The following is a 56,558-nucleotide window of genomic DNA, read 5'->3' as shown; positions in this document are numbered from 1 at the left end:
CGGGTGTGAGCCGGGCGGTGCGGCCGATACGAGGAGGGGCGCGATGGAGCTGGAGCTGCGGCATCTGCGGGTGCTGTGCGCGATCGCCGACGCGGGCAGTGTGGGGCGCGCGGCGGCACAGCTCGGCTACTCGCAGCCCGCCGTGAGCACCCAGCTGCGCCGCATCGAGCGCCACTTCGGCGAGCCGCTCTTCGACCGCGGCACGAGCGGCGCGCGCCCGACCTCCTACGGCGCCGAGGTGGTCGCCCAGGCCCGTGACGTGCTGGCCCGCGCCGACGCGATCGGTCACCGGCCGAGCCCCGCGCGGCCCCGCCGTACCCTGCGCGTGGCCGCGACCAACTCGCCCGTGCTGTCGGGCACGGTCTCCCGGGTCCGCACCCGGCTGCCCGGGCTGTCCCTCGCGGTGAACAGCGTCTACGCCTCCTCACGGATCGTGGAGCTGCTGGAGGAGGGTGCGGTGGACGCCGCGATAGCCGCCGACTACCCGGGCATGGAGTTGCGCCACTCGGACGCCGTGCGGCACCGCGGCATCGTCACCGAGCCGACGTTCGTCGCGCTGCCGGCCCGGCACCGGCTGCGCCAGTGCGCCCAGGTGCAGCTCGCGGACCTGGCCGAGGACGCGTGGTTCGTGACTCCGGACGACGGGGCGGGCTGGCCCGGGGTGTTCTACGACGCCTGCGCGGCGGCCGGCTTCACGCCGGTCACCGTGCACGAGTTCCTCGGCGACCAGGGCCAGCTCCAGAGCATGATCGCCGACGGACTCGGGGTGTCCCTGGTGCAGCCGACGCTGCGGCCGGGCCCGCACGTCGTGGTCAAGCCGCTCGTCGGCTCCCCCCTGTGGTGCCGCTACGTGCTCGCCTGGCGTCCCGACAGCGTCACCGACGAGGTCCTGGAGGCGCTGGCCCAGTCCGCCACGGCCGCGTACCGCGATCTCGTCGCCCAGGCACCGCACCTGCGGGCCTGGGCCTCCCGCACCTGGAGCGTCACCGGGGCGTAGCGGCACGTCAAAAGCGCCTCGCGGTGTTATGAGCGGCCGGTGCCATGTGCTATGTCACACGGCATTGTCGCTCCGCCGGCCCGCTGACACAGTGCCTCACACGCCTCAACCCCCCACCGAGGCGCACCACTTCGTGGAGGAACCTCGATGCGCAATCGCTTCGCGCTGCCCAGACGCGGGCACGGGCGTACCGTCGCACGCCTGACCGGCGTGGCCGCCGTCTGTGTCACCGTGGCCGGCCTGCTGTCCGCTCCGGCGCTGGCCGCGCCCCAGCCGCACCCCGGTACGGCCGCCGCGCCCCGCGCCCACACCTCCGTACCCTCGCCCACCGGTGCCACCACCACCGCCACCGAACGCCCGGCGAGCCGGACCCGACGACTGAGCCCGGCCCAACTCCCCCCGCATCAACCGCTGTTGAGTCATGCTCCGCGAACGACCGCCAAAGCAGCCTCCTGCACCCCGGGCGACTTCGGCAGCCGTACCGGAACCGCCCTCGTCGCCTTCGTGAAGGCCTCGACGACGGACTGCGTGAACACCCTCTTCGCGGTCACCGGCCAGGACGCGCACGCCGTCTTCCCCGAGTCCCAGATGCTCACCGTGGCGGCCGCGTTCACCCGCACGGCCGCGCAGTACCGGGGTGACAACACCGGCAGCCTGGAGCAGCTGGTGCTGTTCCTGCGTGCCGGCTACTACGTGCAGTTCAACGATCCCTCGGACACGGGCCCGTACACCTCCCGGCTCACCACCGCCGTCACCGCCGGCCTGGACACCTTCTTCGATCGCTCGCACGCGTACGACGTCACGGCGGCCAACGGCGACATCCTCGGCGAGACCGTCGTCCTCACCGACAGCGCCGACCAGCAGGGCCGTTATCTCCCGGTCTACCAGAGGCTGCTGGAGGACTACGACAGCTCGTACGCCACGGTGGACAGCATGGTCAGGGCGGTCAACGACGTCTACACCCCGCTGTGGCGCGGCAACTGGAACCCCGACTACCTCCAGGCCGTCACCGCCGACCCGTCGATCACCGACACCCTGCACGACTTCGCCCTGGACCACACCGACCTGCTCGGCACCGACCAGGCCTACCTGGACTCCAACGCCGGGATGAACCTGGCCCGTTACGTGGAGCACCCCGAACTCCAGGCCACCGTACGGCCATTGGCCAAGGACCTGCTGGACGAGTCGGGGATCACCGGCCCGACGGCCGGACTCTGGGTCGCGGTGGCCACGCAGGCCAACGCCTACGACGGCGGCGACTGCGCGTACTACGACGTCTGTGACCTGCCCGCCAAGCTCACCGCCGCCGCCCTGCCGGTCACCCACCGCTGCGACGCGGCCCACACGATCCGCGCCGAGTCGCTGACGGCGGACGACCTCGCCGCCGTGTGCGCGAGCGTGCAGAACCAGGACGCCTACTTCCGCAACCTCGTCAAGGCCGACGGCGCCATACCCGGCCAGTACGTCTCCACCATCCAGCTCGTGGTCTTCGCGAGCCGCGCCGACTACCAGACCTACGCCGGTGCCATCTACGGCGTCAGCACCGACAACGGCGGCATCACGCTGGACGGCGACCCGTCCGACCCGGCCAACCAGCCCACGTCGATCATGTACCAGAAGGACTCCGACGACGGCTTCACGGCCCGGATCTGGAACCTCAACCACGAGTACACGCACTTCCTCGACGCCCGCGACGACATGAAGGGCGACTTCACGCAGCAGACGTCCGTGCCCGACGTGTGGTGGATCGAGGGTCTCGCCGAGTACGTCTCCTACGGCTACCGGGGCGTCGCCGACGACCAGGCGATCCAGGAGGCGGCCAAGCGCACGTACACGCTGAGCACCCTCTTCGAGAACACCTACGCCAACAGCGACACGACCCGCACCTACCCCTGGGGCTATCTCGCCGTGCGCTACATGGCGGAGCGCCACCCCGACGACGTGCAGCAGATGCTCGCGCGCTTCCGCGCCGGTGACTACGCGGGCGGCTACGCCGTCTACCACGACGGCATCGGGACGCGGTACGACGCCGACTTCGGCCAGTGGCTCACGGCGTGCGCGGCGGGAGCCTGCGCCACCTCGGCGAAGGGCGGCACCGGAGCCTGAGCGCACGTGCCCTCGGCACAGCGGTGGCCGCCGACCGGGATCCCGGTCGGCGGCCACCGCTGTGCACGCGCTGTCCCGTCGGCGGTCAGACCGCCGTGGCCGGGAACGTCGGGTACTCGACGCCCGAGACGTGCTGGACGACGCGGACGACCTGGCAGGAGTAGCCGAACTCGTTGTCGTACCAGAGGTAGAGGATCGCGTTGTCGCCGTCGACCTTGAGGGCCCCGCCGTCCACGATCGAGGCGTGGCGCGAGCCGATGAAGTCGCTGGAGACCGCGTCGGGCGCCGTGGTGAAGTCGATCTGGCGGCGCAGCGGCGAGGTCAGCGAGACCTCGCGCAGGTAGTCGTGGACCTCCTCGGGGGTGGTCTCGCGGGCCAGCTGGAGGTTGAGGATCGCGATCGAGACGTCCGGCACCGGGACGCGGATCGAGCTGCCGCTGATCTTCGCCTTCAGGTCCGGCAGCGCCTTGGCGACGGCGGAGGCGGCACCGGTCTCGGTGATCACCATGTTGAGCGGCGCGGAACGGCCACGGCGCTCCGCCTTGTGGTAGTTGTCCAGCAGGTTCTGGTCGTTCGTGAACGAGTGGACGGTCTCCACGTGCCCGCGCAGCACGCCGTACTCGTCGTCCATCGCCTTCAGCGGCGGGACGATCGCGTTGGTGGTGCAGGAGGCGCAGGACAGGATCTGCTCGTCCGGCTTGATCGTGTCGTGGTTGACGCCGTGCACGATGTTCGGGACGTCGCCCTTGCCCGGCGCGGTCAGGACGACCTTGTCGATGCCGGGGCGCAGGTGTTTGGACAGGCCCTCGCGGTCGCGCCACTTGCCGGTGTTGTCGATGAGGATGGCGTCCCGGATGCCGTACTCGGTGTAGTCGACGGCCGTCGGGTCGTCGGCGTAGATCACCTTGATCGCGTTGCCGTTGGCCACGATGGTGCTGGAGGCCTCGTCCACGGTGATGGTGCCCTGGAACTGGCCGTGGATGGAGTCGCGGCGCAGCAGGGAGGCGCGCTTGACGATGTCCTCGGCGCCGCCGCCGCGCACGACGATGGCGCGCAGCATCAGACCGTTGCCGGAACCGGCCTTCTCGATCAGCAGGCGTGCGACGAGCCGGCCGATGCGGCCGAAGCCGTACAGGACGACGTCCCGTGCCTCGCGGCGCTCGATCTTGTTGCCGCCGGTGGCGCCGGCGACGGCCTCGGCGGTGAACTCGGCGACGCTCAGACCCCGGTCGTCGGCCTTGTACGTGGCGGCCAGCAGACCGAGGTCGATCTGGGCGGGGCCGAGGTCCAGCGCGGTCAGGGCCTGCAGGAACGGCATGGTCTCGGTGACCGACAGTTCCGCGCCGGCGATCTGCCGGGCGAAGCGGTGCGTCTTGAGGATGCTGACCACCGACTTGTTCACCAGGGAGCGGCTGTGCAGCAGGACGGTCACGTCCCGCTCGCGGTGCAGCTTCCCGATGAGCGGGATCATCGACTCCGCGATCTCCTCGCGGATCTTCCAGTTGGTGAACGAGTCGTCGTTGACAGTCACAACATCCATCTTTCGAGCTAGGCAGCGCTCATATGTTTACCACACGTTGTTTCGTCCCCTCCGGGCGCCTTCGGTCAGTGATCGATCAGTAGCCGGTGAGCGATGGGTTGGGGGATTTTTGCCCGGATTCTGAGAGAAGGGGCAATTTCCTGAATCAGGGTGGAAGTGTGTAAGAAACCCGGGTCGCGGATTGCACGTCTTACCAGGCGTGTTCAAGGTCATGAGCGTGAGTACCTCTTCTGTACCCCGGCCCGAGTCGGCCGCTCCGTCCCCTCCCGCCCGTCTGTCGGCGTTGCCGGCCCTGCCGCGGATCGCGCGGCGCGGAACTCCCGAGGGCGTGCTGCCGGCCCTCGCGCTGTTCGTGGCCGTCCGGTTCGCCGGGGTCCTCACAGTGATCCTCACCAACGCCCTGCGGGGCCATCCACTCGTCAAAACCCTCGCCCACTCCTGGGACTCCCGCTGGTATCTGCACATCGCCGCCCAGGGCTACGGCCACAAGATCTGGATCACCCCGCAGGGTGCCGTCCAGGCCGACTGGGCGTTCTTCCCCCTGTATCCCGGCATGATCAGGGCACTCACCACCGTCCTGCCGCTGACCCCCGGCCAGGCCGCGCTGCTCATCTCCTGGATCTGCGCGGGCGTGGCGGCGTACGGCGTCTACGCCATCGGCCACCTGCTCTACGGGCGCGGCGTCGCCACCGCGCTGGTCGCCCTGTGGGCCGTGATGCCGCACGCCGTCGAGCTGACCATCGCCTACACCGAGTCGCTGTTCGCCGCGCTGGCCATCTGGTCCCTGTACCACGTGCTCAAGCGCAACTGGCTGTGGGCCGGAACGCTGGCCGCGCTCGCGGGCCTGGCCCGGCCCAGCGGCTTCGCGATCGCACTGGCCGTCTCGCTGGCCGCCGCCCATGAGGCATGGCGCCGGCGCGGCCGGGTCCCGGTGAGCCTGTGGGCCGGTGCCGTACTGGCCCCGCTCGGCTGGCTCGGCTACGTGCTGTGGGTGGGCAGCCAGACCGGAAACCTGCTCGGCGGCTACTTCAAGGTCCAGAGTGCCTGGGACTCCAAGTTCGACTTCGGGATCGGCTCGGCCAAGTTCGTCAAGGCGATGCTGCTGTACGGCGGGGGAGTCGTCTACCCGATGGCCCTGGTGATCGTCGCGGCGGGCGTCCTGCTGTTCGCGCTGCTGTGCCTGGAGCGCGCCCCGCTGGCGCTGGTGGTCTTCGCGGGGGTCCTGATCCTGCTCGTCGTCGGCGGATCCGGCTCCTTCTCCTCCAAGCCGCGGTTCCTGCTGCCGGCCTTCCCGCTGCTCATCCCCATGGCCCGGGCCCTGACACGGACCTGGCGGGTCCGCCCCGCCCACGCGGTACTCGTCTACGGCTCCCTCACCGTCGTGTCCCTGCTGTTCGGCGCCTTCCTGACGGCGGTGGCCCACTCCCCGCTGTGATCCACCGCCGGACGCCCGCCGCGCCCGCGCCCGCGCCCGCGCCGACGCCGGACCCGCACTCCGCGGTCAGCGCGGCGAGCGTGGGCGTGAGCGGCGGGGGGCTGGGATTTGTGTGTGGGGGGGGCGGTGGCTCGCGCTGTGCGGTGAGTCAGCGGCCACCGCGTGTTGGTCGTGCCGGCCGTCGCGCGGGTCGCTGGTCTCGGTCGTCGGGTGCGGTCGTCACGGTCGGCGTGGCGAGTGCGAGCGTCATCTGCGGGGTGGTCGGCTTTTCGGCGGCGGTGTGTTCGTCCGCGCTCTGTGTCACCGGCCACCTCGTGTTGGTCGTGTCTGGCGTCACGCGGGTTGCTGGTTCCGTCTGTCGCGTGCGCGATGGCCCACGCGGGTTGTCGGTCCCGCCCGGCGCGTACGGACACGGTCGGTACGACGAGTGTGGGTGCCGTCAGCAGCGCGCTGACCCGGACCGGGGTGCAGTAGCCGAGCCCGCTGTCGATCGCCGTCCCGCACAGGACCGGACCGGGGGCGGCGCCGACGTTCAGTGCCGACGTCGGGAGGGCTGCCCCGAGGGACGGGACGTCCGCGGCGTCGTACAGTGCCCGGGTGATCGGCGTCGAACCGACGCCGAATGCCGGCAGCCCCAGCAACGGGGCGAGCGGCACGGTCGTCGTCGTGCCCGGCGGCCAGGGCCGGCAGCACCCAGCCGACGAGCGGCGCGGCCCCGCCCGCCCGCAGCACCGGCAATGGCCGCCGGTCCCGAAGAGCGCGAGTACGCCCGGCATCCGCCCGGCACCGAGGCCGGTCACCTCCGTGGTCAGCGGCGCGAGGTAGGTGAAGGTACAGAAGGTGGCGCCGTTGACCAGCGCGCCGGGACCCAGGTCGGCAGCAGGCGGGGCCGGCGCAGCGCCCCCAGCTCCGCGCGGGCCCCGTTGCCCGGCGGCTCCGGCCCGCTCCAGCCGCCGCCCGGCACCGACCGGGCGATCGCGGCGAGTGCCGGCGCGGACAGCAGGGCGACCGCCGGGAATGCGGAACACCGGCCCGGCAGCCGGCCGAGCGCGGCACCGGAGGGCACGCCCACCACGCAGGCGAGCGCGGTCCCGCCGAGCAGGATCGCGGTGGCCCGTCCCTTGGTGTCGGGTGTGACCGTCCCGGTCACGGCGGTCAGCCCGACGGCCAGGAAACCGACGTCGGCCAGGGCCGCGACCACACGAGCGAGCAGAGACACGCCCAGGAACACCAGCAGGGTCTGCCGTGTCGGGCGGTGTCGGCCGAGCAGCGCCGTCAGCGGCGCCCCCACGGTCATGCCGACGGCTGAGGCGGACGTGAGTGTGCCCGCCGCGGGGACGGAGACGCCGAGGTCGCGGGCGCTGTCCGGCACCTGGCCGGACAGCAGGGAGTCGGACACGTGCCGGTGCACGACGGGTGAGTGCAGTCGAGAGTCGAGATCGGGCATCCAGCCGGGCGCGCAGGTCATCGCATGCGGAACGGCGATCCGGTAAGGGCGTACGCCTCATGGCCCCGGCGCCCGGATGCCTCGGGACTGGACACGGGCGGCACGCCGGCGCCCGGGCGCGGAACGCGTGCCACCCGTTTTCGGTGTGTGGTGCCGGCGTCGGTGCCGCTCAGCGCGGATCGAACACGATGCTGGCGAAGCGTGCGCCACTGGGCGCCGACTTACCGGGGGCGAGCCGGGTCGCCGTCCCCTTGCAGTTCTTCTGCGTGTAGACGACCAGGGGCTTCTTCGTGGCGTTGCGGGCGCCGCGGGCCTCCTGGGCCATGCTCAGACACTTGCGCGCCGGCGGGTTGTCGAGGGCGTACAGCTTGCTCTTGGGGCCGATCCACAGGAACGTGCTGTCCGCGGCGAGCGCGGAGCCGGTGGTGGTCAGGGCGAGAGCGAGTCCGCCGAGGACGGCGACGAGCGGACGGCACAGGCGCATGATGGAGTCCCTCCGTGGGGGCGAGATCAGGGTGGAACAGGGGCGGGGCGGGGAACGTGAGAAGGGGGCAGCCGGAGAGCCGGGGAGCGTGACAGGCGGGGCGGCCCCGGGCCGCAGCCGTAATCTCCCACTCCGGTCCGGCGCGCCCGAGGCCCCGACACGGGCACATCCATCGACCGGGGGACGGTGCGGATCCATGCGTTGACCCGCACCACAGGCTCTGTCCGAGAGCATGATCATGAGATATCGGTAAAATCTAGGCGTTTGCCGAAAATTCAGGCGGTCGGCCTTCGAGGGCCACCGCATCGCCGGAAGTGATCGATGCCCCGCAAGCGCTCCATGGACGAAGGCGACGAGCTGTTGGCCCGACTCGGCTCGCTCACCGCCCAGGCACGCGAGCGCGCGGAGCTGCAACGCAGCCAGGTCGAGCTGGCCATCGCCCTCCAGCGCGGCATGCTCCCGCGGGACCTGCCCGCCGCCCCAGGCCTGCATCTCGCCGTGCGCTACACACCGGCCAACCTCGGTCTCAACGTCGGCGGCGACTGGTACGACGCCTTCGCCCTGCCCGACGGCCGGATCGGGCTGTCCATCGGGGACGTGCAAGGGCACAACATCGAGGCCGCCGCGTTCATGGGCCAGGTGCGGGCCGGACTGCGCGCCCTGGCCTCCGTCACCAGCGACCCGGGTGAGCTCCTCGCCCGCACCAACGAACTGCTGCTGTCCCTGGGCAGCGACCTCTTCGCCACCTGCACCTTCATGCGCCTCGACCTCACCACCGGCGTGCTGGAGAGCGCACGCGCCGGCCACATTCCCTTCGTGTGGGCCACGGCGGACGGCAAGTCCGGCGTCGTCGACGACGAGGGAGGTCCGCCGCTCGGCATCGAGACGGGCATGGAGTACCCGGTGACCCGGCACCGGCTGACCACGGGCGGCGTCTTCGTCCTGGTCACCGACGGCGTGGTGGAGGGTCCGTCGCTGACCATCGAGGACGGGCTCGACCAGGTCGTCCGCCTCGCCGGCATCGCCGCCGTCGCGAGCCTGGAGGCACACGCGCTGGCCGCCGCCGTGATCAAGGGCGCCGAGAGCGTCGGCCACGAGGACGACGCCGCCGTCCTCGTCGTCGGCCTGGACGGCCCCTGCGTCCACATGTGACTGCCGCCCCCGCCCCGACCGGCCCTTGCCCCCCATGCTGCGGGTCGTCTCGACTGGCTCTCGCTGGTCTTCCGCTGCGGATCGTCTCGACCGGCCCTCGCCCGCCCTCCGCCGCGGTGGCCCCGATCGGCCCTCGCCGGTCCTCCGCCTCGGTCGTCTCGACCGGTCTCGCCCGCCCTCCGCCGCGGTCGGCCCGGGCGGACCCTGCCCCGTCCGTACGGTGTCGACCTCGGCCCCGGCGGTCCCGCTTCCGGCCGCGGCGAGCCGCCGGCTGGAGCGACGTCCCGGGCGCGGCGCCGTGTCCTCCCAACACGCCGCCCAGGCCTCCCGGTTGCTCCCGCGCACCGCCCCCGATGCCTCGAACGCCGCCCGTGGCGTGCCGTCGGCGAGGTGAGCGGCCCCCGGTTCGGGCGCCAGCGAGTACGGCTCGTGCCTGCCTGGCTTGGCTTGGCTTGGCCGTACGGTCCGGTCGTCCGCCGGGGCGGCTCTCGCCGGGCCATGCCCGCTCGCCGTCGCCCGGGACGGAGTTCGCCTCCGCCCGCCGCCCCGCCCAGGCCTCGCCTGCCTCCCACCACCGCCACCGCCCTGTGCCCGGCTGCACTCGTGCGCGGTTCGTCGTGCCGGTCCAGCTGCACGCGGCCCTGCCATCCGGTCGGCCGCCGGGGCACCGGCCCGTGCCGCCGTCGGGGGGTCGGTGCGCTTAGGCCATCGGGCTGGACGGCGGGGGCTCTCGCCTCGCAGAGGCAGGGGCGGCGGTGTGAGATTGCTGGTGTGGTGGGTAACGAGGTTCAGCGCCGGCGGGTCGGCCATGCCGTCCAGGTACTGGCCGTCGCGGCCTGCTACTTCGGTGCCGGCCGGCTCGGACTCGTGCGTGAGCTGGTCGTCGAGGGCGCCGTCGTCACCCCCATCTATCCGGCCAGCGGCGTCGCCGTCGCCGCCCTGCTGATCCTCGGGATGCGCTGCTGGCCCGGCATCACGATCGGTGCCCTCTTCGTCGTCATGTCGGTCACCACGCCCCGCCTCGACGTACTGGGCACCCTCGCCGGCCAGACCGGTGCGCCGGTGTGCGCGGCGCTGCTGCTGCGCCGCGCCCGTTTCCACACCGATCTCAGCCGGCTGCGGGACGGACTCGCCCTGGTGTTCCTCGGGGCGCTCGGCGCCATGCTGATCAGCTCGACCGTGGGCGTCGGGCTCCTCGTCGTCACGGACCGGCTGGACGCGTCGAGCTTCCCGCCGGTCTGGCTGGCCTGGTGGGTGGGCGACGCGATGGGTGTCCTCATCGTCACCCCGCTGCTGCTGTTGCTGCACGGTGCCCGCTGGCCGCCGCCGCTGGCCCGCTGGAAGGAGGCGGTCGCGCTGACCGTCGTCGCCTGCGTTCTGGTGCCGGTCTCCGTCTACAGCTCGCTCAGCCTGCTCTTCCTCGTCTACCCGCTGCTGATCTGGGCCGCCCTGCGCTTCCAGCTCGTGGGCAGCGCGCTGTGCGCGTTGCTGACCTCCGTGCTGGCCACCGTCGCCGCGACGGACGACGTCGGCGCCTTCACCGGGCTGAGCCGTATCGAGGTCATGGCGAAACTCCAGGCGTTCAACGGCTCGATGGCCCTGACCGCGCTGCTGCTGTCCGCCGTGATCACCGAGCAGCACAACACCCGCCGGTCGGTGGAGAAGGCCTGCCAGGAGCTGGTCGAGGTTCTCGAACACCTCACCGCGGGCGAGGCCCCGCCGCGTCTGCCGCCCTCGAAGGGCGACGGGCGGGGGGAGAAGCCGCAGCGGCCGGGATCCCCTTGAGGACCCGAGCCCGCCTCCGGCCGGCTCTGTCGCTCGGCACCGGTCCGGCCGTTCACGGCGCCGGGGGTGCGGGCGGGCGGCGATGTCGTTCGCCCGGGACTCCAGATAGCGCTGCTCGGCGAGGCTCGCCGTGGCCTTCGCGGCGCGGCGGTAGTGCTCGTACGCCCGGGCCGTGTCGCCGGTCCGCTCCAGCAGATGCGCCCGTACGGACAGCAGCCGGTGATGCCCGGCCATCCGCCCGTCGCCGTCCAGGCCGGACAGCAGGTCCAGCCCGGCCCGAGGTCCCTCGGTCTCGGCGAGCGCGATCGCGCGGTTCAGGGTGACCATCGGGTTGGGCGCGATTCGCTCCAGGATCAGATACAGGGCGTGCACCTGCGCCCAGTCGGTTTCCTCGGCGGTGCTCGCGTCGGCGTGCGTGGCGGCGATCGCGGCCTGGAGCTGGTACGGGCCCAGGTCCAGTGCGGCCAGCGCCGCCTTCACCAGGTCCAGGCCCTCATCGATCAGCGCGCCGTCCCACCACTCGCGGTCCTGTTCGGCCAGCGGTACCAGGTCGCCGGCCGGTGTCGTCCGTGCCTCGCGGCGGGCGTGAGTGAGCAGCATCAGCGCGAGCAGCCCGGTCACCTCGCCGTCCTCGGGCAGTTGCGCGTGCACCGCCCTGGTCAGCCGGATCGCCTCGCGGGCGAGGTCGGCGCGGATCAGCTCGGCGCCCGAGGAAGCGGTGTAGCCCTCGTTGAAGATCAGGTAGAGCACGTGCAGCACGACCCGCAGCCGCTCCTCGCGCTCCGCGCCCTCGGGCAGGGCGAACGAGCTGCCGGCGGCACGGATGCGCTGCTTGGCCCGGCTGATCCGGGCCGCCATCGTGGCCTCCGGCACCAGGAACGCGCGCGCGATCTCGGCCGTGGCCAGGCCGCCCACCGCGCGCAGCGTCAGCGCGGTCTGGGAGGCCGCGGTCAGGGCCGGATGACAGCACAGGAACAGCAGGACGAGCGTGTCGTCGGTGTCCGGCACGTCCGCGGGGGCCGCCTCGGCGGCCAGCGCCGACTCCCGCTCGCGGCGCGCGTGGTCGCTGCGCAGCTGGTCGACGAGCCGCCGGGACGCGACCGTCGTCAGCCAGCCGCGCGGGTTGTCCGGCACTCCCTCGGCCGGCCACTGCACGGAGGCGGCGAGGACGGCCTCCTGTACGGCGTCCTCGCAGCCCTCGAACCGGCCGTAGCGGCGCACCAGCGCGCCGAGGACCCCCGGGGTGAGGTCACGGAGCAGGTCCTCGACGGCCGGTGCTGTCATGCCTCCAATTGTCCCTCGGCGAACATCACCTGACGCACCTCGACGCCCAGACCCGCGATCCGGGTGTCCGGGATCCGCGCCGCCAGCTCGATCGCCCGCTCCTTGTCCTCGCAGTCGATCAGGTAGAAGCCGCCCAGGAACTCCTTGGCCTCCAGGAAGGGCCCGTCGGTCACCACCGGCCGGCCGTCCCGCACGGACACCACGACGGCCTGCGACGGGTCGACCAGGGCCTGTGTGGTGAGCAGTTCGCCGGACTCCTTCAGCTCCTCGATGAACGCGCCGTGGCCCGCGCCGATGGCCGCCTTCTCCTCGTCGGTCAGCGCGTCCAGCACGGCCGGGTTGATGTGCAGGCTGATCAGGAACTTCATCGCGTACTCCTCGTGCTCCTCGTCGTGGAGAGCCCCAGCCGGGGCCCTTCGCCCCGTTGGTCGGAGCCGCCGTCGGCTTCTTGACATCCCGCGCCCGAAGATTCCCACGAGTTCACCGCCGTGACGGAGATTTCCCCCCGCACTCGCTGGTGTCCGTGCTGCTGCTGTTCCACGGCATCAAGCAGCTGAGTCTCCAGGGTGCGCCGGCTGCCGCGGCGGCGGCCCTCGTCGGGGGAGCCGTCGTCGGAGCGCTGTTCGTCCGCCGTCAACTGCGCCTGCCGGTGCCGCTGTTGGACCTGCGGCTGCTGCGCAGCCGGCCCTTCACGGCCGTCCTCGTCGCGCTGGTCCTCGCCGGTGTCGCGATGGCCGGTACCGGTCTGGTGGTGACCCAGTACCTGCAGAGCGTGCTGGGACACTCGCCGCTCGCGTCGGCGGTGCTGTTCGCGCCCATGGGGCTGGGCGTGGCGGCCGGCACCCTGACCGCGCCCCTGCTCGCCCGGCGGATGCGGCACACGACCGCGATCGCGGGCGGGCTCGCGGCATCGGCGGTGGGGAGTCTGCTGCTGACCGGCGTCCACGGGGCGCTCACCCTGCCGCTGCTGATGACCGGGATCGCCGTCCTGGCCCTCGGCACCGGCCCGCTGTTCGCGCTCGGCACCGGACTGGTGCTCGGGTCCGTACCGCCGGAGCGGGCCGGCTCGGCGGCGTCGATGTCGGAGACCGGCAACTACTTCGGCGGCTCGCTCGGCTTCGCACTGCTCGGTGTGCTGGCCGACGTGGTCTACCGCGACCGCACCCACGGCACCTCCGACTCACTGGCCGACGCGGTCGCGGCGAGCCGGCGTCTTCCGGCCGGCCGGGGAGCGGAACTGCTGCACACCGCGCGGGAGGCGTTCACCGCGAGCCTGCACACCGTCGGTGTCGTCTTCGCCGTCGTCTTCGCCGCTCTCGCCCTACTGACCCTCACCCTGCGCCCAGCATCCCGCCCCGCCCCGACGACGACTTCCCGCGAGCAGGTGCCGGCCGCCCGGTGAATTACTTACGCTTGGTTGAACAGTTCAGACTGATAAACCTATCGTAAGCAGCATGGATACGATTGCACTCGCCGTCGGGCTCCGGCTGGCCATGGGCCGCACCGTCCGGCGGCTGCGGCAGGCGCACGCGGTCGGGGACGTGTCGCTGTCAGGGGTCTCGGTGCTCGCCCGGCTCGCCCGGACCGGTCCGGACTCGCCGGGCTCGCTCGCCGAGTCGGAGCGGGTCCGGCCGCAGGCCATGGCGGCCACCCTCACGGGGCTCGAACAGCGCGGGCTCGTCAGCCGTGCGCCCGACACCGCGGACGGGCGCCGGGCGATCGTCTCCCTCACCGACGAGGGCCGGACCATGCTGGAGCAGCGCCGCTCCGAGTCCGTGACCCGGCTCGCCCACGCCCTGGACGAGTTCACCCCGCACGAACGGCAGGCACTCCAGGACGTGCTGCCCCTGCTCGACCGACTGGCGGAACGACTGTGAGCGGCGCGCGGCCCGCGGCGGCGGGCGCACCCGGCGACGGCGGCGGCATACGCGGGCGGCTGCTCGCGCGCTCCGCGCGGCTGCGGGACACACCCCCGGGCCCCGGCTACAAGTGGGTGGCCCTCTCCAACACCACGCTCGGCGTGCTGATCGCCACGATGGACGCCTCCATCGTGATCATCTCGCTGCCGGCGATCTTCCGCGGGATCGGGCTCGACCCGCTCGCGGCCGGGAACATCGGCTATCTGCTGTGGATGATCCTCGGCTACCTGCTGGTCTCGGCCGTCCTGGTCGTCGTCCTCGGCCGGCTCGGCGACATGTTCGGCCGGGTCCGCATCTACAACCTCGGCTTCCTGGTCTTCGCGTGCGCCTCCGTCGCGCTGTCCCTCGACCCGTTCCGGGCCGGCGCGGGCGCGCTGTGGCTCATCCTGTGGCGCATCGTGCAGGCCTTCGGCGGGTCCATGCTCACCGCCAACTCGGCCGCGATCCTCACCGACGCCTTCCCGGCCCGGCAGCGCGGCATGGCCCTCGGCGTCAACCAGATCACCGCGCTCGCCGGGCAGTTCCTCGGTCTCCTCGCCGGCGGACTGCTGGCCGCGGTCGACTGGCGGGCGGTGTTCTGGGTGAGCGTCCCGGTCAGCATCACCGGCACGATCTGGTCGTATCTGAGCCTGCGCGAGACCTCCGTCGGCGGCCGCGGCCGGGTCGACTGGCTCGGCAACATCACCTTCGCCTGCGGCGCCGGCATCCTGCTCGCCGGCATCACCTACGGCATCCAGCCCTACGGCGGCCACTCCACCGGCTGGACCAACCCCTGGGTCCTGAGCGGCCTGTTGGGCGGCCTGTTCCTGCTGCTGGTCTTCGGCTTCGTCGAGACCCGCGTCCCCGAGCCGATGTTCCGGCTGTCCCTGTTCAAGGTGCGGGCGTTCGCCGCGGGCAACCTGGCCGCCCTGCTGACCGCCATCGCCCGCGGCGGACTCCAGTTCATGCTGATCATCTGGCTCCAGGGCATCTGGCTGCCGTTGCACGGCTACGACTTCGAGGACACCCCGCTGTGGGCCGGCATCTTCATGCTCCCGCTGACCCTCGGCTTCCTGATCGCCGGGCCGGTCTCCGGCTACCTGTCCGACCGGTTCGGCGCCCGGCTGTTCTCCACCGCCGGGCTGCTCCTCGTCGCCGCGTCCTTCCTCGGCCTGCTCACCCTGCCGGTGAACTTCGACTACGGCCTCTTCGCGGCGCTGCTGTTCCTCAACGGCCTGGGCCAGGGCATGTTCTCCGCGCCCAACACCTCCTCCATCATGGGCAGCGTGCCGGCCCGCTACCGGGGCGTGGCCTCCGGGATGCGCTCGACCTTCCAGAACTCGGGCACGGCCCTGTCCATCGGCGTCTTCTTCTCGCTCATGGTGTCCGGGCTCGCCGGCACCCTGCCGAGGACGCTCGCCGCCGGGCTGCAGGCCCACGGCGTCCCCGCCGGCACCGCCCACGAGGTGGCCTCGCTGCCGCCGGTCAGCACCCTGTTCGCCACCTTCCTGGGCAACAACCCCATCGGCCATCTGCTCGGCTCCGGCGGCACCCTGGACCAGCTGACCGCGGCCCAGCGCGCCACCCTGACCGGCCACACCTTCTTCCCGGAGCTGGTCTCCGGGCCCTTCCACCACGGCCTGACCATCGTCTTCGGCGTCGCCGCCGGCATGGCCCTGGTCTCCGCGCTCGCCTCCGCGCTGCGCGGCGGCCACGAGCGTGCCGACGACGACAGCCCGAAACCCGGGCACGACACGAAAGGACAGCCCTCGTGCCGCACAGCGCGCTCCTCGTGATGGACGTCCAGCGCTCCGTCGTCGACCGTTTCGACACCTCCGGTGACCATCTCGGCCGCCTCGGCGAGGCCGTCGCCGCCGCCGCGCGGCCGGGCTGCCGGTGATCCACGTGGTGGTCGGCTTCCGGCCCGGCCACCCCGAAGTCAGCCCGCGCAACAACTCGTTCGGCGCCGTCGCCGCATCCGGCCGGTTCGCCACCGGCGACCGCGGCGCCGAGATCCACCCGGACGTCGCACCGCGCCCCGAGGACGTCGTCGTCACCAAGCGCCGGGTGAGCGCGTTCGCGGGCAGCGACCTCGACCTGGTCCTCCGGTCGGGCGGCATCGAGCATCTGGTGCTCACCGGCATCGCCACCAGCGGCGTCGTCCTGTCCACGGTGCGTCAGGCCGCCGACCTCGACTTCCGCCTCACCGTCCTCGACGACGCCTGCCTCGACGCGGACCCGGAGGTCCACCGCGTCCTCACGGAGAAGGTCTTCCCCCGCCAGGCGGACGTGCTGTCCGTGGCGGACTGGACCAAGTCCCTTGCGGTGAACGGTAGTTGACGCATCGACACGTCGTTCGCTACGCCGACCTCGCGCGCCGTCTCCGTACGACATGGCGTACGACGAGGGCCGCGAGGACGACGGCGGCGGCGATCACGACGTAGAGCAGATAGCGGTTGACCTCGGCGTAGATGGTGGTGATGTGACTGCCCGCCAGGTAGGCCAGGGTCGTCCACAGGCCCACCCACAGCGCCGCGCCCAGCGCGTTGAAGGCGAGGAAGCGCGGCCAGGGCATGCCGGTGGTGCCCGCGATGATGCCGTTGGCCTGGCGCAGCCCCTCGATGAACCGGGCCACGGTCACGATCTTGCCGCCGTGCCGGGCGAAGAACTCCTCGGCGGCCGCGAACCGCTCCGGCGTCAGGAAGACGTACTTCCCCCACCGGTGCACGAACGCCCGCCCGCCGAAATGGCCGATCAGATAGCCGATGTTGTCCCCGACGAGGGCGGCGGCGAAGGCGATGAGGGCCACCGCCACGACGTTCAGCCGTCCCGCGCCCGCGTACACCCCCGCCGCGAGCAGGATCGTCTCACCGGGCGCGGGCACCCCGAAGTCCTCGACCAGGACCACCGCCCCGACCGCCCAGTAGCCGTAGTGTTCCAGCAGCGGCGCCAGATGGGCCAGCGGGCCCGGGAGCGGAGGGGCGGACATGACACCACGGTACGTCCGCCGGGCGGCGACGGGTCAGGGGCGAGCGGCCATGTCCTCGTCCCGTGCGGTCGCGGTCGCGTCTCCTGTGACGGGGCGTGGTGCCTCGCGGGGTGGTGTGGATTCGGATCGTGGGCTGGTCAGTCGGCGGGCGAGCGGTTCGGTGTAGCGGGCGGTCAGCGGGTCGAGGGGGACGAGGTTGAGCGTGTATGCCGTGGCCTGGGTGGTGATGGGTCAGGGGCGAGCGGCCGTGTCCTCGTCCCGTGCGGTCGCGGTCGCGTCTCCTGTGACGGGGCGTGGTGCCTCGCGGGGTGGTGTGGATTCGGATCGTGGGCTGGTCAGTCGGCGGGCAAGCGGTTCGGTGTAGCGGGCGGTCAGCGGGCCGAGGACGACGAGGATCAGCACGTACGCCGTGGCCAGTGGGCCGAGGTCGGAGTCGATCCCGGCGGTGACGGCGAGACCGGCGATGACGACGGAGAACTCGCCGCGCGCGACCAGCGTGCCGCCCGCCCGCCAGCGGCCCTTGGCCGAGATACCCGCACGCCGGGCCGCCCAGTAACCCGTCGCGATCTTGGTGAACGTGGTGACCACGGCCAGCGCGAGCGCGGGCAGCAGTACCGGCGGGATGCTCGCCGGGTCCGTGTGCAGACCGAAGAAGACGAAGAACACCGCCGCGAACAGGTCCCGCAGCGGCGCGAGCAGGTGGTGGGCGCCCTCGGCGACCTCGCCGGACAGGGCGATGCCGACGAGGAACGCGCCGACGGCCGCCGAAACCTGGAGCTGCTGCGCCACACCGGCGACCAGCAGCGTCAGGCCGAGCACCACGAGCAGCAGCTTCTCCGGGTCGTCGGTGGAGACGAAGCGGGAGATGTGCCGCCCGAAACGCACCGCCACCAGCAGGACCAGGCCGGCCACGCCGAGCGCGATGCCCAGGGTGAGGCTGCCGGCGGCGAAGCCGGTGCCGGCCAGCAGCGCCGTGACGACCGGCAGATAGACCGCCATGGACAGGTCCTCCAGCACCAGGATGCTGAGGATCACCGGGGTCTCCCGGTTGCCGATCCGGCCGAGGTCGCCGAGGACCTTGGCGATGACGCCGGAGGACGAGATCCAGGTGATGCCGGCCAGGACGACGGCGGCGATCGGACCCCAGCCCAGCAGCAGGGCCGCCGCGGCGCCGGGCAGGGCGTTGAGGGCCATGTCGACGAGGCCGGCCGGGTACTGGGTCTTGAGGTTGGAGACCAGGTCGCTGGCCGTGTACTCCAGGCCCAGCATGAGCAGCAGCAGGATCACGCCGATCTCGGCGCCGATCGCCACGAACTCCTCGCTGGCGCCGAGCGGCAGCAGTCCGCCCTCGCCGAAGGCCAGCCCGGCCAGCAGGTACAGGGGTATCGGGGAGAACCGCAGGCGGGCGGCGAGCCGGCCGAGCAGACCGAGGCCCAGGATGATGGCGCCGAACTCGATCAGGAAGACCGCGGAGGAGTGCACGCGCTCACTCCCGCCCGAGTATCGCGGCGGCCGCGTCGGCGCCCTCGCGGGTACCGATCACGATCAGCGTGTCCCCGCCGGCCAGCCGGAAGTCGGGTCCGGGGGAGGGGATGGCCTCGGCGCGGCGCAGTACGGCCACGATCGACACACCGGTCTCGGTGCGCATCCGGGTGTCGCCGAGCAGCCGGCCGTTCCAGTACGAGACGGAGGGCAGCTCGATCCGCTCGGCCACCAGGCCCAGCTCCGTCGTGGACAGCAGGTTCGGGCTGCGGTGGGCCGGCGTGAGGGTGCCGGCCAGCGCCTCCGCTTCCTGGCCCGTGAGGTGGACCGACAGCGCACAGGCGTCGGGGTCGTCGCCCTGGTACGCGCTCAGCGTTCTCGACCCGTCCCGGTGGGCCACCACCGACAACCCGCGGTGTTCGCGGGTGGTCAGGTCGTACCGGACGCCGATGCCCGGCAACGGCGTCCTCCTCGTGCGTGCGGCGCCCATGGCCCCCCTGCTAATTTGAAGGTTTCTTGGTGAAACCATTACCGGAACCTTACCCCGGCCGCGCGGGACGGCCGAGCGGACCCGGGTCGGGCAGGGGGTGGGGGGCGTTACGCGCCGCGGTGCGAGGGGGTCTCGTCGTCCTCGGTGACGAGCTGGCAGGCGTGGCACAGCTCGTGCTCGCCGTCACGGCTGACGACGGTTCCCCAGCCGAGGCAGACCTCGCAGTCGCGGGCGAGACCCAGGTCGGGGCGGGGAGGCAGGAGGGGGCTGCGGTGGGCTCCGTGGACCATGAGCTGTGCGGCTCCTCGGAAGTCGCGGGGGAGGGGTGACGGTGTTGCCGTGAGTGGTGACAACGCTGTCAGGCCGCTTCCAGTATGTCCGAGTTATCCAGCCTGTCTGTGACGTACGTCACACATCGGCTCGCCGAGTGCGCCCCCACCGCACCTCACCCCGGGGTGCGTCGGGTCAGCCGAGGTTGCCGAGCCGGGCCTCCCGCCACAGGTCCACGCCGCTGTCGGTCGCGTACGTGTCGATCTCGGCCAGCTCCTCGGCGCTGAAGTCCAGGTTCTCCAGGGCCGCCACGTTCTGCTCCAGTTGCTCGGTCCGCGAGGCGCCGATCACGAGCGACGTCACCCGCTCGTCCCGCAGCGCCCATGCCAGCGCCAGTTGGGCGAGGGTCTGGCCGCGCCGGGCCGCGATGTCGTTCAGCGACCGCAGCCGGTCCAGCATGTCGTCCGTCAGCCAGGACGTGTCGAACGACGTGCCCTGCGCGGCCCGCGAGTCCCGCGGCACGCCATCGAGGTAACGGCCCGTCAGCAGCCCCTGGGCGAGCGCCGTGAAGCCGATGACCCCGAAGCCCTCCTCCTCGGCGGTGTCCAGCAGCCCGTCGGTCTCGATCCAGCGGTTGACCATGCTGTACGACGGCTGGTGGATCAGCAGCGGGGTGCCCAGCTCGCGCAGGACCGCGGCCGCCTGCCGGGTGCGCTCGGCGTCGTAGGAGGAGATGCCCACGTAGAGGGCCTTGCCCTGGCGGACGGCGGTGTCGAGCGCGCCCATCGTCTCCTCCAACGGCGTGGAGGCGTCCAGCCGATGGGAGTAGAAGATGTCCACGTAGTCCACGCCCGTCCGCCGCAGCGACTGGTCCAGCGAGGCGAGCACGTACTTGCGCGAGCCGCCGCCCTGCCCGTAGGGGCCGGGCCACATGTCCCAGCCGGCCTTGGTGGAGATCACCAGCTCGTCCCGGTACGGCGCGAGGTCCCGCTTCAGCAGCCGGCCGAAGTTCTCCTCGGCGGCGCCGTACGGCGGGCCGTAGTTGTTGGCCAGGTCGTGGTGGGTGATCCCGAGATCGAAGGCGCGCAACGCGATCTCGCGCTGGGTCTCGAAGGGGCGGTCGTCGCCGAAGTTGTGCCAGTAGCCGAGCGACAGGACCGGCAGGTCCAGTCCCGAGCGGCCGGTGCGCCGGTAGCGCATGGTGCCGTCGTAGCGGGCGGGGTCCGCGACGTGGGTCATCGGGTCTCTCCGGGTGGTGCCGTAGGGGGTGCCGCTCCGGGGGCGGAGGGGGCAGGTCCACCCTCGCTTCCGCGTGCCGCACACGTCCAACCGCCGTACCGGATGGGATTGAGTGATTCCGTTTCTGAATCGGGCGCGGCCGGTCTGCCGCGTCGCTCACGATTGTCCGATCCTACGAACTTCGCGCGAGTCGGGTTACCCGGCCGCCTCTCCTCTGATAGGAAACTTTCCTATCAGTAGCGGTATGGACCAACTCCCCACCCCCCGCCTCGACTTGGAGTCCCTGTGGTGCACGCAGACCGCGAATCATCCCCCGCCACCGTCTCACGCCGCACTCTCGTCGCCGTGCTCGGCGCCGCCGTCGCCTCCGGTGCCCTGATCGGCACCGAGCGCGCGAGCGCGGCCCCCTCGGCCCGGGCGGCCGGAGCGGGCCTCGACGATCCGGCGAAGAAGGAGATCGCCATGGAACTCGTGTCGAGCGCGGAGAACTCCTCGCTCGACTGGAAGGCCCAGTACAAGTACATCGAGGACATCGGCGACGGCCGCGGCTACACCGCCGGCATCATCGGCTTCTGTTCCGGCACCGGCGACATGCTCGACCTCGTCCAGCTCTACGCCGACCGCAAGTCCGGCAACGTCCTCGCCAAATACCTGCCCGCCCTGCGCAAGGTCAACGGCAGCGACTCGCACGCCGGCCTCGACCCGAACTACCCCAGGGACTGGCGTACGGCGGCCAAGGACACCGTCTTCCAGCAGTGCCAGAACGACGAGCGCGACCGCGTCTACTTCAACCCCGCGGTCTCGCAGGGCAAGACGGACGGCCTGCGCGCGCTCGGCCAGTTCTGCTACTACGACGCCATCGTCATGCACGGCGACGGCGGCGACCCCACCAGCTTCAGCAACATCCGCAAGCGCGCGCTGCGCAGCGCCAAGCCGCCGGCGCAGGGCGGCGACGAGACGACGTACCTCAACGCCTTCCTCGACGCCCGGGTGTGGGCCATGAAGCAGGAGGAGGCGCACAGCGACACCAGCCGTGTCGACACCGAGCAGCGGGTCTTCCTGCGCAAGGGCAACCTCGACCTGAACACCCCGCTCGACTGGAAGACGTACGGGGACAGTTACCACATCGGCTGACACCGCATCGGCCGGCAGGCCGTCGGACGCGGCTCCCGGGACGCCGGGGCGCGGCCCGGCGGCCTGCCGCGCCGCTCCCGGGCGAGGAGCGGCGGAGCGCGGAGCACGAGGCGGGGCGTACTCGCGGGCCAGGACCCTGACGAGGAAGGATGGGCGGCGAGCGATCGATCACACCGGCATCGATCACACCGACGCGGAGGAATAAGGACTCATGCCGCACGAGCGAGCGGGCCGGCCGGCCGAGCCCGAGGACCTGGTCGACGTGGCCCGGCTGGTCACGGCGTACTACGCGCTCCACCCGGATCCGGCCGACCCGGGACAGCGGGTCGCGTTCGGCACCTCCGGGCACCGGGGCTCGTCCCTGGCGAGCGCCTTCAACGAGGACCACATCGCGGCCACGAGCCAGGCCATCTGCGAGTACCGCGCGGAGCAGGGCACCGACGGCCCGCTCTTCCTGGGGGCCGACACCCACGCCCTGTCGGAGCCCGCGAAGGTCACCGCGCTGGAGGTGTTCGCGGCCAACGACGTGAGCGTCCTGATCGACAGCGCCGACGGCTACACGCCCACCCCGGCCGTCTCGCACGCCATCCTCACCCACAACCGCGGCCGCGCCTCCGGTCTCGCCGACGGCGTCGTGGTCACCCCCTCGCACAACCCGCCCGCCGACGGCGGCTTCAAGTACAACCCGCCGAGCGGCGGCCCGGCCGCCTCCGACGCCACCTCCTGGATCCAGGACCGCGCCAACCAGATCATCACCGGCGGCCTGAAGGACGTGCGTCGGCTGCCGTACGCCCGTGCGCTCGCCGCCGGGACGACCGGGCGGTACGACTTCCTCGGCGCCTACGTCGGCGATCTGCCGAGCGTGCTCGACCTGGTCGCGATCCGCGCGGCCGGCGTGCGCATCGGCGCCGACCCGCTCGGCGGCGCCTCCGTCGCCTACTGGGGCCGCATCGCCGAAGCACACCGCATCGACCTGACCGTGGTCAACCCGCACACCGACCCCACCTGGCGGTTCATGACACTGGACTGGGACGGCCGGATCCGCATGGACTGCTCCTCGCCCTACGCCATGGCCTCCCTCATCGAGCAGCGCGACCGCTTCCGTATCGCCACCGGCAACGACGCCGACGCCGACCGGCACGGCATCGTCACCCCGGACGCGGGCCTGATGAACCCCAACCACTACCTCGCGGTCGCCATCGACTACCTCTACCGGCACCGCGAGCACTGGCCCGCCGAGGCGGGCGTCGGAAAGACGCTTGTCTCCTCCACGATGATCGACAAGGTCGCCGCCGACCTCGGCCGGCCGCTCGTCGAAGTCCCGGTCGGCTTCAAGTGGTTCGTGGACGGACTGGCCGGCGGCTCCCTCGGGTTCGGCGGCGAGGAGTCGGCCGGCGCGTCCTTCCTGCGCCGCGACGGCTCGGTGTGGACCACCGACAAGGACGGCATCATCCTCGCCCTGCTCGCCTCCGAGATCACGGCCGTCACGGACCGGACGCCGTCGGAGCACTACGCGGGCCTGACCGCCCGCTTCGGCACCCCCGCCTACGCTCGCATCGACGCGCCCGCGACCCGCGAACAGAAGGCGCTGCTGGGCACGTTGTCCCCGGCCCAGGTCACCGCCGACACACTCGCCGGCGAGCCGGTCACGGCCGTGCTCACCGAGGCGCCCGGCAACGGCGCCGCGATCGGCGGGATCAAGGTCACCACGGACAACGCCTGGTTCGCGGCCCGCCCTTCGGGCACCGAGGACGTCTACAAGGTCTACGCCGAGTCCTTCCTCGGCCCCGAGCACCTCGCACGGGTCCAGGAGGAGGCCAAGGCCGTGGTGCGCGGCGCGCTGGGCGGCTGACCGCCGAGCGGCGGCCTCCGCCTGCGCGGGCGCGGAGGCCGCCGTGACCTCAGCCGCGCCCGCGGTGCCGGTCCAGCCGGTTCGACACCGCTTGGGCCATGGCCTGTTCGCCCCTGGCGTTGGGGTGGGCCGGGGCCGCGGGCGCGGCGGGCCGCAGCGGCTCGATCCAGCGGTCCGCGGGCGACTTGCACATGTCGTGACCGACCGTGGGGCCGTAGGTGTCCACGTACGCGGCCCGGTTGACCGCCGCCACCAGCCGCAGCATCAGGTTCAGGCGCTTCTCGGTGTCCCGGAGATAGACGAAGTCACCCTGGGCGAAGGGGACTTGGGGGAAGCAACCGATGCCGTCGTCGGGCAGCAGGTCCGGGTAGCCGACGACGATCACGCGCGCGTGCGGCGCCCGGGCGTGCACGGCCCGCAGCACCCGGGCGACCTTCGGCGCGGTCTGCGCGATCGCGAGCGTCAATCGGTCGTAACCGGCGGCCTCGTAGGAGCGCTCGCAGGGGTTGCCCGCCGGGTCCTGGGCGGCGAGCCGTGCGCAGGTCTCGATGATGGGGCCGAATCCGACGTCGTTGCCGCCGATCTGGAGCGTCACGAGGTCCGTGTCCCGCCGCACCGCGTCGAGCTGGGGCCCGTTCGTGCCCTGCGCCTGCCACATCTCGGCGGTCGTCGCCCCGGCGCAGCTGACGTCCGTGAAGGTGCTCGTCTTGCGTCCCGCGGCCACCAGCGAGGGGTAATTGTGGTCGGAGCGGGCACAGTTGGCGTCCACCTGGGCCGGTATGCCGGGGCCCGAGGTGTAGGAGTCGCCGAGCGCCACGTAGTCGGTGCCGTGGCCGGGGCTGCCGGGGTGCGCGGCGGCCGGGACGGCCGAGGCGGCGACGAGGGCGCAGCCGCCCAGTGCCGCCCCGAGTACCGCGGCCCGCCGCCGGCCTCTCGTACCGTCCGCGGGGTGTGTGGTTCTCGCCATGGTTCCTCCCCCTGAGTTCGACCGGTTCTGTATACCGTCCGGTAGGTGGCGCCGACCAGAAGCAGGAATGAACGAGTTCATGCGGGACGTGTCACTCGCTCGGGTACGAGTGGCCGGGGACCGACGTACGGTGGTCACCCACCCGTGATCACGCCGGTGTGAAGCCGAACCGCCGAAGTGCCCCGCGCCGCCGTGCCGTTCCGGCCGCGCTCGGCACCCTCAGTGTGCCGGGAGGACGACTGGCGGCGCACCGCCCGCACGATGGCGCAGCGCCGGATCGCCGTCGAGGTGCCCTTCTCCAGCAACGCCCAGATCCTCGGCGTGAAGGGCGCCGACCACCCCTTCACCACCTACCTGCGCTACGGCGTCCCCGTCGTCCTGTCCACCGACGACCGGGGTGGACCGCATCGACATCACCCACGAGTACGAGTACGCCGCCGAGACCTACGGCCTCGGCTACCCCGAGCTGAAGGACCTGGTCCGCGCCTCGCTGGAGTACGCCTTCCTGTCCGGCGCGAGCCTCTGGCAGGGCAACCCCACCGCCCGGGGCTTCCACCCGGTGCCGGTCTGCCGCGGTGAGCGCCCCGGCCTGCCCGTGCGCGGCGCGGGATGCCGGAAGTTCCTCGCGGGCAGCGCCAAGGCGCAGCTCGAATGGCGCCAGGAGGCGGCCTTCGACACCTTTGAGCGGGCTCACGGCTGACGGCAGCACGCTGCCTGACAACACCCAGACAAATCAAGGCAGTTGACCGAGAAGCGGCTCACCGTGGAACCGGTGGGCCGCGTTCCGTCGGCGGGCATCCGTCGTCTCTGCGCCAATGTCCCCCGGAGTGCTCCCGGCCCCGGGGCGGCTGTCGGCTCCCCGTGTCCACTCGCTCCGGCGTGCAGGGATGCGGCATGCGCGATGTCGTCACATGGGCTACGCAACTCCTTCACATGGCCATCACTTTCGGCCGGGCGGAGCCCGGGGTAGTGACGGCGGGGCAGACGGTGCACCGAGTGCGTGCCTAGCCTCCCGGGCCATGCGATCACCTCTGCCGAGACGCCTCGGTCTCACCGCCGTCCTCGCCTTCGTCCTCGCCCTCTTCGGGTTCGCCCCCGGCGCCGGTGCCGATACGGCGCCGGCCGCGCTCACCTTCACCGCCGACAGCGCCACCACCACTCCGGGCGGCACGGTGAAGCTGTCGATGACGCTCACGAACAACAAGACCTACGACGTCCTGTTCGTGTACCAGACCATCGACCCGACCTGGCTGACCACGCAGCGTCCCGACCTGAAGTACAGCTTCACCGGGTGCAGCCTGGCCACCGCCACCGGTGGCACCGCGTGTTCCGGCACCGGACCGAACAACCTCGGCGCCGACTACGGCGCCACCATCCCGCCCGGCCAGAGCCGCACCGTCACGCTGACCCTCCAGGTCGCCGCCGACTCCGGCTGCAACGGCAACATCGGCTTCTACTCGTACTACTACGCCGAGTTCAGCGACGGCGCCAACACCAGCGGCGGGCCGGTCTACACGCCCGGGACCCGCGTGCTGTGCGCCTGACGGACCTCCCGGTTCCGCGCCGCGGGTGACCGGAACCGACTCGGCGCGAAACGCCCCGCACGCCGCCCACGGCACTCACCTCGCCCGGCGGACCACCACGGTCCGCCGGGCGTCGTGCTGGGCCGGACCAGCGGCCGGAGCCCTCCGGGCGGCGCGAGCCTCCCTGGGTCGGGACGGGAAAGCGGCATTCCGGGTTGCCTCCAACCGCCCTTCAATACCTGCACTTTTTCGTCAGGTTTCGTAACTCCACCACAAAAGCTACACACGGCCATCACCATGTGACGCGACGGATGCGGCGACGACCGGCTTCTGAGGGGGATGCCGGCGTCACGCAAGGGGGTGGGTCCGCTCTGCGGAGCCGTGCTCGCCCCTGCCCGGGGGAGGGGACTTCACCGCATGAAGCGCACCATCCGCACCACCGCTCTGACGGTGGGCGCGCTGATCGCCGCGCTCGGCCTCCAGGCCGGCCCGGCGCAGGCCGACACCACCGCGCCGCGCATCGATCTCAGAGTCCTGGTGGTGAGCGACGGTGGTCCGGCCACCGACGCCATCGCCGCCGAACTCGACTCCACCGGAACGCCGTACACCACGGTCGACCTGACCAGCGCCACCCGGCAGGTCATCGACGCCGGCTTCCTCGCCGACACCGTCGACGGCCGGCCCCGGGCCAAGTTCCAGGCCGTCGTCCTGCCCGACGACAACCCGTTCGCCGCCGGCAGCACCGAGATGGCCGCCCTCGCCTCCTACGAGCAGACCTACGCGATCCCGCAGGTCGACGCCTACACCTACGCCCGGCCCCAGGCGGGCCTCAACGTCCCGACCTCCGGCGGCTACTCCGGCAGCATCGACGGCGTGCAGGCTTCGGTCACCGACGCGGGCCGGGCAGGGCCGTTCGGCTACCTCAAGGGCGCGGTGCCGTTCGAGGACAACTCGCCCTCCGTGAGCGAGAGTTACGCCTACCTGTCGACGCCCGCACCCGGCGCCGACTTCACCCCGTACGTCCAGGCCCCCATCCCCGGCACCGGCACCCAGGGCTCGCTGATCGGCGAGTACCGGCACGACGGGCGCCGGGAGCTGGTCGTCACCTTCGTCTACAACCAGTACCAGGAGCAGTTCCGGCTGCTGTCCCGCGGCATCGTGGAATGGATGACCGGCGGGGTGCACCTCGGCGCCTCCCGGAACTACTTCGCCGTGCACGTGGACGACGTGTTCCTCTCCGACGACCGCTGGGACACGCAGCTCAACTGCACACCCGGCGACGTCGACTGCACCAACCAGTCCGGCACGCCCAACCCGATCCGCATGACGGCGGCCGACGTCGACTACGCCACCGCCTGGGAGCAGAGCCGCCACTTTACCCTCGACCTGGTCTTCAACGGCTCCGGCAGCGTCGACCAGCGCGCGGACGACAACGGCGTCGACCAGCTCGCCGACCGGCTCATCGCCGACCGGAACCAGTTCCGCTGGGTCAACCACACCTACACGCACGCCTTCCTCGGCTGCGAGCAGAACACCACCGTCGTGCCGTGGACGTGCGCGACGAACCCCGACGGCAGCACCCGGTGGGTCAGCCGCCAGACCATCGACGACGAGATCGCGGGCAACCGCGCCTGGGCCCAGGCCGCCGGACTCCCGCTCGACAACGGCGAGTTGGTCACCGGCGAGCACTCCGGACTGCGCATCCTGCCGCAGCAGCCCGACGACAACCCAGACCTGGCGCCCGCGCTCGCCGACAGCGGTGTGCGGTGGCTCGCCTCTGACGCCTCCCGCGACCCCGGCCAGCGCCAGGTCGGACCGGCCGTCACCGTCCCCCGCCATCCGATGAACGTCTTCTACAACGCGGGCCACGCCGCCGAAGAGGTCGACGAGTACAACTGGCTCTACACCAGCCGCGCCCAGGGCGGCAGCGGCCTGTGCGAGGACGACCCGGCGACCACCACCTGTCTGCCGGCCCCGCTGGACACCGGCACCGGCTACCAGGACCACATCGTGCCGCTGGAGACCCGCATCGCCCTCGGTCACGTGCTGTCCAACGACCCCGAGCCGCACTTCATCCACCAGTCCAACCTCGCCGAGGACCGCATCGCCTACCCGGTCCTGAACGGCGTACTGGACGGCTGCGACGCCCTGTTCGCGGACAACACCCCGCTGGTGAACCTGCGGATGAAGGACATCGGCGCCGAACTCCAGCGCCGGTCCGCCTGGAAGAGTGCCCTCGACGCCGGGCAGGTCACCGCCTACCGCATCGGCGGCGCCGTCACCGTACAGGCGCCGAACGGCACCGACGTCACCGCGACCCTGCCCACCGGTACGACCGTCGGCACCGGCGCCTTCGGCACCGCCTACGCCGGCGAGGTGTCCGGCTGGACGCCCTCCGCCGGTACCGCGCTCACCTTCACCCTGCCGTCGTCCGCCGCCGCCCCGGCCCACACCGCGCACTCCGGCGCACGGCCCACCGCTCCGGCGCCGCGCACCAGGGTTCCGGCCGGCCTGAACCGGCAGGTCCCCGCCGCACCGAAGAGCTGAACGGCACACCGCGCAGAGGGCCGGTCCGGCGACAGCCGCCGGACCAGCCCGGGTCCCGGCCGCCCGCAGGGACCCGCACGACCACCCCACACCTCGGCCGTGGAGCACAGTCGATGCACGTTCAGCACGGCGCGCGCCGCCCCGGCGCGGCGCGCGTCACCCTGCTCACCGAAGGCACCTACCCGCACAGTCACGGCGGCGTCAGCGTCTGGTGCGACCAGCTCGTCCAGGGCATGCCCGACCTCGACTTCGACGTCATCGCCGTCACCGGCACCGGCCGCGAGCCCGTCGTCTGGGACCTGCCCGCCCAGGTCCGCCAGGTGCGCTCCGTCCCCATGTGGGGCGCCCCGCCCCAGGGCCGCCCGCCCCGGGGCCGCGCCCTGCGCCGGCTCGCCGCCGCCCACGAACGCCTCCTGACCGCACTGCTCGACCCGCACGCCGAGGACCAGTTCGGGCCCGCGCTGTACGCCATGGCCCGGGCCGCGGCCGACGGCACGCTGAGCCCGTTCCTGCGTGGCGACCGTGCCGTGAGCGTCCTCGCCGCGGTGTGGAACCGGCCCGGCCTCGCCGTCCGCGAGGCCCGGCCCACCCTGCACGACGCGGTCACCGCCACCGCCCTGCTCGAACACGCCCTGCGCCCGCTCGCCGCACCACCGCCCGCGCACGGCGTGGCCCACGCGGTCAGCGGCGGGGTCGCCGTCCTGCCCGGCCTCGCCGCACTGGCACGGGACGACGTCCCGCTGCTGCTCACCGAGCACGGCGTCTATCTGCGCGAGCGCTACCTCGGCTACCGCACCGCCCCCTACCGCTGGCCGGTCAAGGCCGTCGTCCTCGGCTTCTTCCGGCTGCTCGCCGAGGAGAGCTACCGCCGGGCCGCACTGATCACCCCGGGCAACCGCTACAACCGGCTCTGGGAGGAGCGGGGCGGCGCCGATCCGCAGGCCATCCGCACCGTCTACAACGGCGTGGACCCCGCCGCCTTCCCACCGGCCGGACCCGAGCCCGGCGTCCCGACCCTGAGCTGGGCCGGCCGGGTGGACCCCATCAAGGACCTGGAGACCCTGATACGGGCCTTCGCCCTGGTCCGGGCCGAGATGCCCGAGGCCCGGCTGCGGCTGTTCGGCGGCACACCGCGCGGCGGCGAGCCGTACCGGGGACGCTGCGAGGCACTCGCGGCCGGCCTGGGGCACGCGGACGCCGTCACCTTCGAGGGCCGGGTCGACGACATCAAGGACGCCTACGCGGCCGGGAACGTCGTGATGCTCTCCAGCATCAGCGAGGGCTTTCCGTTCACCCTCATCGAAGCCATGTCCTGCGGCCGGGCGACCGTCTCCACCGACGTCGGCGGGGTACGCGAGGCCGTCGGCGACACCGGGCTCGTCGTCCCGCCGCGCGACCCCGCCCGGATGGCCGCCGCGGCCCTGGAACTCCTGGGCGACCCCGAGCGGCGCGGACGGATGGGAGAGGCGGCCCGACTGCGGGTGATCGAGCAGTTCACCCTGCGCCGGACCATCGACACCTTTCGCGCCATATACCTCGAACTACCTACACGGGAAAGGCCGTTGCCCGCAGAGCCGATACCGGCCCGCACGGGGAGCCTGGCCGGATGAGCGGACCCATGGCCCTCGGACCCGACGGCACCGGCCAGGACACCCTCGTCCTGCGGCTGGCCGGCACCGCCGCCCGCCCCCGCGACCCGCACCCGCCCGCGCGGGACGCCGTCAGCCGGCTCGCCGCCGACCTCGCCGACCGCATCGGCCCCGCCGTCCACCCCTACGAGGTGGCTGCCCTGCTGGAGGCCGAGGGCCTGACCGGCGACCAGATCACACACCAGTACGGCCACCCGGACCTCTTCTCCCTCGCCGCCGCCCTCTACGACCAGGTGCCCCGCACCTTCCCCGAACCCGAGCGGCCCGCCGACCCCTGGCGCCCCGACCACCTGCGCTGCCTGCTGCGCGGACTGCTGTTCGCCCTGCCGGGACTGGCCTATCCGCTCACCGCGCCCCTGTGGCACCCCGGCCGGCACACCGCCGCGCTCGTCGTCGCGGGCCTGGCGTCCTGGGCCTGGGGGCAGGCGCTCGGCCACCGGGCGTACGTCCGGATGGCGACCGGCCGCCGCGAGGCGGCCCGCACCCTGCTCACCGGCGCACCCCTGGGCGCAGCGTGCGCCACGGCCACCGCCGTCCCGCTCACCGGCGGCCACCCGGCGCCGCTCCTCGCGACGGCCGCCCAGTCGCTGTACCTCGCGGCGGCGGGCGTCCTGCTGGTGCTGGCCCGGGAACGCCACCTGCTCGCCGCACTCACCCCGCTCGTCGCGGGCGCCGCCGTGCTGCCCTGGTGGGAGCCCGGCAGGACGCTGCGCCTCGCCCTGCCCCTGCTCGCGCTGCTGGCCGCACTCGTGGTGACCGCCCACGCCCTGCGCACCGCCCACGGGGCGCCCGCCGCCCCCGACGCCCCACGGCCCCGGCTGCTCGCCTCCCTGCCGTACGGGCTGTTCGGGCTGGCCGCGGGTGTGCTCGTACTGCTCGAAGGACGGCAGGCGCCGTACGCGCTGATCGCGCTCACCCTGAGCATGGGGCCCGCCGAATGGCTGCTGTACCGCTACCGGGGCCTCGCCGTCGCGGCCCTGCGCGCCACCGCCACGCCGGCCGGGTTCCTGCTGCGCTCGGCCGGCGTCCTCGCCCTGTGCCTGCTCGGCTATCTCCTGCCGCTGCTGCCCGCCGCCCGGCTCACCGGTGCCGCACCGGCCCCGCTGCTCCTGATCGCGGCCACCCTGTGGACCGCCCTGCTCCTCCAGGCGTTCGGCGCCGCCTGGCCGCCGGCCGCCGTGTCCCTGGCCGCCGCGGCGGGCGCCGGTGCGGTGACGCTGCTGCACCTGCCACCGGGCCCGGCCGCCCTCCCGCTGTGCTGCGGCGCCGCGGCCCTGTGTCTCGCCGGGTACGCCCTGCGGCTGCTCGGCCGCCCCGCCCGGCACGCCTGACACCGTCAACTCTCCTGAAAGGCTGACCAGTTGACCTCCGCACCGCTCGCCGCAGTCACCGGAGCCGAGGGCTTCATCGGCTCCCACCTCACCGAGGCCCTCGTCGCCCGCGGGCACCGGGTCAGAGCCATGGCCCAGTACAACTCCTTCTCCTCCTACGGCTGGCTGGAGACCCTCGCCCCGGACGTCCTCGACCACGTCGACATCGTCCTCGGCGACGTCCGGGACCCCGGCTCGGTCCGCGCCCTGCTCGAAGGGGCCGACGCCGCCTACCACCTGGCCGCGCTGATCGCGATCCCGTACTCCTACCGGGCCCCGCACAGCTACGTCGAGACCAACGTCACCGGCACCCTCAACGTCCTGGAGGCCGTACGGGCACTCGGCACACCCCGGCTCGTGCACACCTCCACCAGCGAGACCTACGGCACCGCGCAGACCGTGCCCATCACCGAGGACCACCCCATCAACACCCAGTCCCCGTACGCCGCTTCGAAGGCCGGCGGGGACCGGCTGGCGGACAGCTACCACGCGAGCTTCGGCACGCCGGTCGTGACGCTGCGGCCGTTCAACACCTTCGGGCCGCGCCAGTCGATGCGCGCGGTCATCCCTGCCGTGATCGGCCAGGTCGCGGCGGGGGAACGGACCATCACCCTCGGCGATCTGCGGCCCACCCGCGACTTCACCTTCGTCGAGGACACCGCCCAGGCCTTCCTCGCCGTCGGCACCGCCGCCGCCGAGCAGGTCGTCGGCCGGACCTTCAACGCCGGTACGGGCGGCGAGATCTCCGTCGGCGACCTGGTCGCGCTCATCGGCAAGGTCATGGACACCGCCCTCGACGTGCGCGCCGACCCGGCCCGCATCCGCCCCGCGCACTCCGAGGTGATGCGGCTGGTCGCCGACGCCGGACGGCTCACCCGGGCCACCGGCTGGCAGCCGGCCCACACCCTGGAGCAGGGGCTCGCGCACACCGTGGAGTTCTTCCGCGACCCGGCCAACCTGGCCCGCTACAAGACCGGCATCTACAACATCTGACCCGTCCGGCACGTCACGTCCGCTTCGAAGGAGAAGCCCCATGCACGCAGTGATCCTGGCCGGAGGCAAGGGCGTCCGGCTGCGGCCCTACACCACCGCACTGCCCAAGCCGCTCGTCCCGATCGGCGACCAGCATGCCATCCTGGAGATCGTGCTGCGCCAGCTCTCGGCGGCCGGCTTCACCCGCTGCACCCTCGCGATCGGCCACCTCGGCGAGATCATCCGGGCATACGTCGGCGACGGCTCCCAGTGGGGCATGGCCGTCGACTACGCCACCGAGGAGAGCCCGCTCGGCACCCTCGGCCCACTGCTCCACCTCAGAGAACGGCTGCCCGACACCTTCCTGGTGATGAACGGCGACGTCCTCACCGACCTCGACTTCGCCGACGTCCTGCGCCGGCACGGCGCGTCCGGGGCGCCGCTGACCATCGCCACGTACGCCCGCAAGGTGCACATCGACTTCGGCGTCCTCACCACCGACGCGAGCAAGGTCGTCGCGTTCACCGAGAAGCCCAGCATGGACTACCGCGTCTCCATGGGCGTCTACGGCCTCAGCCGCACCACCCTCGACGGCTACACGGCGGGCCTGCCGCTCGGCTTCGACGAACTCGTCCTCGATCTCCTGCGCGGCCAGAACCCGCCGCACGCCTACGAGTTCGAGGGCTACTGGCTGGACATCGGCCGCCCGGACGACTACGACCGGGCCAACGCCGAGTTCACCAGCCGCAAGTCCCTGCTGCTCAAGGGAGCCTGAGTACCGCATGCGCATTCTCGTCCTGGGCGGCACCGGATACCTGGGCCGCCACGTGGCCGCGCGACTGGGCACCCTGCCCGGCGCGCGGCTGCTCGCAGTCGGCCGCTCCCGCGACGCCGACTACGGCATCGACCTCGCCGCCGACCCGCCCGAACGGCTCGCGAAGACCCTCGCGGCGGCAGCGCCCGACGCCGTGGTCAACTGCGCGGGCGCCACCGGCGGCGACCCGGTGACCCTGGCCGAGGCCAACGCCCGTGGCCCGGCCGCGCTGTGTGCCGCACTGCGCGAGGCGGCACCCACCGCGCGCCTGGTGCATCTGGGCTCGGCCGCCGAGTACGGGCCGGGGACCATGGGCACCCCGGTCACCGAGTCGGCGCCGGCCTGCCCGGTCACCCCCTACGGCGCCACCAAGCTCGCGGGCACCGTCGCCGTCACCACCTCCGCGCTGGACGCGGTGGTGCTCCGCGTAGGCAACCCGGTGGGCCCCGGCGCGCCGGTGGCGAGCCTGCCCGGCCGGACGGTCTCGCTGCTCCGCTCGGCCGGGCGGAGCCCCGAGGCGGTGCTGCGGCTCGGCGACCTGTCCGCCCACCGTGACTTCGTGGACGTACGCGACGTCGCCCGGGCCGTCGCCCTCGCCGTCACCACGCCCGGCCCCCTGCCGCCCCTGCTCAATGTCGGCGGCGGATCAGCCCTACCCGTACGGGAGTTGGTAATCGGTCTGATCGAACGATCCGTGTTTCAGGGGAAGTTGGATGAGGGCGTGAACGGATCGGCGCGCTCCGCCCCGGTGTCCTGGCAGTGCTCCGACATCGGCGCCGCCGAGCGTGCCCTCGGCTGGCGCCCCCTCCACGGCCTGACCGACGCCCTCGACGCGCTGTGGGCGGCCACGGCGGACAGCGGACCGGTGCCATGAGCCTGCTGATCCCGCTGTACGTGCACCCGGCCGAGGACCCCGGCGCCTGGCACCGGCTGATCGCCGCGGCCGCCCGCACCTACGCGGTCGTCCTCAACCCGGCCGACGGGCCGGGGGCCGCCCCGGACCCCGCGTTCACGGTCGTCGCCGGGTCCCTGCGGGCGGCCGGCGCCCGGCTGCTCGGGTACGTCGACACCGACTACGGCGTCCGGGACCGGGACCGGATCACCGAGGACGTGCGCCGGCACCTGGCCTGGTACGCCGCCGACGGCTGCTTCCTCGACCGGGTGACCGCCGTCCGCGAGGGCCTGCCCGCCTGCCGCCGGCTGGTGCGGGAGATCCGGCGGCTGGGCGCGACCACCGTCGTCCTGAACCCGGGCGTCCACCCGGCCTCCGGCTACACCCGCCTCGCCGACCTCACCGTCACCTTCGAAGGACACTGGTCCACCTACGTCGGGGCGTTCACCCGGCCGGCCTGGACGGGCCGCCGGCCGCCGCAGCGGTTCTGTCATCTCGTCTACGGCGTCCCCGAGTCCCTCGTCCCGCTCGCCGTACGGACCGCGCACGAACGCGGCGCGGCGGTGTGCGGACCGGTGACGGGCGAACTTCCCAATCCCTGGTCGGGGTTGACGCCGGCGTTGGCAGAGCCCGGGGGGTGACCTGCGGGAACGATGTGCGAAGCTGCGAGGGACAGCGACCGCGCGACGGAGGAGAGGCGCCTCATGGCCATCATCCACCACACCACGCTCAAGCCCACGAAGCTGGAGCTGCTCACCGACTGGCTGCCCTCCCGCCCCTGGTACCGCGGCGGTCCGGGTGCCCCGGTGCTGACCAGGTCCGGCGGCTTCCGGCTGGACGACCCGGAGGGCGCGGTCGGCATCGAGTTCATGGTGGCCACGGACACCTCCACCCCCGAACCGACCGCCTACCTCGTCCCGTTGTCGTACCGCGGCGCACCGCTGGCGGGCGCGGAGCACGCGCTCGTCGGCACGATGGAGCACGGTGTGCTGGGCAGGCGCTGGGCCTACGACGGCTGCCACGACCCGGTGCTGGCCGCCGAGCTCCTGAAGCTCATCGACGGCCGGGCCCAGGCGCAGGCCCAGAGTATCGACGACACCCCCGACCACGAGGTGGCCCGGTCCCGCACCGGAGCCCCCTTCGCTCTGGACGGCTTCACGCCCGCCCCGGTCGACGACGAGCGCGGCACCCGCCTGCCCGCGCCGCACGGCACGGTCCTCCAGGTGCACCGGGTCCTGACCCCCGTCCCGCAGGAGCGCCCGCCGCTGCCCCCCGAGGACGCCCTCGGCCATGTGGCCCGTGGCTGGCAGGCGCCGGACGGCACCCGGCTGTCGGCGCTGTTCGTGACGGTGCGCACGGCCTGATCCGGGACGTCCCGACGCCACCCGGCCCCGCCTTCTGGCATGGTCGGGTCAAATCTGACAGTCTTTTGGCGGTTCGACGCTTCGACAGTTCGAGGGTTCGCCCCTCCGCGGCCGCGCCGGCGCACCCCAGCCGGCCGGCCGCCATCGAGCAGGCCGGGATCCCGGCCGCCGCAAAGGAGTAGCGTGTGAGACCGACCCCCCACAAGGCCCTCGGCGCCGGTGCGCTCGCCGTCGCCGCGCTGGCCGTCTTCGTCCTCCCCGCAAGCCCCGCCGCCGCAGCCCAGCCGGCCCCGCACCGGGCCGCCGCCTGCACTCCGGCACAGGTGGTCGGCAACGGCGGCTTCGAGAACGGCACATCGTCGTGGACGGCGTCCCCGGCCGGCACGATCACCAGCCGCTCCGGCCAGACCGCCCACGGCGGCAGCTCCTACGCCTGGCTGGACGGCACCGGCAGCACCCGCACCGACAGCCTGAGCCAACGCGTCACCGTCCCGGCCGGGTGCGACAAGGCCACCCTCACCTTCTGGCTGCACATCGACACCGCCGAGACCACGTCGTCCGTCGCCTACGACAAGCTGACGGCCAGGATCGGCGGCACGACGCTGGCCACGTACTCGAACCTCGACAAGAACACCGGGTACGTGAAGAAGTCGATCGACGTGTCGGCGTACGCCGGGCAGACCGTCACCCTCTCCTTCACCGGCACCGAGGACTCCAGCCTCCAGACCAGCTTCGTGCTGGACGACGTCGCGCTCGACACCTCCGGCGGCACCGCGCCGCCGGGCGACTCCACCCGCACCCCGGCCGCGCCGTCGTACACCGTGAACCTCAGCAGCGACACGACCGGCACCCAGTGGACCGGGCACGAGAGCGTGACCTTCACCAACGCCTCGGCCACCGCGCTGAACGAGGTCTACCTGCGCCTGTGGGACAACTACCACGGCACGTGCGACGCCATGCCGATCCAGGTCACGGGCGTCACCGGCGGCACCGCGCAGGCGCCCACCGTGGGCTGCACCGCCCTCAAGGTCGACCTGCCGGCCCCCCTCGCCCAGGGCCGGAGCGCCACCATCGGCTTCGACCTCGGCATCACGGTGCCCAGCGGCGCCGACCGCTTCGGCCACGACGGCGCCTACAGCTTCATCGGCAACGCCCTGCCCGTCCTCGCCGTCCGCGACAGCTCCGGCTGGCACCTGGATCCGTACACGAACAACGGCGAGTCCTTCTACTCCCTGGCCGCCGACTTCAAGGTGACCCTGGACCACCCCAGCGGCCTGCTGGTCCCGGCCACCGGCACGTCCACCGACACCCCCGGCGCGGGCGGCCGTACGGTGACGACGGCGACGGCGTCCGCGGTGCGTGACTTCGCCTGGGCCGCCGGACCCTTCACCAGGATCTCCGGCACCTCGAACGCGGGTGTCGCGGTGAACGTCTACTCCGTCTCGGGTATCAGCTCCGCCGACGCCCAGTCCATGCTCGGCACCGCGAAGAGCGCCGTGGACGCCCACGCGGGCCGATTCGGCGCCTACCCCTACGGCGAGCTGGACGCCGTGCTCGACAACAACTACTGGTTCGGCGGCATGGAGTATCCGGGGTTCGTCCTGGACGTGGTCAGCAGCACCGCGCTCACCCATGAGATCGGGCACCAGTGGTGGTACGGCATCGTCGGCGACGACGAGTACAACAGTCCCTGGCTGGACGAGGCGTTCACCGACTACGCCACCGACCTCGCCCTCGGCAAGACCGGCAGCAACTGCTGGAACAGCGTCTCCTGGGCCTCGTCCGACGAGAAGATCACCAACTCCATGGCCTACTGGGACGCGCACTCCTCGCGCTACTCCACCGTCGTCTACGGCTACGGCAAGTGCGCCCTGCACGACCTGCGCCGCGTCCTCGGCGACACCGCGATGACGAAGCTGCTCAAGGACTACGCGAGCGCGCACTGGTACGGCGTGTCGACCACGGCCGAGTTCAAGGCGGCGGCCCAGGCGGCCACCAGCACCGACCTGACGTCCTTCTGGACGCAGCACCGCATCGACGGCTGACGACGGCTCGACGGCCGACGGCAGCCGGCGACGGCCGGCCGTGACCGGTCCCGCGGCGAGCGGTCGCGGAGGCAGCTCGGGCCACCTCCGCGACCGCCCGCCGTACGACCGTCGGGCCACCCGTATGGACCAAGCAAGGCCCGGGATGGCCGTGTTGGGCGGCTTCCGGCGTGCGGGGCCGCCCGACTGCGTGTCAGATGACAGACGTGCGAACCTCCATCCTCTTCCAGCGCAGCCTGACCCGTCCGGCCCTAGCAGGGGCCCTGACCGGCCTTCTCCTGTGTGCGTCCGTCCCATCGGCGCTGTCCGCGCCGGCCCCCTACGTGCCGCCGCGCGGCACCGCGTACATGGGCATGGGCGTCCTCGCCCACGACGGCAGCACCCCCGACGCAGGCGACGGCAACACGGACGACTCGTCGTCCGTGCCCCGCGCGACCCAGACCGAGGGGGTGGACGTCTCCAGCTACCAGGGCAACGTGGCCTGGTCCACCCTGTGGAGTGGCGGGGTCAGATGGGCGTACACCAAGGCCACCGAGGGGACGAGCTACCGGAACCCCTCCTTCACCCAGCAGTACAACGGTCCGTACAGCACCGGCATGATCCGGGGCGCGTACCACTTCGCGACCCCGGACTCCTCCGGCGGCGCCGCTCAGGCCGACTACTTCATCGGCCACGGCGGCGGCTGGTCCAAGGACGGCAAGACCCTGCCCGGCGCGCTCGACATCGAGTGGAACCCGTACGGCGACGACTGCTACGGCAAGTCCAAGAGCGCGATGGTCAGTTGGATCCGCGACTTCCTGAACCGGTACAAGTCCCGCACGGGACGCCACGCCGTCATCTACACGGCGACCAACTGGTGGACCGAGTGCACCGGGAACTACGGCGGCTTCGCGGCGAACAACCCGCTGTGGATCGCCCGATACGCGTCGAGCGCCGGAACGCTGCCCGCGGGCTGGAAGACACACACGATGTGGCAGTACACCTCGACCGGGAAGACCGTCGGGGACCGCGACCGGTTCAACGGCTCCACCGACCGGGTGAAGGTCCTCGCGAAGGGGTGAGCGGACTCTGACACCGAACTGACCGCATTCTCATGGCTGTTGCCGCTGCGGGGGCGGGTCGGACCCACCCCCGCCACGGCACGGTCCGCCGAACCGTGATCAGGCGGATCGGTCGGATCAGGAGAAGACGACCGAGCGGAGCTTGAGACGGTCGCCCAGGACCTTGCCGGGGTTCATGACGTAGTAGGTGTCGCCTTCGCAGTCCGGGTCGAGGAAGACGATGGCGGTGGCGTCCGTCCGGTTCTTCGGCGCGTAGCCGGGCTCCCCGGCCGTCCCGGGGAGGTTGAGGCACTCCCCGCTCGGCGGGTCGGTCAGGTTCTCGACGTGCCGGGCGCCGTCGAGGCCGGTGTACGAGTACTGGAAGGATCCGGTCGCCGCGAAGGCCGACGTCGGCAGGGTCACGATCAGAGCCAGGGAGCCGACGGCGCAGGCCAGGGCGGTACGAAGGCGCATGTACGCGGTCCTTTCGGGGGTGACGACAACGTGATCGTCACTGCCCCTCGCCGTGCCCGATATGCGCGCCTCATTCGGATGGGGGAATTCCCGGATCCGGGTCCGACGCGGCGCGGGTCTGCTCTCCCTGCCCGGAACCGCCCTCGCCATGGCGGTCGTCCCGGCCGTGCGAGCCGCCCGCGTCGACTGGGCCTGCGGGCCGGGGCTGAGCCTGATCGTCATGGTGTCCGTGCCGGGCGGCACCGGCTCACCGTACGCGGACCGGACCGTACGCTCGGTGTGCGGAGCGCATGCAGATCCTTCAGCTGCTGGTCTCCCCGGCGCACCGCTCGCGGACCGGCCCGGCGACGGACCGCCCGAGCTGCCGCCGGGCGACCTGTGACGACAGCCGAGGTGCGCGCACGGCCGGGCCTCTCGTCGACCGGTACGTCAACCACCCGGCCCACCGCAACGCCTCGATCACCCTCACGGCCACCGAACGGATCCCCCGACTCGGGCCGTACGAGCCGGACTTGCTCCGCACCCGGCGCAACATCCTGCTGCGCGGTGTCGACATCGACGCCTGCGGCGGCGCGACCGTCGTCCTCGCCGCGGCGGCGGACCCGTGGGACTGGCGGTGTGCAGCGCGGCCCGGCCCCGTGCCTGGATGAACACCGCCCTCGGCCCCGGTGTCCAGCGTGCCCTGCGCGGCGATGGGGAGTGCGCTGCCGCCCGCTCACCGACGGCACCCTGTCCGTCGGCCAGGCCGTGTTCGAGGTGCGCGAACCAGCGCCGGCCAGGAACCGCCCGCTGCGCGCGTAGCTGTGCGACAACACGACGGCGGCGCCGCCTCCTTGGGACGAGGAGACGGCGCCGCGCTTCTTCACACGCCTCGTGGCGTCAGACCAGCCACCCGACGAAGTGGGCGAGTCCGGCGAGGATGTCGGTGAGAAGGTTCATGGTCGTACTGCTCCTTGCGGTGTTTCCGAAAGTGGGACCTGTGCGTCGACCACGGTCTGCAGCCCGTCGTTCGCACACCGTAAGTATGGTTGTGTCACTGCCGCTCCGGCGATCTCCTGAGCGACGATCACCTGTTCCAGCGAACAACTGATCCCGTGTTCGATCGCCGGTACATCCCGTGCGTCACGGGCGGGCCGGGCCGGGCGGCGGCACCGCGCGCAGCGCCCGCAGTACCGCCCAGACGACCGAGACCAGCGGGACGGCCACGACCGCGCCGATCACTCCCGCGACGATGCTCCCCGCGATGACCGACACGGCGACGACCAGCGGATGCAGCCGGACCGCCCAGCTCATCACGAGCGGATGCAGCACATGCCCCTCCAGCTGGCCGATCACCACGATCAGTGCCAGGACGGCCGCGGCCGTGAGCGGTCCGCGTCCCGCGAGCGCGACGACCGTGGCGACGGCCAGCGCCACCGGCGACCCGACCAGCGGCACGAACGCGGCGAAGAACTCCAGCAGGGTGAGCGGCAGCGCCAGCGGCACCCGCAGCACGAGCAGTGCGATCCCGACGAGTACGGCGTTGGTGGCGGCCACGATGATGATGCCGCGCGTGTATCCCGCGAAGGCCCGCCAGGCCGCCCGCCCCGCCCGGTCCCAGGCGGGGCGGGCGGCGCTCGGCAGCAGCTCGTCCCGCATCCAGCCCCAGAGGTGCTCGCCGGAGTGGATGAAGAACACCGAGGCGAACAGCGCGAGCGCGCCCCCGGTGACCACCTCCACCGCCCGGGTCAGCCCGCTGACGGCGTTGCTGAACAGGGCCGAGCGGTGGGTGGAGAGGTAGTGCGTCACCTGGCTCTGCACATCGGACAGCCGGCCGGGACTCAGCCGGAACGGCGGCCGCCGCAACCACTGCTCGATCCGGTGCACACCGCCCCGGAACTCGCCCGCCAGCCGCCCCGACTCGCCCGCCACCGCGTTGCCCACCAGGGCGAGCAGCGCCAGCAGGACCAGTGTGCTGCCCACCAGCGCGACGGCGACGGCCAGCGGACGCGGCAGCACCCGGTCGAGCAGATCCGTCAGCGGGCGCAGTACCGAGGTCACGATCAGTGCGAGGAAGAGGGCCACCGCGATGAGCTCGAAGCTGCCGAGGACGCTGAAGACGCCGTAGACGACGATGCCGACGAGGATGAGCCGCCAGGCGTAGGCCGCGGCGACCCGCAGCCACGGCACGGTCCACTCGGCCACCGGCTCCGGCCGGGAGCGCACGGAGGCCGGCAGGCGCACCGTGTATCCGGGCCGGCTGCCCAGCACGCTCCCCGCCCGCCGCCGTCCGCCCGGCTGTGCCGCCCGCCGGCCCGCATCGCCCTCCACCGCTCACGACTCCTCTCCGTCACCTGTGCTGACGGTCGGTCACATTGAGGGAAACCGTAAGCTCCGGGCGGGGGCGCGGCTCGTGCAACGCGCCCGCGCGTACTCAGGAGCGGGCCCGGCGAGCGGGCGGCGCCGGCCCGTCGTCGTCCAGGAACGTCACCGTCTGCGCGAGCGGAGCCCGGTCGATGCGGGCGTACGGCACCGACGCGTCCTCGTGGCCGATCGACAGGCCCGCGAACAGGATCAGGTCCTCCGCCGGCGCGACGACCTCGGCGACCGTGCGGTGGTACACCGACCAGGCCATCTGCGCACAGCTGTGCAGCCCCTCGGCCCGCAGCAACACCATCACCGTCTGGAGATACATCCCGAGGTCGGCCCACTGCGGCGCGCCCATGACGCGGTCGATGTAGCACAGCAGGAGACAAGGGGCGCCGAAACAGCGCCAGTTGGCGGCGACCGCCGCCCGGCGGGCCGCCGCGTCCTCGCGCCGGATCCCGAGCGCCCCGAAACGCTGGGCGGCCGCCTCCGACCGGCGCTGCCTGTACGGCGCCTTCGGGTCCGGCGGATACATCCGGTACGCGCGCTCGTCACCGGGATCACCGGCGGCGACCCGCTCGGCGGTGCGTTTCCGCAGCTCCGCCAGCGGGGCACCGGTGAGCACGTAGACGTGCCACGGCTGGAGGTTGCCGCCCGAGGGCGAGCGCGCGGCGGCGGCCAGGACCCGTTCCAGCACCGCACGCGGAACCGGCTCGTCCGTGAAGGCCCGCACCGCCCGTCGGCTCGTCACCGCCTCGTACACATCCACGCCTACGGCCTCCCGCCCGGTCCGCTCTCCGTCCTCCGCTCCACTGACGGATACCGGGCGACGGATGTGACCGGGGGGAGTTCAGGCGGCCTTGACCTGCTGGTTACCGGCCGGGGGAGATCGGCCCGCCGCCGCAGCCGGTGGGCCACCGCGCCTGGGTCCACGCGGCCGGTGCCGGCGGCGGCCCGGACAGCGGCGATCAGGCCCGCTGCGTCGAAGACCCCGGCGGCACGGGCCGGCACGCTGTCCACGGCGTACCGCTTCTCGTGGCCCCGGACGAATCCGGCGGCCGAGTCCAGGGGGGGCGCCGTCCGCGGCGGCCGCGCCCCTGACCCGGCGGCGCGCAGCGCGACCCAGGCCGCCGTGACCTCTCTTCCCTGAGTTTCCCGCAGCTCTCCGGCCTTCGCCCAGGGCCGCCCGCGCGCTGCTGCTCGGCGCCGCGGCCGGACTGGCCCTGCCCGGTACCGCCCCGGCGCGCAGGGTACGGTCTCGATGCCCTTGGGCTCCGGTGGCAACCACAGCACCAGCTGGAGCAACACCGGCGACTTCACGTACTGCTTGATCCTCGCGGCCGAGGGCTACCGGAGCAGCGGCAACTCCAGCGTCACGAGATCTCCCGCCCCCAGCAGTCGATCGCGGCGGCCGGCGGCGCGCGGGCATGATCCACCGCGGACCCCAACACGCCGCCCAGGACTCCCGGTTGCTCCCGGTGCGCCGCCTCCGATGCCTCGAACGCCGCCCGAGGCCGCCTTTCCCGGCCCCGGGCGCGTGGGATCATGGTCCGGGTCCGTCCAGGCGGCCGGGGACATCCTGAGCGAGGGGAACCGCACATGTTCGACTTCGACGACCTGAAGAAGCTCAAGGACAAGGTCGAGGACATCGCCGAGGAGCACGGCGACAAGATCGCCGGTGGTCTGGAGAAGGTCGGTGACTTCATCGACGACCGCACCGACGGCCGGCACAGCGACAAGATCGACACGGCCGTCGACAAGGCGCAGGGCCTCGTGGAGAAGCTGGGCGAGAACGGCAGGAAGCACTGACTCCCGCTCGCCGCACGGTTCATGGTGTGCGCGCGAGGTCGAGGCAGCAGCGCACGAAGTCCCGTACGACCGGATTCCGGGCGTCGGCCGGCGCCCAGGCCACGCCCACCCGGGTCGGACTCACCCCCGTGACCGGCCGGTAGACCACGCCGGGGCGGGCGTAGAAGCGCGCGGCGGACTCGGGCGCGAGGGCGATGCCGTAGCCGCTCGCGATGGCGCTCAGCCAGTCGTCGGGCTGCTCGGTGACCGCGCCGATCCGGACCGGCCGGCCCTCCCGTTCACCGGCGGCCAGCCAGTGGTCGCGCCATGCCCCGGTCTGCTCCGGAGCGGCGACGAACGGCTCGTCCCACAGTTCCCGGAAGGCGATCTCGCGGCGCCCTGCCAGCGGATGCCCGCTCGGCAGCGCCACCCAGCGCGCCTCACGGAAGAGCACCTCCACGCGCAGCGCGTCCTGGCCCGGGAACGGCAGCCGGAGCAGTGCCGCGTCCACCTCGCCGTCGGCCAGCCCCGCGCTCGGGTTCGTCCAGGACGCCTGCCGCAGCTCGGCCCGCCAGCCGGGCCGCCGGCGGGCGAACTCGGCGACGACGTCCTGGGTCGCCTCGTTGGCCGCGCTGGCCACGAAACCGACCCGCAGCACCCGCGCGGACTGTCGGCCGGCCGCCCGCGCGGCCCGCAGGGCGCCGTCCCAGGAGGCGAGCAACTGCGGGGTGCGGCTGGCCAGTTCACGCCCCGCGTCGGTCAGTGCCATCCCGGCGTGGGAGCGGTCGAAGAGCCGCACGCCGAGCTGGTTCTCCAGCTGCCGGATCTGCTTGGTCAGCGCCGGCTGGGACACGAACACGCGCTCGGCGGCACGGGTGAGGCTGCCCTCCTCGGCGACCACGAGGAACGAGCGCAGCAGACGCGTGTCGATGTCCATTCCCGCAGATTAGCCATTCCTGTGAGTTATAGATGCTGGTATTGGACGGCATGGCGAGCGTCCGGTGAGGGTGGAGACATGGACATCACCGATGTGACCCTCACCTGCGCGGCCGTGCTGGCCAACGCGGGCATCGCCGCCGCCGACGTCGTGCGGGCGCCGTTCGTGCTCGCCAACTCGGCCGAGGTCGGCGTACCGCGCACCTGGCTCCCCGTGCTCGCCGCGCTGAAGGCGGCCGGAGCGGCCGGGCTGCTCCTCGGGCTGCTCGGGGCGCGCCCCCTGGGGATCGCCGCCGGTGCCGGTCTCGTGCTCTTCTACGTCGGGGCGGTGATCGCCCACGTCAGGGCGCGGGTGTTGCGCACGATCGCCTTCCCTGGGCTGTTCCTCGCCCTGGCCGCAGGCGCCCTGGCAGCTGCTGTGAGCCGCTGACCGGCGCCGTCACGGCAGGCGTTCCAGGGCCACCAGGGCCGCGTCGTCGCCGAGGTCGCCGTCGACGTGGTGCAGGAGGTCACGGCGCAGGGCGGCCACCATCGCCTCCAGCGGCCGGCCCGCGTGCGCGCGCACCCGGGCGGCCAGATCGTGGAAGCGGCCCCGGCGGTCGCGGCCCTCGATGAAGCCGTCGGTGTACAGGACGAGACGGTCACCCGGGCCGAACGGTACGTCCTGTGCGGTGAGCGGGGTGTCCAGCAGATCGCCGAGTCCGAGCGGCGCTCCCGGCTGTTCGGGCGCGCAGGGGCGCACCTCGCCCCCGCGCACGACGTAGGGCTCGGGGTGGCCGCAGTGCACGACGCGGGCCACGGCCTCGCCGGGCGGGAACTCCACCAGCAGCGCCGTCGCGAACCGCTCCGTGAACAGGGCGCCCGGCTCGGGGTCGCCGGACGGTTCCGGGTCCGGTGCGCCGTCCAGCGCGGCGATGTGCCGACGGGCGCGGGCGTCCAGTTGCTCCGCCGCTCGCGTCAACGACGGTTCGCGGTAGGCGAGTTCGCGGAAGGCGCTGAGCAGGGTCGAGGTGGCGCCGACGGCCGGCAGCCCCTTGCCGCGCACGTCGCCGATCAGGACGCGGGTGCCGTACGGGGTGCGCAGGGCCTCGTAGAAGTCGCCGCCGATCCGGGCCTCCGACTCCGCCGGCAGGTACACCCCGGACAGCGCGAGCGAGTCGATCCGCCGGGGGAGCGGATGCATCAGGGCGCGCTGCGCGGTCTCGGCGACGGAGCGCACCTGGCGCAGCTGCCGCTCCCGGCGCTGCCGCAGCGTGCACGCGGCCAGCGAGGTGAGTCCGACGACGACCAGGCTGGCGAGGGCGACGACCGCGTCCGGATGTCCGAGGCTGCCCGCCTCCCACTGGAGCAGCACCGTGATCACGAGCACGGCGCACGCGAGCGTCGCCGTGGCCCGCCGGGAGAGCAGTACGGCCGCCAGCACGGGGACCGCGGCGAGTACGGGCGCGACGTGCAGCCAGTCCGGGGTGAGCACGTCGATGACCGTGACGACCGCCATGAGCAGCACCGGAGCGGGGACGAGGAGCCCGCGCGGGCGGAACCGGCGGGGCCAGGGCGTCGGGATGGCCCGGGGCGGGCGCTGTGCGACGCCTCCGGTGGTGGTTTCCCGCAGGTCGGCGGGGTGGTCCGGGGCGTGATGGGTGGGATGGGTCATCGTCGTGGGGTGTGCCGTAGCGGGTGGAGGATCCGGAGGGTCCGGGCGGTGGGGGCCGGCGCCGGTTCGGACAGGGAGTTCAGGGCCGACTCCAGGGGCCGTAGGAGGCGCTGGTCCGTACCCGCCGCGGGCGGGTGGTCGCGGGCCGGGGTGCCGAGCCGGGCGAGGGCGTGCCGGGCGGCGGGCAGCGCGGGGTGCGGCCGGCCGCCACGGCAGGAGTAGGCGCACAGGGCGGTCGTCCGCAGCAGGCGCGCGTACGGCCGCGAGAAGCCACGGTCGTCGGCGGCGCCGGACTCCGTGTCGAGGAGCCGGCCCGTCGTCGTCACCTGCCCGGCGACGCCGGTGAGTGTGCTCAGTACCCGGTCGTCCAGGTGCCAGCGGCGGCGCCGGGCGGTCGGCCGCAGGTTCCAGCGCATGCTCTCGTGCGCCTCGTCCACGGCGGTGCGGGCCCGGCCGAGTACCGTGTCGAGATCGTCCTCCCAGGACGCTCCGAGCACGTTCCGCGGCTGTTCGCGCCGTACGACCGCGTCGGCCAGGCCGTCGAGGTGCCGGGCGACCAGCAGCCGCAGGTCCTCCAGCGCCCGCTCGGCGGACCGCACGCGCACGGCGGGGAGGAGCAGCGCGCTGCAGCCCAGGCCGAAGGCGATGCCGACCGCGATCTCCGCGAGGTGGGTGATCAGCTCGCCGGGGTGGCGGCCGTGCACCAGGGCGAACGTGAGCACGGCGGTCATCGGGACGTGCACGCCGTGATGGCCGAGGAACCCGTGCCGGGCCAGCAGTGCGGAGGCGAAGACGACGAGTGCGAGTCCGGCCATGCCGGGTCCGGCGTACAGCGCCCCGGGCACCGCCAGGAGGACGCCGAGCAGGCATCCGGCGGCGTAGCGCCCGGCGGCACCGACCGTCGCCACCACCGTCGTCTCGACCACGAGCAGGGCCGCGACGGCGCCCGCGTACGGGGCGGAGACGTGGAGCAGCGTCACACAGGTCTGCCAGGTCAGCCCGGCCGCGACGGTCGCCCGCGCGGCCTCGGCGGCACCGGCCCGGCGGATCCGGGAGATGAGGGCGGACAGCTGCGCGCGGTGCATGGCGGGGCCGTCTCCTTTCGGCATCGGGTGTCGGCAGGGGGCTCTGCCGGAAGGGTGCCGGGCTGCCCAGGATAAACGGACAAACGGGGCGTACCGCAAATAAGGATTATGTAGGGATCCTTATTCAAACCTCAACGAAATGGCCGATGTTCGCGGCCGGCGCGGCGCGCGCGAATCGCGCGCGCCGGCCCGTCCGTGACCGGGGGATTCCGCCCGCCCGCCCTGAACTTGTCTGGTCAAGTTTGGTCGTGGTTCTTCCGCTCGACAGCGGCGGCCACTACTCATGTCCCGTTCGATGCGCACAGTCAGGCCGTGCGGCGACAGCAGTGCACGGCATTCTCACGAACGGGACGAGGTATTACGCATGCGACTGCGCTGGAGATCCCTCGGCGGGCTGCTCGCCCTCCTCGGCGCACTGATCGTCGCCGCCCCCGCACCCGCGCAGGCGGCCGGGAACAGCGGCAACCTCATCGTCAACGGCGATGCGGAGAGCGGTGGTTACTGCACCGGTGACTGGTCGGCCGCCACCACGGTGCCCGGCTGGACCACCGAGGCGGGCAGCCCCGACGTCATGTGCCACTCGGTCGCCTCCTTCGGCCTGCCCGGTGACGGCCAGGCACCCGGCAAGGCCTTCTTCGGTCCGGGCAACTTCGGCGACGGGGCGATGACCCAGACCGTCGACGTCCACTCGGCCGCCTCGGCCATCGACGCGGGCGGGGTGCACTACGACCTGTCCGGCTGGCTCGGCGGCTGGACCACCTACGGCGGGTACGTCGCGGTGAGCCTGCACTTCCACGACGGCGCCGGTCACCCCCTCGGCACCCCCGCCGAGCTGCCGACGGTCTCCGCCTCCGACCGCGGCCTCGCCACCGAGTTCCTCGCCCGCTCCGCCACGGGCGCGGTCCCCGCCGGCACCCGCTCCGTGCAGGTGGAGGTGCAGTTCCTGGCGACGTCCCACGAGACCGGCTACCTCGACAACCTCTCCCTCACGCTGGACACCCCGGTCGCCGCGCCCGCCCCGCTCGCGCCGCCCGTCTCCAAGGTCCCGGGCTACGACCACGTGTTCACGGTCATGATGGAGAACACCGACTACTCCGAGGTCATGAACGACCCGGCGGACACGCCGTACATGCACAGCCTCATGGCCCAGGGCGCCACGCTCACCGACCACCACGCCGTCTACCACCCGAGCGACGAGAACTACCTCGCCGTCGCCGGCGGCGACACCTATGCCAAGGGCGCCACGTACTTCCCGAACATCAACTCCCCCCAGCGCAACCTCGGCGACACCGTCGAGGCGGCCGGCAAGACCTGGAAGGCCTACGAGCAGGGCATGGGCACACCCTGCAACACCAAGAACAACAACGACAGTTACTACGAGCCCGACGACGCGCCCTTCATCAACTACACCGACATCAGCGGCAACGCGTCGCGCTGCGCGGCCCACCTGTTCGACACCACGCAGCTGACCACCGACCTGAAGTCCGCCGCCACCACGCCGAACTTCTCCTGGATAGCCGCCGACGACTACTACGACGGCGAGGCCTCCGGCAACGGCAGCGCCACCAGCCTGAAGACCCAGGACGGCTGGCTCAAGCAGACCCTCGCCCCGGTCCTCGCCTCCCCGGCCTGGACCCAGGACCGCTCGCTGCTCATCCTGACCTGGGACGAGAGCCAGAACGAGGGCTACGACCACGTGGCCACCACGCTCGTCGGCTCCCAGGGCACGGTCCCGGCCGGCACCAGCAGCCCCGCCCACTACGACCACTACGGCATCGCCCGCACCATCGAGGCCGCTCTCGGCCTGCCCGGCCTGACGGCCAACGACACCTACGCCACCCCGCTCAACGCCGCGTTCGCCCCGTCCACCGCGACCACGCCGACGCTCACCGCCGGTCTGAACGCGGTCACGTCCGGCGGCAACGTCACCTTCCGTTACGCGGTGCCGTCGTCGGCCCAGGCGAACGCCAAGAACTGGATCGGCGTCTACCCGGCGGGCGTGACCCCGGGCACGCAGTCGTCGCGCACCTGGGCCTACGCCCCGAACGCCAGTGGCGCCCTGACCTTCTCCACCGGCTCGTTCGGCGGCGCCGGGACGTACGACGTGTACTACCTCGCCGACGACGGCTACACGGTCCTCGCCGGACCGTTCACCGTGACCGTCGGCTGACCCGGCCGCGCCGCACCGGGCGCGCACCGCTCCCCGGCCCGTCCGGTGCGCGGTGCGCGCCCCTCGGATCACCGGCCGGGGGGGGGCGGCCACGCGGGCAGGCTCGGCGTGGCGGCGGTCAGGCGAGACCGGACCGGTGGGCGTACAGGGCCGCCTGGACCCGGTTCTCCAGGCCCAGCCGGGTCAGGATGCGGTTGACCCGGCTCTTCACCGTCGCCTCGCTCAGGCCCAGCTCCGCCGCGATCCGGGCGTTGGACAGCCCGCGCGCGACCAGCACGAGAACCTGGACCTCACGCTCGGTCAGCGTCACGTCCGCCGGCCCGGCCGCGGGCGCCCTCGGCAGGAGCGCGGGCGGCAGCGCCGTGACGGTGTCGATCAGGCGCCGGGCGACGGTGGGTGCGAGGACCGGCTCGCCCGAGGCCGCCGCGCGCAGCGCCTCGGCGAGCTGCTCGGGCCGGCTGTTCTTCAGCAGAAAGCCGACGGCCCCGGCACGCAGGGCCGCGTGCACGTACTCGTCCAGGTCGAACGTGGTCAGCACCAGCACGCGGGGCACCGGCCCCGGACCCGGCCACTGACGCACGATCCGCCCGGTCGCTTCGACGCCGGTCGTGCCCGGCATCCGTACGTCCATCAGCACCACGTCCGGGCACAGGGCCACGGCCTGGGCGACGGCCTGTTCACCGTCGCCCGCCTCCCCGACGACCGACAGCCCCTCGCGCCGGTCGATGACGAGCCGCAGCGCGGTCCGCACGATCTCCTGGTCGTCCACGACGAGCACCCGCACGGTCATCGGCGCTCCCGCGAGGCGACGGGCTGCGGCGCCCGGGGCGCCCGCGCGGACAGGACGGCGCGCAGCCGCCAGCCGCCGTCGGGGCGCGGGCCGGCGTCCAGCTCGCCGTCGAAGGCCGCCACGCGCTCCCGCATCCCGACGAGCCCCCGCCCGGCGCCGGGCACCGGCCGGTGGTCCGGGCCCGGCGGCCCGTTCTCGACCTCGACCGTGAGCCGCGTGGCGTCACCGCACACGGCGATCCGTACGGCGACCGGGCCGGCGTGCTTGACCGCGTTGGTCAGCGCCTCCTGGACGATCCGGTAGGCCGAGACCTGCATCCCGGCGGGCGCCGCCGAGCTCACCTCGACGTGGCAGGCGACACGGCAGCCCGCCGAGGTCGCGACGCCGACGAGCCGGTCGAGACCGTCCAGGGACGGTTCGGGCGTGAGATCGTGTGCGCCGTCGCCGAAGGAGAGCAGCCCGAGCAGCCGCCGCATCTCGGTGAGCGCCGTGTCGGCGGTGCACGCGATGACCCCGACGCCGCGCGCGGCCTCCTCCTGCTGGAGCGGACCGGAGGTGAGCACGTCCTCGGCGGCCCGCGCCTGCAGGGCGATCGCGCTGACGTGATGGGCGACGACATCGTGGAGGTCGCGGGCGATGCGGGCGCGCTCGGTGAGCACGGCCTGCCGGGCGTTGAGCTCCTGTTCGGCCGTGAGCCGTCGGTTCAGCTCGCGCAGCCGGGCCGCGTCCGTGTCGATCCGGCGTCGGCCGTATCCCAGCAGCCACGCCAGCGCGAAGAAGAACACGAACGTCGTGGCGCTGATCGGCTCCAGCGAGCCGAGCCGCGGCGGCTCCCAGTGCCCGGACAGGGCGTCCGTGACCGTCGCCGAGAGGAGGCTGAGCAGCGCGAGCGGCCCGCTCACCGACGCGCGTGCGTACCGGGCGACGGCATAGACGCCGAGCATCAGCAGGAAGGGCCCCGGCACCTTCGACGGGACGGCGCCGAGCGCCTGGAACAGGACGTACAGCCCGGTCATCGCCGCGAGCACGGCACGCGGCGCCGTCCGCCGCCACAGCAGCGGCACGGTCTGCGCGCCCCACAGCACCACACCCCAGCCGGGCGGCTCGGGCGATCTGTGCAGCACCGTGGCCATGTCGAACAGCGTCAGCCCCCCGACCCACACGGCGTCCGTCAGCCGCGGTCGGGCGGCGAGCCGGCGTTGCACGGCTCGGGGCAGGGCGTTCACCTGGGCACTCATCTCGGTCCGTCAGGCTAGACGACACGGGGGCGGCCCGGATCCTCCGCCGGGCGCACATCGAAAGATGCGTCGGTACGCCCCAGGATCGCCACCGGGCCCGATCCGCGGCCGGACCGTCCCGCCCTACCGTCCCGGCCATGACGAACGACCTGACGAACGACCTGACCAACGACATGACAGGCACAGCCGTACAGAACCTGCCCCCCTCGGCGACCGCACGGCCGGCCCGTTCCCGCCGGCGCATCTGGCCCTTGCTCCCGCTCGGCACCCTCGCGATGCTCTTCGCGGTCGGCGGCCGGTGGGACATCGCGGTCGCGGCCTGGGTCTTCCCCGTCCTGCTGCTGCGCTTCACCCGCCTGAGCCGCGTCTGGCCGGGAGCGCTGTGGATCTGGGCGGCGCACTGCGCGGCCGCCGTCTTCTGGGTCCAGGAGTCGGCGATCGGCTTCAACGCCGTGGTGTCCGCCGGCGCGCTGGCCCTGGCCGCCCTCCAGACCCTGCCGTTCCTCGCCGACCGGCTGCTGACACCCCGGCTGCGCCCGGTGCCGGCGAGTCTGGTCTTCCCGGCCGGTGTCGCCGCCGTCGAGTTCCTGATCACCGTGGTGTCCCCGTTCGGCACGGCGTACGGCTCGCTCGCCGTCACCCAGCACGCGGACCTGCCGCTCCTCCAGGTCGTCGCGGTCACCGGTCCCTGGGGCGTCGGATTCCTCGTCGGCCATGCCGCGAGCACCGTCAACCGCCTCTGGGAGGGCGCGTCCTGGCGCAGCGCCCGGGCCTGTACGGCCGTGCTGCTGAGCGTCCTGCTCGCAGGCGGCGCCCGGCTCGCCTTCTTCCCGCCCCAGAGCACGACCGTACGCATCGCGGGCGTCACCGCCGACCGCACGGTCACCGACGCACTCGACGCCACGCTCGCCCGGTTCGCCGACCGCCCCGGAGGCGTCGCCGCCGCGCCCGCGACCGCAGTGCGGCCCGCGATGACGGCGGTCGAGGACGACCTGCTCGCGGCCACCCGCCGCGAGGCCGCCGCCGGCGCGAAGATCGTGATCTGGCCCGAGGAAGCCGTCCGGACCCGGGAGGCCGACGAGGCCGCCGCCATCGCCGCCGCGCGACGGCAGGCCCGCAGCTCGGGTGTCTACCTGGAGATCGGCGTCCGCGTCTACAGCACCACCGCGCCCGCCTTCGGCCGCGACGAGGCGATCCTCGTCGACCCCCGCGGCACGGTGCTCGGTACCTACCAGAAGGCCCACCCCATCCCCGGCTCGGAAAAGTACACGCCCGGCGACGGCCACGTCCCCGTCGTCCGCACGCCCTACGGCCGCATCGCGAGCGTCATCTGCTACGACGCCGACTTCCCCGCCCTGATGCGGGTCCGGGCCGACATGATGCTCGTCCCCTCGCACGACTGGAGGCAGTACGGCCGCGCGCACACCGACAAGGCCGCGGTGAGCGCCGTCGAGGGCGGCCACGCCCTGATCCGCCAGGACGCCGAGGGGGTCTCGGCCGCCTACGACGCCGAGGGACACGTCCTCGCCGCCTCCGACTACTTCGCGACCGACCGGCGAGACCGGCAGACGATGGTCGCCTACGTCCCGGTGCGCGGCGTGACGACGGTCTACGACCGCATCGGGGACACCTTCGCATGGCTCTGCCTGACCACGCTGGCGGCGCTCACGGTCACCGCCGCCGTCCGGCCCCGCCGCCCGGCGGACCGCTGAGCCGCTAGGCGATCGCCGCGCGGGCCGTGCGCTCCACCAGGGAGACGCCCTCGGCCATGGAGGCGCTGCCGTTCGACAGGACCACGACGAGGTACCGGTGTCCGTTCACGGTGACCTGCCCGATGCTGTTGACGTCCCACAGGCCGGACGTGACGCGCTGGAGCCAGCCGTTCTTCAGCGCCTGCCGGGAGCCGGCGGCCGAGACGCCCCAGCTCTGCTCGGGCACCACCTGGCTCATCAGGGTGCTGATGTACGCCCGGGACCCGGTGCTCAGCGCGGAGGCGCCGGTCTTCGCCGCCGTGCCGTCCGCATCGCCGTCGAACACGGCGCGCAGCAGCCGTATCTGGTCGCCGGCGGTGGTCCGGGTCAGCCCCCACCTGCCGCCGGGGTCACTGGTCGTCGAGGTCAGCCCCAGCCGCTTGTTGGCCGCCGCCAGCCCGTCGGCCTGCCCGATCTGCCGCCACAGGGCGTCGGCCGCCGCGTTGTCGCTCTGTTTGATCATCGGCTCGGCGTGCGCGCGCTCCTGCGCGGTGAGTTCGCGGCCCGCGTCCTGTGCCTGGAGCAGCACGGCCGCGAGGATGTCGACCTTGACGATGCTGGCGGTGTCGTACGCGGTGTCCTCGCCGTGCACGACGGGCGAGCGGCCGGTGCCGTCCAGGTCGAGCACGGCGGCGGTGGCGTGGGCCGGAGTGCCGGCGGGCGCGGAGGCGGCGGACGCCGTGGCCGGATGCAGCGCACCGGTGGTCAGGAGGGTCGCGGCCGCGGCCAGCAACAGGCCGGTCCGGGCGCGGGTGGTGAGGGACGGCATGGCCCGGAACGTATCCGGTACGGGCACCGGACGACATGACAGCCGTCACCTTTGCCCCGTTTTGCTAGAGATTGTGAAATGAGCCACCGGAATGCCGCGGAACCCCCAAGGGGCGGAATGCGGCGTACGGACCGGCCACTCGGCGGCGTGTACGCGCGGCCGGGCGGTGCCCCTCGCCTATCGTCGGCCGGACAACCGACATCCGGAGTGATGATGGAGAAAACGGATGAAATGGTTGGTGTGGCCGAGGGTGTGGCGGTGGTCCCCGTCGAACCGCCCGTGCGCCGCATCCGGCCGTGGCCGCACGGCGCCGTCCTCGCGATCGCGGCCGCAGCCGCAGCCGTCCTCCTCCTCGCCGGCACCCGGTGGCTGAACCAGCCCGCCGCTCAGGCCTGGCGCACCGTCTGCCTCGCCATCACCGTCCAGGCGCTCCCCTTCCTGCTCCTCGGCACCGCGCTGTCCGGCGCCATCAACGCCTTCGTGCCGGCCGAGCTGTTCACCAGGGTCCTGCCCAGGCGAGCCGCCCTCGCCGTGCCGGTCGCCGGGGTCGCGGGCGCGGTGCTCCCGGGTTGCGAGTGTGCCTCCGTGCCCGTCGCCAACAGCCTGATCCGGCGCGGTGTCACCCCGGCCGCCGCCTTCGCCTTCCTGCTCTCCGCGCCGGCCATCAACCCCGTGGTGCTGACCGCCACCGCCGTCGCCTTCCCGGGCAACCCCGCGATGGTCGCCGCCCGGCTGCTCGCCTCCCTCGCCACCGCCGCCGTGATGGGCTGGCTGTGGCTCTGGCTGGGCAAGGAACGGTGGCTGCGCCCCGTGCTGCGCCACGGGCACACCGGCCACCGGCACGGCAGCAGCCGCTGGAACGAGTTCCGGCTCGGCTTCCAGCACGACTTCCTGCACGCCGGGGGCTTCCTGGTGCTCGGCGCCATGGCCGCCGCCACCTTCAACGTCGCGGTGCCGCGCTCCGTCCTCGACACCTTCTCCGGCTCGCCCTGGCTGTCGGTGTTCTTCCTGGCCGGGCTCGCCGTCCTCCTCGCGGTCTGCTCGGAGGCCGACGCGTTCGTCGCCGCCTCGCTCGCCGGGTTCTCGCCGACCGCCCGGCTGGCGTTCATGGTGGTCGGCCCGATGGTCGACCTCAAGCTCATCGCCCTCCAGGCGGGCACCTTCGGGCGCGCCTTCGCCTGGCGGTTCTCCACGGCCACCACCGTGGTGGCGGTGGCCGCGAGCGTCCTGATCGGGGGTGCGCTGTTGTGAGACGCCCCGTACAGACCCTGCTGCTGACCCTGACCGGCATCGGCCTGCTCCATGCCACCCTGTTCACCGACATCTACCTGCGCTACGTCAAGTCCGGGCTGCGCCCCCTGCTGATCGTCTCCGGGGCGGTCCTGCTGCTGCTCGGCCTGGCCTCGGCGGCCCTCGGGGACGGACGGGAGCGGACGTACGACGACGACGGCCGGGAACCCACCCCCGACCACGGCTCCGGCCACGGTCATGGACATGGACATGGCCACGATCACTCCGGCGCCCCGCGCGTCGCCTGGCTGCTCTTCCTGCCGGCACTGAGCCTGCTCTTCTACGCCCCGCCCGCCCTCGGTGCGTACACCGCGGCCCGCTCGAACGCCAAGCCGGTCAGCGTGCAGAAGAAAGGATTCGCTCCGCTGCCCGCGACCTCACCTCTGCCGCTCACCCTCACGGACTTCACCCGGCGCGTCCAGCAGGACCGCAGCCTGGCCATCAGGAACCGCGCCGTCCGGCTCACCGGGTTCGTCACCCCGGCCGAGGACGGCGACGGCTGGTATCTGACCCGCATCATCTTCACCTGCTGCGCCGCCGACTCCCAGACCGTCAAGGTCCGCGCGTACGGCACCGAGGCACCCTCCGCCGACACCTGGCTCGCGGTGACCGGCACCTGGCATCCCCACGGCGCCCTCGGCACGGGGACCGCCGAGGCGGCACTCGACGTCACGGACGCCCGCCCCGTCGCCCAGCCGGTCAACGCCTTCACCGACGACCTGCCGCTCACCCCGTCGTAGCCCGGCGCGCGGCGGCGATGACGGGCGTACGGCCGGTGCCCGGCCGGTCGGTGAGCAGGACGCCCGTGACCAGGTCGGGGCGGATACGCACGGCGTGGTCCCCGCCCTCCCGGCCCTCCCGCGCCGCCCAGGGCTCAAGCCGGGCTCGGATACGGGCCACCTCCCCGGGGTCGGTGACGAGGCGGGCGCGCCCGGTCACCACCACGCTCCAGCCGAGCCGGGTGTCCGGGTCGATCGCGTCGGCCTCGTAGGCGACGACGACGCCCTGGGCCTCGTCCTGCCGGGCGTGCGTGGTGAGCGCGACGCCCTCGTGGGTGCGGATGACGATGTCGCCGCCGTCGAGGACGTGGCTGACCGGGCGGACCGCCGGCAGGGCCTGGCGGGTGAAGACGATCCTGCCCAGGGGCACACTGCCCAGCAGCCGCAGCGCCTCGACCCGGTCGAGGCCGACGCACAGACGGGCGGGGAGGTCGTTACTGGTCATGGCCGGCTTCTTCGTGGATGGGTGGTCTTTCCCCTCGGGGACCGCGGCGCCCCCGGCGCGTCGCCATGCCATGCGCGGAGCGGCACCGCGGGGGTCGGTACCGCTCCTGATCCCACCGTGGCCCCTCGCCCCCGGCTTCGGGCAGTGCCCTTATGACCCTTTCCGGGGCCGGACGTCCCGGCGGCACCGGTCTTTTGCGCTCTCGCCCCGCCGCGATCCGCAATGAGGTGCACGATGGAGTCGTGGCACCCGCCGCTCGCCCGGCGGTGGAGAGGA

At 72.8% G+C, this 56,558-nt stretch carries 49 protein-coding genes and 3 pseudogenes; 31 read left to right on the top strand and 21 right to left on the bottom strand.

Annotated elements, in window-relative coordinates; translation table 11 throughout:
* Positions 1–43 precede the first annotated feature (43 nt).
* Both BIV25_RS32815 and BIV25_RS32810 read left to right on the top strand, forming a co-directional pair.
* A complete protein-coding gene (locus BIV25_RS32815; protein ID WP_071376123.1) occupies positions 44–997 on the top strand; it encodes a LysR family transcriptional regulator in 954 nt (317 codons plus the stop codon).
* Positions 998–1,144: 147 nt separating this feature from the next.
* Positions 1,145–3,103, top strand: coding sequence for a collagenase (locus tag BIV25_RS32810; protein ID WP_071376122.1), 1,959 nt, complete (start codon positions 1,145–1,147; stop codon positions 3,101–3,103).
* Between the two features lie 85 nt (positions 3,104–3,188).
* Here BIV25_RS32810 and BIV25_RS32805 read toward each other — a convergent pair whose 3' ends face one another.
* Positions 3,189–4,634: a glyceraldehyde-3-phosphate dehydrogenase gene (locus tag BIV25_RS32805; RefSeq protein ID WP_071376121.1), complete on the bottom strand. Its 1,446-nt coding sequence runs from the start codon at positions 4,632–4,634 to the stop codon at positions 3,189–3,191.
* 220 nt (positions 4,635–4,854) lie between these two features.
* Here BIV25_RS32805 and BIV25_RS32800 point away from each other — a divergent pair, with 220 nt between their 5' ends.
* Both BIV25_RS32800 and BIV25_RS51505 read left to right on the top strand, forming a co-directional pair.
* Positions 4,855–6,078, top strand: a complete 1,224-nt coding sequence (locus BIV25_RS32800; protein ID WP_177235494.1) for a glycosyltransferase family 39 protein — start codon at positions 4,855–4,857, stop codon at positions 6,076–6,078.
* A 597-nt stretch (positions 6,079–6,675) separates the two neighbouring features.
* The gene (locus BIV25_RS51505; protein ID WP_071376119.1) at positions 6,676–6,903 is read left to right on the top strand and encodes a hypothetical protein; all 228 of its coding nucleotides are present in this window, start codon (positions 6,676–6,678) and stop codon (positions 6,901–6,903) included.
* Here BIV25_RS51505 and BIV25_RS51500 read toward each other — a convergent pair.
* On the bottom strand, positions 6,887–7,489 hold the full coding sequence (locus BIV25_RS51500) for an MFS transporter (RefSeq protein WP_177235493.1): 603 nt from the start codon (positions 7,487–7,489) through the stop codon (positions 6,887–6,889). The genes BIV25_RS51505 and BIV25_RS51500 overlap by 17 nt on opposite strands.
* A 205-nt stretch (positions 7,490–7,694) precedes the next feature.
* Positions 7,695–8,009 (bottom strand): hypothetical protein, encoded by a 315-nt coding sequence (locus BIV25_RS51495; protein WP_071376117.1) that lies wholly within the window; start codon positions 8,007–8,009, stop codon positions 7,695–7,697.
* Between the two features lie 321 nt (positions 8,010–8,330).
* Here BIV25_RS51495 and BIV25_RS32780 point away from each other — a divergent pair, with 321 nt between their 5' ends.
* Both BIV25_RS32780 and BIV25_RS32775 read left to right on the top strand, forming a co-directional pair.
* Positions 8,331–9,161, top strand: coding sequence for a PP2C family protein-serine/threonine phosphatase (locus tag BIV25_RS32780; protein ID WP_071376116.1), 831 nt, complete (start codon positions 8,331–8,333; stop codon positions 9,159–9,161).
* 771 nt (positions 9,162–9,932) lie between these two features.
* Positions 9,933–10,946 carry an MASE1 domain-containing protein gene (locus BIV25_RS32775; protein WP_071376115.1) on the top strand — a complete coding sequence of 338 codons (1,014 nt, stop codon included), beginning with the start codon at positions 9,933–9,935 and terminating at the stop codon, positions 10,944–10,946.
* Between the two features lie 72 nt (positions 10,947–11,018).
* Here the strand turns inward: BIV25_RS32775 and BIV25_RS48005 are convergent.
* Positions 11,019–12,230 (bottom strand): annotated as a pseudogene (locus BIV25_RS48005) (RNA polymerase sigma factor); the annotation flags it as partial.
* Entirely contained in the window at positions 12,227–12,598 is a 372-nt protein-coding gene (locus BIV25_RS32765) for a YciI family protein (RefSeq protein ID WP_071376113.1), read from the bottom strand. The gene BIV25_RS32765 and the pseudogene BIV25_RS48005, both read right to left, overlap by 4 nt.
* Positions 12,599–12,753: 155 nt before the next feature.
* On the opposite strand from BIV25_RS32765, the gene BIV25_RS32760 reads away from it, so the two are divergent.
* The 4 genes and pseudogenes from BIV25_RS32760 to BIV25_RS32745 all read left to right on the top strand — a co-directional run bounded on the left by BIV25_RS32760 (position 12,754) and on the right by BIV25_RS32745 (position 16,468).
* Complete coding sequence (locus tag BIV25_RS32760; protein ID WP_256256438.1) at positions 12,754–13,632, top strand: MFS transporter; 879 nt, start codon at positions 12,754–12,756, stop codon at positions 13,630–13,632.
* A gap of 52 nt (positions 13,633–13,684) precedes the next feature.
* Complete coding sequence (locus BIV25_RS32755) at positions 13,685–14,107, top strand: MarR family winged helix-turn-helix transcriptional regulator (RefSeq protein ID WP_071376112.1); 423 nt, start codon at positions 13,685–13,687, stop codon at positions 14,105–14,107.
* Positions 14,108–14,265: 158 nt separating this feature from the next.
* Positions 14,266–15,924, top strand: a complete 1,659-nt coding sequence (locus BIV25_RS32750; RefSeq protein ID WP_371273092.1) for an MFS transporter — start codon at positions 14,266–14,268, stop codon at positions 15,922–15,924.
* Positions 15,900–16,468 (top strand): annotated as a pseudogene (locus tag BIV25_RS32745) (cysteine hydrolase family protein). The gene BIV25_RS32750 and the pseudogene BIV25_RS32745 overlap by 25 nt, the downstream one beginning before the upstream one ends.
* Positions 16,469–16,487: 19 nt before the next feature.
* Here BIV25_RS32745 and BIV25_RS32740 read toward each other — a convergent pair.
* The 5 genes from BIV25_RS32740 to mgrA form a co-directional block, all read right to left on the bottom strand.
* Entirely contained in the window at positions 16,488–17,117 is a 630-nt protein-coding gene (locus BIV25_RS32740) for a DedA family protein (protein WP_071376111.1), read from the bottom strand.
* A 231-nt stretch (positions 17,118–17,348) separates the two neighbouring features.
* The gene (locus BIV25_RS32735; protein ID WP_071376110.1) at positions 17,349–18,599 is read right to left on the bottom strand and encodes a cation:proton antiporter; all 1,251 of its coding nucleotides are present in this window, start codon (positions 18,597–18,599) and stop codon (positions 17,349–17,351) included.
* 4 nt (positions 18,600–18,603) lie between these two features.
* Positions 18,604–19,089, bottom strand: coding sequence for a cation:proton antiporter regulatory subunit (locus BIV25_RS32730; RefSeq protein ID WP_071376109.1), 486 nt, complete (start codon positions 19,087–19,089; stop codon positions 18,604–18,606).
* A gap of 107 nt (positions 19,090–19,196) precedes the next feature.
* A complete protein-coding gene (locus BIV25_RS32725) occupies positions 19,197–19,379 on the bottom strand; it encodes a hypothetical protein (RefSeq protein ID WP_071376108.1) in 183 nt (60 codons plus the stop codon).
* A 175-nt stretch (positions 19,380–19,554) separates the two neighbouring features.
* Entirely contained in the window at positions 19,555–20,598 is a 1,044-nt protein-coding gene (gene mgrA / locus BIV25_RS32720) for an L-glyceraldehyde 3-phosphate reductase (RefSeq protein ID WP_071376107.1), read from the bottom strand.
* A 285-nt stretch (positions 20,599–20,883) separates the two neighbouring features.
* Between mgrA and BIV25_RS32715 the strand changes: the two genes are divergently transcribed.
* Both BIV25_RS32715 and pgm read left to right on the top strand, forming a co-directional pair.
* On the top strand, positions 20,884–21,732 hold the full coding sequence (locus tag BIV25_RS32715) for a chitosanase (RefSeq protein WP_071376106.1): 849 nt from the start codon (positions 20,884–20,886) through the stop codon (positions 21,730–21,732).
* A gap of 211 nt (positions 21,733–21,943) precedes the next feature.
* Positions 21,944–23,584 carry a phosphoglucomutase (alpha-D-glucose-1,6-bisphosphate-dependent) gene (gene pgm, locus BIV25_RS32710; protein ID WP_071376105.1) on the top strand — a complete coding sequence of 547 codons (1,641 nt, stop codon included), beginning with the start codon at positions 21,944–21,946 and terminating at the stop codon, positions 23,582–23,584.
* Between the two features lie 49 nt (positions 23,585–23,633).
* Here pgm and BIV25_RS32705 read toward each other — a convergent pair whose 3' ends face one another.
* The gene (locus tag BIV25_RS32705) at positions 23,634–24,551 is read right to left on the bottom strand and encodes an SGNH/GDSL hydrolase family protein (protein WP_071376104.1); all 918 of its coding nucleotides are present in this window, start codon (positions 24,549–24,551) and stop codon (positions 23,634–23,636) included.
* A 231-nt stretch (positions 24,552–24,782) separates the two neighbouring features.
* Between BIV25_RS32705 and BIV25_RS48000 the strand changes: the two are divergent.
* From BIV25_RS48000 to BIV25_RS32640, 12 genes and pseudogenes are all read left to right on the top strand, one after another.
* Positions 24,783–25,251 (top strand): annotated as a pseudogene (locus BIV25_RS48000) (adenosine deaminase); the annotation flags it as partial.
* Between the two features lie 319 nt (positions 25,252–25,570).
* Positions 25,571–26,095, top strand: coding sequence for a hypothetical protein (locus tag BIV25_RS32690; RefSeq protein ID WP_071376101.1), 525 nt, complete (start codon positions 25,571–25,573; stop codon positions 26,093–26,095).
* Positions 26,096–26,491: 396 nt separating this feature from the next.
* Entirely contained in the window at positions 26,492–28,621 is a 2,130-nt protein-coding gene (locus BIV25_RS32685; RefSeq protein WP_071376100.1) for a hypothetical protein, read from the top strand.
* Positions 28,622–28,734: 113 nt separating this feature from the next.
* Entirely contained in the window at positions 28,735–30,231 is a 1,497-nt protein-coding gene (gene pelF / locus BIV25_RS32680) for a GT4 family glycosyltransferase PelF (protein ID WP_071376099.1), read from the top strand.
* Positions 30,228–31,601 (top strand): hypothetical protein, encoded by a 1,374-nt coding sequence (locus tag BIV25_RS32675; protein WP_071376098.1) that lies wholly within the window; start codon positions 30,228–30,230, stop codon positions 31,599–31,601. The genes pelF and BIV25_RS32675 overlap by 4 nt, the downstream gene beginning before the upstream one ends.
* Positions 31,602–31,631: 30 nt before the next feature.
* A complete protein-coding gene (locus BIV25_RS32670) occupies positions 31,632–32,633 on the top strand; it encodes a GDP-mannose 4,6-dehydratase (protein WP_071376097.1) in 1,002 nt (333 codons plus the stop codon).
* 40 nt (positions 32,634–32,673) lie between these two features.
* Positions 32,674–33,387 carry a nucleotidyltransferase family protein gene (locus BIV25_RS32665; protein ID WP_071376096.1) on the top strand — a complete coding sequence of 238 codons (714 nt, stop codon included), beginning with the start codon at positions 32,674–32,676 and terminating at the stop codon, positions 33,385–33,387.
* A gap of 7 nt (positions 33,388–33,394) precedes the next feature.
* Entirely contained in the window at positions 33,395–34,300 is a 906-nt protein-coding gene (locus tag BIV25_RS32660; protein WP_071376095.1) for an NAD(P)-dependent oxidoreductase, read from the top strand.
* Positions 34,297–34,959 carry a spherulation-specific family 4 protein gene (locus BIV25_RS32655; RefSeq protein ID WP_071376172.1) on the top strand — a complete coding sequence of 221 codons (663 nt, stop codon included), beginning with the start codon at positions 34,297–34,299 and terminating at the stop codon, positions 34,957–34,959. The genes BIV25_RS32660 and BIV25_RS32655 overlap by 4 nt, the downstream gene beginning before the upstream one ends.
* 63 nt (positions 34,960–35,022) lie before the next feature.
* On the top strand, positions 35,023–35,682 hold the full coding sequence (locus tag BIV25_RS32650) for a 1,4-alpha-glucan branching protein (RefSeq protein ID WP_071376094.1): 660 nt from the start codon (positions 35,023–35,025) through the stop codon (positions 35,680–35,682).
* A 185-nt stretch (positions 35,683–35,867) separates the two neighbouring features.
* Positions 35,868–37,727, top strand: a complete 1,860-nt coding sequence (locus BIV25_RS32645; protein ID WP_071376093.1) for a M1 family aminopeptidase — start codon at positions 35,868–35,870, stop codon at positions 37,725–37,727.
* Positions 37,728–37,924: 197 nt separating this feature from the next.
* Positions 37,925–38,788, top strand: a complete 864-nt coding sequence (locus BIV25_RS32640) for a lysozyme (protein ID WP_079177028.1) — start codon at positions 37,925–37,927, stop codon at positions 38,786–38,788.
* Between the two features lie 117 nt (positions 38,789–38,905).
* On the opposite strand, the gene BIV25_RS32635 is transcribed toward BIV25_RS32640, so the two are convergent.
* Entirely contained in the window at positions 38,906–39,241 is a 336-nt protein-coding gene (locus BIV25_RS32635) for a hypothetical protein (RefSeq protein ID WP_071376092.1), read from the bottom strand.
* 290 nt (positions 39,242–39,531) lie between these two features.
* Between BIV25_RS32635 and BIV25_RS32630 the strand changes: the two genes are divergently transcribed.
* A complete protein-coding gene (locus BIV25_RS32630; protein ID WP_256256427.1) occupies positions 39,532–39,891 on the top strand; it encodes a hypothetical protein in 360 nt (119 codons plus the stop codon).
* Between the two features lie 472 nt (positions 39,892–40,363).
* Here the strand turns inward: BIV25_RS32630 and BIV25_RS32625 are convergent, their stop codons facing one another.
* Together BIV25_RS32625 and BIV25_RS32620 are read right to left on the bottom strand one after the other, a co-directional pair.
* Complete coding sequence (locus BIV25_RS32625) at positions 40,364–41,551, bottom strand: AI-2E family transporter (RefSeq protein ID WP_071376091.1); 1,188 nt, start codon at positions 41,549–41,551, stop codon at positions 40,364–40,366.
* A 103-nt stretch (positions 41,552–41,654) separates the two neighbouring features.
* Positions 41,655–42,356, bottom strand: coding sequence for a nitroreductase (locus BIV25_RS32620; RefSeq protein WP_071376090.1), 702 nt, complete (start codon positions 42,354–42,356; stop codon positions 41,655–41,657).
* 830 nt (positions 42,357–43,186) lie between these two features.
* Between BIV25_RS32620 and BIV25_RS32610 the strand changes: the two genes are divergently transcribed.
* Positions 43,187–43,396: an antitoxin gene (locus BIV25_RS32610; RefSeq protein ID WP_071376088.1), complete on the top strand. Its 210-nt coding sequence runs from the start codon at positions 43,187–43,189 to the stop codon at positions 43,394–43,396.
* A 19-nt stretch (positions 43,397–43,415) separates the two neighbouring features.
* Here BIV25_RS32610 and BIV25_RS32605 read toward each other — a convergent pair whose 3' ends face one another.
* Entirely contained in the window at positions 43,416–44,312 is an 897-nt protein-coding gene (locus BIV25_RS32605) for a LysR family transcriptional regulator (protein WP_071376087.1), read from the bottom strand.
* A gap of 78 nt (positions 44,313–44,390) precedes the next feature.
* Here BIV25_RS32605 and BIV25_RS32600 point away from each other — a divergent pair, with 78 nt between their 5' ends.
* A complete protein-coding gene (locus BIV25_RS32600) occupies positions 44,391–44,741 on the top strand; it encodes a DoxX family protein (protein WP_071376086.1) in 351 nt (116 codons plus the stop codon).
* 9 nt (positions 44,742–44,750) lie between these two features.
* On the opposite strand, the gene BIV25_RS32595 is transcribed toward BIV25_RS32600, so the two are convergent.
* Positions 44,751–45,965: a PP2C family protein-serine/threonine phosphatase gene (locus BIV25_RS32595; RefSeq protein WP_256256420.1), complete on the bottom strand. Its 1,215-nt coding sequence runs from the start codon at positions 45,963–45,965 to the stop codon at positions 44,751–44,753.
* Positions 45,962–47,050: a hypothetical protein gene (locus BIV25_RS32590; RefSeq protein WP_071376085.1), complete on the bottom strand. Its 1,089-nt coding sequence runs from the start codon at positions 47,048–47,050 to the stop codon at positions 45,962–45,964. The genes BIV25_RS32595 and BIV25_RS32590 overlap by 4 nt, the downstream gene beginning before the upstream one ends.
* Positions 47,051–47,414: 364 nt before the next feature.
* Between BIV25_RS32590 and BIV25_RS32585 the strand changes: the two genes are divergently transcribed.
* Positions 47,415–49,220: an alkaline phosphatase family protein gene (locus BIV25_RS32585; RefSeq protein ID WP_071376084.1), complete on the top strand. Its 1,806-nt coding sequence runs from the start codon at positions 47,415–47,417 to the stop codon at positions 49,218–49,220.
* A gap of 118 nt (positions 49,221–49,338) precedes the next feature.
* Here the strand turns inward: BIV25_RS32585 and BIV25_RS32580 are convergent, their stop codons facing one another.
* Both BIV25_RS32580 and BIV25_RS32575 read right to left on the bottom strand, forming a co-directional pair.
* Complete coding sequence (locus tag BIV25_RS32580; RefSeq protein ID WP_071376083.1) at positions 49,339–50,010, bottom strand: response regulator transcription factor; 672 nt, start codon at positions 50,008–50,010, stop codon at positions 49,339–49,341.
* A complete protein-coding gene (locus BIV25_RS32575; protein ID WP_071376082.1) occupies positions 50,007–51,248 on the bottom strand; it encodes a sensor histidine kinase in 1,242 nt (413 codons plus the stop codon). Before BIV25_RS32575 ends, BIV25_RS32580 begins: the two co-directional genes overlap by 4 nt.
* Before the next feature lie 137 nt (positions 51,249–51,385).
* Here BIV25_RS32575 and BIV25_RS32570 point away from each other — a divergent pair, with 137 nt between their 5' ends.
* Positions 51,386–52,960 (top strand): nitrilase-related carbon-nitrogen hydrolase, encoded by a 1,575-nt coding sequence (locus tag BIV25_RS32570; RefSeq protein WP_256256419.1) that lies wholly within the window; start codon positions 51,386–51,388, stop codon positions 52,958–52,960.
* A 4-nt stretch (positions 52,961–52,964) separates the two neighbouring features.
* Here the strand turns inward: BIV25_RS32570 and BIV25_RS32565 are convergent, their stop codons facing one another.
* Positions 52,965–53,768, bottom strand: coding sequence for a serine hydrolase (locus BIV25_RS32565; protein ID WP_071376081.1), 804 nt, complete (start codon positions 53,766–53,768; stop codon positions 52,965–52,967).
* Positions 53,769–53,981: 213 nt separating this feature from the next.
* On the opposite strand from BIV25_RS32565, the gene BIV25_RS32560 reads away from it, so the two are divergent.
* The gene (locus tag BIV25_RS32560) at positions 53,982–55,019 is read left to right on the top strand and encodes a permease (RefSeq protein WP_177235498.1); all 1,038 of its coding nucleotides are present in this window, start codon (positions 53,982–53,984) and stop codon (positions 55,017–55,019) included.
* The gene (locus BIV25_RS32555; protein WP_071376080.1) at positions 55,016–55,798 is read left to right on the top strand and encodes a TIGR03943 family protein; all 783 of its coding nucleotides are present in this window, start codon (positions 55,016–55,018) and stop codon (positions 55,796–55,798) included. The genes BIV25_RS32560 and BIV25_RS32555 overlap by 4 nt, the downstream gene beginning before the upstream one ends.
* Here the strand turns inward: BIV25_RS32555 and BIV25_RS32550 are convergent.
* Entirely contained in the window at positions 55,785–56,282 is a 498-nt protein-coding gene (locus BIV25_RS32550) for a pyridoxamine 5'-phosphate oxidase family protein (protein WP_071376079.1), read from the bottom strand. The two genes, BIV25_RS32555 and BIV25_RS32550, sit on opposite strands and share 14 nt — an antisense overlap.
* Positions 56,283–56,558 lie beyond the last annotated feature (276 nt).

This window comes from Streptomyces sp. MUSC 14, from assembly GCF_001866675.1.
In the GTDB taxonomy this organism is placed as follows: Bacteria; Actinomycetota; Actinomycetes; order Streptomycetales; family Streptomycetaceae; genus Streptomyces.
Note: the sequence above shows the minus strand (reverse complement) of the source record. Positions and strands in the feature narration are given on the sequence as shown.

What these genes read in the sequence shown, in the direction of transcription:
- BIV25_RS32665 (WP_071376096.1), top strand. Translation starts at nt 32,674, where the DNA reads ATGCACGCAGTGATCCTGGCCGGAGGCAAGGGCGTCCGGCTGCGGCCC.
- BIV25_RS32740 (WP_071376111.1), bottom strand. Translation starts at nt 17,117, where the DNA reads ATGTCCGCCCCTCCGCTCCCGGGCCCGCTGGCCCATCTGGCGCCGCTG.
- BIV25_RS32755 (WP_071376112.1), top strand. Translation starts at nt 13,685, where the DNA reads ATGGATACGATTGCACTCGCCGTCGGGCTCCGGCTGGCCATGGGCCGC.
- BIV25_RS32690 (WP_071376101.1), top strand. Translation starts at nt 25,571, where the DNA reads ATGCGATCACCTCTGCCGAGACGCCTCGGTCTCACCGCCGTCCTCGCC.
- BIV25_RS32600 (WP_071376086.1), top strand. Translation starts at nt 44,391, where the DNA reads ATGGACATCACCGATGTGACCCTCACCTGCGCGGCCGTGCTGGCCAAC.
- BIV25_RS32725 (WP_071376108.1), bottom strand. Translation starts at nt 19,379, where the DNA reads ATGGTCCACGGAGCCCACCGCAGCCCCCTCCTGCCTCCCCGCCCCGAC.
- BIV25_RS51495 (WP_071376117.1), bottom strand. Translation starts at nt 8,009, where the DNA reads ATGCGCCTGTGCCGTCCGCTCGTCGCCGTCCTCGGCGGACTCGCTCTC.
- BIV25_RS32570 (WP_256256419.1), top strand. Translation starts at nt 51,386, where the DNA reads ATGACGAACGACCTGACGAACGACCTGACCAACGACATGACAGGCACA.
- BIV25_RS32675 (WP_071376098.1), top strand. Translation starts at nt 30,228, where the DNA reads ATGAGCGGACCCATGGCCCTCGGACCCGACGGCACCGGCCAGGACACC.
- BIV25_RS32650 (WP_071376094.1), top strand. Translation starts at nt 35,023, where the DNA reads ATGGCCATCATCCACCACACCACGCTCAAGCCCACGAAGCTGGAGCTG.
- BIV25_RS32580 (WP_071376083.1), bottom strand. Translation starts at nt 50,010, where the DNA reads ATGACCGTGCGGGTGCTCGTCGTGGACGACCAGGAGATCGTGCGGACC.
- BIV25_RS32550 (WP_071376079.1), bottom strand. Translation starts at nt 56,282, where the DNA reads ATGACCAGTAACGACCTCCCCGCCCGTCTGTGCGTCGGCCTCGACCGG.
- BIV25_RS32630 (WP_256256427.1), top strand. Translation starts at nt 39,532, where the DNA reads ATGCAGATCCTTCAGCTGCTGGTCTCCCCGGCGCACCGCTCGCGGACC.
- BIV25_RS32730 (WP_071376109.1), bottom strand. Translation starts at nt 19,089, where the DNA reads ATGGGCGCCGCACGCACGAGGAGGACGCCGTTGCCGGGCATCGGCGTC.
- BIV25_RS32750 (WP_371273092.1), top strand. Translation starts at nt 14,266, where the DNA reads ATGGACGCCTCCATCGTGATCATCTCGCTGCCGGCGATCTTCCGCGGG.
- BIV25_RS32655 (WP_071376172.1), top strand. Translation starts at nt 34,297, where the DNA reads ATGAGCCTGCTGATCCCGCTGTACGTGCACCCGGCCGAGGACCCCGGC.
- BIV25_RS32685 (WP_071376100.1), top strand. Translation starts at nt 26,492, where the DNA reads ATGAAGCGCACCATCCGCACCACCGCTCTGACGGTGGGCGCGCTGATC.
- BIV25_RS32705 (WP_071376104.1), bottom strand. Translation starts at nt 24,551, where the DNA reads ATGGCGAGAACCACACACCCCGCGGACGGTACGAGAGGCCGGCGGCGG.
- BIV25_RS32635 (WP_071376092.1), bottom strand. Translation starts at nt 39,241, where the DNA reads ATGCGCCTTCGTACCGCCCTGGCCTGCGCCGTCGGCTCCCTGGCTCTG.
- BIV25_RS32610 (WP_071376088.1), top strand. Translation starts at nt 43,187, where the DNA reads ATGTTCGACTTCGACGACCTGAAGAAGCTCAAGGACAAGGTCGAGGAC.
- BIV25_RS32810 (WP_071376122.1), top strand. Translation starts at nt 1,145, where the DNA reads ATGCGCAATCGCTTCGCGCTGCCCAGACGCGGGCACGGGCGTACCGTC.
- BIV25_RS32800 (WP_177235494.1), top strand. Translation starts at nt 4,855, where the DNA reads ATGAGCGTGAGTACCTCTTCTGTACCCCGGCCCGAGTCGGCCGCTCCG.
- BIV25_RS32780 (WP_071376116.1), top strand. Translation starts at nt 8,331, where the DNA reads ATGCCCCGCAAGCGCTCCATGGACGAAGGCGACGAGCTGTTGGCCCGA.
- BIV25_RS32660 (WP_071376095.1), top strand. Translation starts at nt 33,395, where the DNA reads ATGCGCATTCTCGTCCTGGGCGGCACCGGATACCTGGGCCGCCACGTG.
- BIV25_RS32575 (WP_071376082.1), bottom strand. Translation starts at nt 51,248, where the DNA reads ATGAGTGCCCAGGTGAACGCCCTGCCCCGAGCCGTGCAACGCCGGCTC.
- pgm (WP_071376105.1), top strand. Translation starts at nt 21,944, where the DNA reads ATGCCGCACGAGCGAGCGGGCCGGCCGGCCGAGCCCGAGGACCTGGTC.
- BIV25_RS32590 (WP_071376085.1), bottom strand. Translation starts at nt 47,050, where the DNA reads ATGCACCGCGCGCAGCTGTCCGCCCTCATCTCCCGGATCCGCCGGGCC.
- BIV25_RS32815 (WP_071376123.1), top strand. Translation starts at nt 44, where the DNA reads ATGGAGCTGGAGCTGCGGCATCTGCGGGTGCTGTGCGCGATCGCCGAC.
- BIV25_RS32560 (WP_177235498.1), top strand. Translation starts at nt 53,982, where the DNA reads ATGGAGAAAACGGATGAAATGGTTGGTGTGGCCGAGGGTGTGGCGGTG.
- pelF (WP_071376099.1), top strand. Translation starts at nt 28,735, where the DNA reads ATGCACGTTCAGCACGGCGCGCGCCGCCCCGGCGCGGCGCGCGTCACC.
- BIV25_RS32585 (WP_071376084.1), top strand. Translation starts at nt 47,415, where the DNA reads ATGCGACTGCGCTGGAGATCCCTCGGCGGGCTGCTCGCCCTCCTCGGC.
- mgrA (WP_071376107.1), bottom strand. Translation starts at nt 20,598, where the DNA reads ATGACCCACGTCGCGGACCCCGCCCGCTACGACGGCACCATGCGCTAC.
- BIV25_RS32595 (WP_256256420.1), bottom strand. Translation starts at nt 45,965, where the DNA reads ATGACCCATCCCACCCATCACGCCCCGGACCACCCCGCCGACCTGCGG.
- BIV25_RS32640 (WP_079177028.1), top strand. Translation starts at nt 37,925, where the DNA reads ATGACAGACGTGCGAACCTCCATCCTCTTCCAGCGCAGCCTGACCCGT.
- BIV25_RS32605 (WP_071376087.1), bottom strand. Translation starts at nt 44,312, where the DNA reads ATGGACATCGACACGCGTCTGCTGCGCTCGTTCCTCGTGGTCGCCGAG.
- BIV25_RS32565 (WP_071376081.1), bottom strand. Translation starts at nt 53,768, where the DNA reads ATGCCGTCCCTCACCACCCGCGCCCGGACCGGCCTGTTGCTGGCCGCG.
- BIV25_RS32765 (WP_071376113.1), bottom strand. Translation starts at nt 12,598, where the DNA reads ATGAAGTTCCTGATCAGCCTGCACATCAACCCGGCCGTGCTGGACGCG.